The following is a 56,159-nucleotide window of genomic DNA, read 5'->3' as shown; positions in this document are numbered from 1 at the left end:
CGTCGGCGAACCTGTTCGGCCGCAAATTGCGCTTGCCGGTGATGATCGCACCGGTTGGCGCGCTTGAGATTTTCGATCCCGGCGCCGGCGCGGCCGTCGCGCGCGGAGCCGGCAGGTTCGGCGCCGCGCATATGCTGAGTTCGGTGTCCGAGCCGGGGCTTGAGGATACCGCAAATGCCGCGCCCGATGCGTTGCGCATCTATCAGCTCTATGTCCGCGGCGATGATGCCTTCGTCGAAGACGTGGTCAGCCGCTCCATCGCCAACGGCTATACGGCGTTCTGTCTGACCGTCGACACCGCCCATTACAGCCGGCGGGAGCGCGACATCGCCAAGCGGTACGTCCGCGAAAGCCGCATTCGCGCCACCGGCGGCGACTTCCAGAAGGGGCTGGAGTGGCGCACCGTGAAACTGATCAAGGACAAGTATAAGATCCCGCTGGTGCTCAAGGGGATCGCCACCGCAGAGGACGCGGCCATCGCGCTCGACCATGGGGTGGACTGGATCTATGTGTCGAACCACGGCGGACGTCAGCTCGACCACGGCCGCGGCTCGATGCATGTGCTGCCTGAGATCGTTCGGGCAGTCGCAGGCCGCGCCAAGATCATGGTCGACGGCTCGGTCTGCCGCGGCACCGACATCGTGAAAGCGATCGCATCCGGCGCGGATCTGGTCGGCATCGGCCGACTGCAATGCTGGGCGCTTGCCGCGGCGGGCGAAGCCGGCATCGTGCGAATGCTGGAATTGCTCGAGGATGAAGTGCTCCGGTGCCTGGGACTGCTGGGAGTCACCAGCTTTGCCGAACTTAACAAGTCCTATCTGCACGCGGCGACCCCGACCAACCTGCCGAGCGTCTTCAGTGCCTTCCCGCTGCTCGATATCGAACCGTATCGCTATTGAGGACGGCGACTTCAGAGCCAACCGGCTTGGTCGGACGGCCTCATGCATTGAAGCCGCCGATGTCCGGTCTTCGCTGCAGTCCCTGGTATCGGTTTGAAGGAACCCGGTGACAACTTCGCATGATCCGGCGCTTGCAAAATTCCGCCGCCGCGAAGACAAAATCTGAGCGAAATGCCCCACTAGTCGAAGCGAATGGTGGACAATCCCTTCACTGAATTAAGCCTCGAAAGAGCTATCGATCTTCGCTGGACACTGCGCGACATTCAGGCCCGCCGGCTGAAAATGTCGCCTGTCAGCATCGAGGATTTGCGCGTTCTGACCGACCTCGGTCTGATTGAGCTGCGCGATGAGGGGCCTGTGCTGACGCAGGCGGGAACGGCCGTACTGAACGGATAATATCGGCGTCGGTGATCGGAAAATCCGATCTAGCGTGCCTTCAGGAAGCTCTCACCGGAATTGCAGGGAGTGCATCGGTAGGTCAGCACATCATAGCTTTGATCGCGCGGCTCGATCAGGGCCAGTCTCATCTGCGCGCCGCATTTCATGCAGGGCATTTCTATACTGGTTTGAAAGCGCGTGCATGTCGGTGTCGGCCGGAATGTTTGCAGCATCGTATCCCCAATGTCTCCAAAAGAGACGCAACGCCACAGACTATCGGCCCAAGCCGCGAATCAGTATGCCATATTGCTGACATCATTGGAATCGGGCGCGGCTTCCGTATGAGTATGGCAATGCCAAGGAAATAATTCCCTTGTGAGGGGTCGACGGAGGCCGGCCGGAGGCTTCCCCGGACCGGTCGCATCGGCCAATACTGCACAGACGCCGTCCGGATGTATGCTAACGTCCGGCACGACATTGGAGAAAGCGATCATGATTGAACCGAAAATTGAAGTTCCGGCGGAACTGCGCGATCTGGCCGAAAAGACCATTGATCAGGCGGAAAAGGCGTTTGGCATGTTTTTCGACGCCGCCGGCAAATCGATGACGTCGATGCCGGGCCCGGGAACCGAGATTTCCAGGCAGGCGCTCTCGTTCACCGAACAGAATATGAAGGCAGCGTTCGAGCATGCTCGAAAGCTGGTCCACGCGACGGACCTGCAGGAAGCAATGCGGATCCAGTCGGAATTTTTGCGCAGCCAGTTCACCAACGCCGGCGAACATATGCGACAGATCACGGGCGACGTCATGTCGGCCGCCAAGGACGCAACAAAGGGCAAGTTCTGACGAACGCGATCGTTAGCGCCGGCGCGCTACCGCGACGCCGAACAGAAAGGCGACGAACAGGCTCGCCAGCGGCGCTTCCCGCGTGATCGCGCTTATGGTGGCAAGCGGTTTTCCCGGTCGCCGCGCCGTTACGATCGTTTCACTCGGACGATCGACCGCAGCCTGAGGCCCAGCAGACATTTCGGTGATCGTTCGCGATACGTCGGTCGCGGTATCGATTGCGCGCTCCGCCAACATGGAGCGGAATTATTCGAAAGAAATCCTTCAAAGCCAAGCTGCGGGGGAATCCGTACGCCGGCGTTTGACACGTCGGGCAAATCACGGGCATAACGCCATCATCGCGAAAGTTTCGGGGCTCGGGAGCGCTTCAGCGCACGCTGACGAATGCGCCCCAAAGCGCGGCAAGACAGGCGCCAACGAACACGAGAAGAGGATTGTCGCAAAACGGGCTGCCATATTGGCACATCGTGATACCGAATGAGCCGATCTCGTGATGGCTGGCGGCATAGAACAGACCTGATAAAACCGCGAGCACGACAGCAGCGAAATACATCAACGGCCTCCTTGCGATCCGACGGGCCGATGGCTCCGCTGCCAAGCGACCAACAATTCTTGTTTCGATGTCCGCGCGACGAACCGGAAATGTCCACTTGACTTGTCGGGCAAATCAGGGGCACACCGACATGATCGCCGATATCATACAGCCCGGGCCGAGAGATCGGCAGCGGGCTTTTTATTTGTCGGGGTCCTATCGGAAGAGACAGTTTCAAATTATCGAACCTGTTTCGTCGCATTTTCCGTAGTTTGTTGACGCCTTCGAAAAAGATTTGACACGTCGGGCAAATCACGGGCATACCGTCATCATCGCAAAACATCTGAAGCCCGCGCGGAGAAATCCGCCGCGGGCTTTTTCATTGGAATTTTCGAATCGGACGGCGGCCGCACGTCACGACGCCACATCTCCCATGCCCGTCGCCTGAGCGTCGTCTGCGCGCCGTCGTCCGAGCCTTCCACTTGAACACCGATTAGCCGGCACGCGCGAACGTGCCGGTGCGCGGCGTGGACCTGGAGTTCACGTCCGCACGCGGCCCCGCAGGGATAAGGTTCGCGCCCCAAACGATCGCACGCGAGCGGTCTGCCGCACATTAATTCAGAGGGGAATCCGATGACCGCATATCTGATATCGCTCGCGTTGGCCGGCCTGATCGCCATCGCGTCATGGGAGGCACTCGCATGACGGCGGAGATCATCCAGTTCATCCCGCGCCCCAAGCATGGGCGCGAGCAGACCGATTTTCCGACCATCGTGTTTCGCTCGGCCCTGCCTGACGATCCCACCATGGATCGCGCGGACGATACGGCGCCGTGCGAATATATCCAGCCGGACTGGCACGAGAAGTAAATGGCGAAAACCATCACTGAAATTCGCTCGCTGGCGCGTAGCCACACCAGGACGGCAATCAACGTGCTGGTCCGGATCATGCGCAGCAAGGATGCGACCGCGGCCGCGCGCGTTACGGCGGCCAATGCCATTCTGGACCGAGGCTGGGGCAAGGCGACGCAACCGCTGGAAAGCGGTGACGACGGCGCGCTTGAACTGATCCATCGAATTGAGCGTGTCATTGTCCATCCTGAAAATCCAGACCGCTAAAGTTTTCGAGCCGCTGCTCAAGCCCGCGCGATACAAGGCTGCGCACGGCGGTCGAGGTTCCGGAAAATCCCATTTCTTCGGAGAGCTTCTGGTGGAAACTTGCCAAGCCGAACGCGGTACTCTCGCGGTCTGCATCCGCGAGGCGCAGCGGACGCTGGCGCAATCTTCAAAATGCCTGATCGAAAGCAAGATCGCCTCGCTCGGGATCGCGAATGGTTTCAAGCCGTTCAGCGACAAGATCGAAACAAGGGGGACGGCGTCATTATCTTTCGCGGCATGCAGAGCTACACTTTCAAGGCGGTTATTACCGTGATCGTCACGGGCTTCGTCGGCGCGGTCTGGCTTGGCGTCAAGGCGACTCTCGGTAAATGATCCGTGTCGTTGTGTTGGTCGTAGCGCTGTTGGCGTCATGCCCCGCGCACGCCATCCCTTGCTGGGCTGTCAGGAAGGCGGTGGCCCAATACGGCGAAGCAGCCGTTGAAGCATGGGCGCGCGCCAAGGGCATTTCAGAGAAGGAAATCGAGAAAGCGAGGCGGTGCCTCAGGTAGCCGGCCTGATCGATGATCGGAACATCTCCGGCGTTTTGTTACTCAGCCACCTTCCAAGAATTACCGGGTCATTCCTGTGGTCGGCGACGCACAGCTCCGCGATCGACCGCCTCATGACTTCGCAGGCAGCGAGACCATCTTCCGGGGTGGCATCGCGAACGTTCATCGGCAAATCGTGTACCAAACGCCATCGGCCGGCAACACAAATTTCAGGTTTAGGGCGTCACCGATGTACCGGATTCGCGAGGTCGACGGGCAGGACGACGACATTTCAGAGACGCTAGCCGAACTTCATCGGTTGACATTCTTTGACGGCGCGCCCGTTCCCGAATTCGATCACGGGCATTGGTGGCTCGCCCTTCACGAGACTGGGCCGGTCGCCTTTGCGGGTATCATTCCCTCGACCCACGTTTGTAATGCCGGCTATTTCTGCCGCGTCGGCGTATTGAAAAGGCATTCTGGAAACCGGCTTCAATTGCGCTTGATGCGCGCCGTGGAAGCGCGTGGGCGATTGAATGGATGGAGCTCGGTCGTCTCCGACACGACCGATAATCTGGCATCGGCCAACAACTTTATCCGCGCCGGCTATCTTCTATATCGGCCGCGAAATCCCTGGGCGTGGCCGAACACGCTGTATTGGCGCAAAGCTATCCGGTGAGGGCTGAACAGAAGCAAGCACGCTAGCTACGAACTCCTGGATCAGGCACGGAAGTTCCGCGTGCTCCGATATCCCTTAATTCGCCCGGTGGCCTGACGGCCGCCGGGCGTTTTTTCGTTTATGGGGACCGGCATGGCCGATGGCGTTACCAGCGCCATGAACAGCTGTTTCATGCTGTTCCGGCATATCCGGCCATCGGCGCGGAGCCGGTATCGGATTGTGTCGGCCAGAGGCGGGTCAGGGTCCATGGCGGGGGCAAGGGCTGCCGGCGTCCGTGCCCGGTCAAGCAGCCTCTTTCACCTTCGACCCTAGCCGAGGTACGGGCGATTATGCTTTGATGCGCGCGGGCTGATGCCTGAACAACAAGCCGTACAAAACGGCGACCGGGCGGCCAAGGTTGCCGGGTCAAAACAAAGGGAGGCGTGCCTTGGCAAGCTCCGGCCGTACCATGTTGGCCAAGATATGGGATCAGCATGTCATCGCGCGACTTGGCGATGATACTGATCTTCTCCATGTTGACCGTCATCTGCTGCACGACCTGGGCGGGTCGCGGGGGCTCCTTGATCTCAAAAGTCGCGGCCTTTCCGTTCACAATGCGGAACTAACGTTCGCAACGCCGGATCATGCGATTTCGACGGCGCGCGGACGCGCGGGTACGATCAAGATCGGGCAGGAATTGCTGGCAGCCTTGCGGGTGGAAACGTCTGCCAGCGGCATCCAGATGTTCGATATCGACGAGCCCGGGCAGGGGATCGTTCATGTCATCGGGCCTGAACTTGGTCTGAGCCTGCCGGGTTGCCTGATCGTGTGCGGCGACAGTCATACCTGCACCCATGGCGGCCTGGGAGCGCTGGCCTTCGGCATCGGCTCAAGCGAGTTGACGCATGTGCTGGCCACTCAGGCACTGATCCAGCGCCGCCCAAAAACCATGCGCGTGAGGTTCGAAGGCAAGCTGTCGCTCGGCGTCACGGCCAAGGATCTGATCCTCGCGCTGATCGGCCAGGTCGGCGCTGCGGGCGGCACCGGATATGCCGTCGAATATGCCGGGAATGCCATGTGCGAAATGCCGGTCGAAGGGCGGCTTACCATCTGCAATTTGTCGATCGAACTTGGTGCCAAGATGGGCATGGTGGCACCGGACGAGAAGACCTTTGAGTATCTGCGCGGGCGCCTCTATGCGCCCCAAGGCGAGATGTGGGGGCGGGCCGTCAAGGCGTGGCGCGAGCTCCCGAGCGACCCCGACGCCGGTTTCGACAAGGAAGTCGTGATCGATGTCACGAAGATCGTCCCGCAAGTGACCTGGGGCATTAGCCCGGAACATGTCATCGGGGTCGATGGCCGCATTCCTGATCCCGAGGGAATTGACGATCCTGCGCGTCGCGCTGCGGTCGAGACCGCGCTGGATTATATGGGCTTGAAGCCGGGTGCCGCCATCGCCGGTACACCGGTGGACTGGGTCTTCATCGGCTCCTGCACCAATAGCCGCCTAAGCGATCTCCGCGCCGCAGCTGAAGTCGCGCGTGGCCGCAAGGTTGCCGCGGGCGTGCGGGCCTGGATCGTGCCTGGCTCGGAGACGGTCAAGCGCGATGCGGTCGCCGAAGGGCTCGACAAGCTGTTCACCGATGCCGGCTTCGAATGGCGCGAGCCCGGATGCTCGATGTGTCTGGCCGCCAATGGCGAAACCGTTGCGCCCGGGCTGCGCTCGGTCTCCACTTCCAATCGCAACTTTGTCGGTCGTCAGGGACCCCGGGCCCGGACCCATCTGGCGAGCCCGGCGATGGCCGCGGCCGCCGCAATCGCCGGTGCCATTGCCGATGTGCGGACGATGGAGCGTTGAGATGTCGAAGCCATTCAACAAACTGACCGCGATCGCCGCACCGATCATGCGCGGCAATATCGACACCGACGTTATCATCCGCATCGAGCGGCTGGTTGGAAATTCCGTCCGCGGGACGCTGGGCAAATGGGCCTTTGGCGCGCTCCGTTATCTGCCCGATGGTTCGGAAAATCCTGAATTCATCCTGAATCGCGAACCTTATCGACGAGCTGAAATCCTCGTCACGGGTCCGAATTTTGGCTGCGGCTCTTCTCGTGAGGGTGCCGTATGGTCGCTGCAGGAGATGGGCATTCGTGCCATCATCGGGTCAGGATTCGGCGACATTTTTTTTGCGAACTGCTTCCAGAACGGAATTCTCCCGATCGTCGTCGACAAGGAGATTGTCGACGGCCTTGCCGCGGAAATAGAGATCACCCAAGGCGCAGGGCGGATTGGCATCGATCTCGAGGGGCAGACGATTACTTCGCCAACGGGCAAGAAGCACAGTTTCGAGATCGATCCGCGTCGTCGCGAGGGCCTCTTACGAGGGCTCGATGAAGTTGCGTTAACGCTGCAGCGTGACGACGAAATCCGGGCCTTCCAGGCCTCCGACCGCGAGGCGCGGCCATGGATCCATTTTACAAGGAAATCGGCATGAATAATCGCTCCAACATGGTCAAGGTTGCCGTAGTCGGCGGCGAGGGCATCGGCCCCGAAGTGACGGCGCAGTCGCACCGGGTTCTCAACTGGTTTACCGCCAAACGTGGCGTGCCCATGACGATGCGCGAAGCGCAATACGGCATCATCCCATACCTGGCGACCGGAAAGGTGCTGCCGGACGATACTGTCGAAGCGATGGAAGAGGCCGACGCCATCGTATGGGGCGCGACCGGTGGCCCCGAAACCAAGGAGGTGCCGGCGGCGGCGCGCAAGGCGGGCAGCTTGCTTGGGCTCCGAAGCAAATACGATCTTTACGCCAATTTGCGGCCCATCGTTGCCAATCCGGCACTATCGGATTCCGCGCCCCTCAAGGCGCATGTGCTGAAAGGCGTCGATTTTGTCATCATTCGCGAACTGACCAGCGGCATCTATTTCGGAGAGCCGCGCGGCATCGAGACGCTCGCCGACGGGCAACGGCGCGGTTTCAACACCGAGCAATACACCACCAACCAAATTCGCCGCGTGGCGCGGTCGGCATTCGAACTGGCGCGTACACGCAGGAACAAGGTCTGTTCGGTGGACAAGGCTAATGTGCTTGAAACCAGTGTGGTATGGCGTGAAGAAGTTATCGCTTTGCATAGAGAAGAATTTTCCGACGTGGAGCTCACCCATCTGTATGTCGACAACGCAGCTATGCAGATCGTTCGCGAACCCGCACAGTTCGACGTGATGGTGACCGGCAATATCTTCGGCGACATCCTGTCCGATTGCGCCGCGATGGCGTCTGGCTCGCTCGGCATGCTGCCGTCGGCTTCGCTTGGTCCAGTGGACAAATTCGGCCGACGCAAGGCGTTGTATGAACCGGTTCACGGCAGCGCGCCCGATATTGCAGGCAAAGGCATCGCCAATCCGCTCGGCTCGATCTTGAGTGTCGCAATGATGCTCCGCATGACGCTGAATCGGCCCGAGGATGCGGATTTGCTTGAGAAGGCGGTAGACGCGGCCTTGGCCGCCGGCGCACGAACCGCCGATATCGCCGAGCCGGGTGCGAAGAAACTCTCGACAGTCCAAATGGGAGACGCGGTGCTAAGCGCGCTTGAGAAGGTCGCCGGCAGGGAGAGGGAGAACGCATAATGGCCTATGTTGCAAGGCGTTCGGCACTGACGATTATCGCGGGCGGCGGTTTCGCCCTGGCCGCGGGGAGGGCGAGAGCGGAAGACAAGATCGGTCGCGCGATCTATCCCGTCGCGGTCCCCGTGTACCAGACGCACTTCATCGCGGATCGGGTCGGATACTTCAAGGAAGCCGGCCTCGACTGCAAACTGGTACAGGGCGGCAGCGGCGTCAAGACGCGTGAGATCATTGCATCGTCACAAGGTGACCTCGGCATCGGCGATATTACCCATCCAATGCAGCTCAGCAATCACGGTCGTGCGGGGCGCGTCCTGATGCCGGTCGATACCCGTTCGAGTTCGGTGATGTTCATTATTCGCAAGGATTTGTTCGATCAGGGTATCAATTCACTCGAAGCGTTGACAACCTGGAAACGGCCGGACGGACGCAAGCCGATTGTTTCGGTTTCGTCATTGGGTGGCACCAACCACGTCTGGGCGTCCTATTACATGGAGACGATGGGGCTCGATCAGATGGTGACATGGATCGGGACCGGCAATGTCGACACCATGCTGGGTTCATTAAAGACCAAGCAGGTCGATGTGCTCGTGAGTTCGCTGTCGCTGTTGAACGATTCCAGGAAACAGGGCTGGGGCACTCTGTTGTTTGATGGAACGGACGAAACGATCTGGAATAAATATATCGGCGGCAAGGTTCCGGTGACATCACATTTCACTCTTCAATCGACGATCGACAAAGATCCGGCCAAGATGCAGGCCTTTGTCACGGCGATCTGGCGGGCGACACAATGGATCAAGACACACACGCCCGAGCAAATCTACGACGCGATCGAGCCTTATGTTGGCAGTACTTCACGCGCCGCCAATATCCTCGAAATCACGGCGCTGCAAAAGGTCGCTGACTATGAGGCGAGCATCGATGCGGCGGGCTTCGCCCGCGGCCAAAAAGTCTGGTTCCGGGAAATGACCGGGATCAAGCCGCTCACGATTGCCGAAGTCGTCAGCCCGACTTTCATCGAGGCGGCGCGAAAGGCATATCCCGCTTGAATATACCGACGCTGTCTCCGACGTCCGTTGCTCGGTCTACCGATGCCGAACGCATCGATGTCAGGGGCTTGAGCAAATCGTTTCAGCTCGCGGGAAACGCGATCGAGGCGGTCCGCGATGTTTCATTCAGTGTCCGGCGCGGCGAATTTGTTGCGTTGCTGGGCCCGTCCGGCTCCGGCAAGAGCACGATCCTCAATATGATCGCGACGCTGGTAAGGCCGAGCAGCGGCGAGATCCTGATTGATGGCAAACCGGTCGTTGCCGGCAAGGCGACGCCCAATGTCGGTTACGTGTTCCAGCGCGATACGCTGTTTCCGTGGCGCACCGTTGCCGACAATATCGGCTACGGGTTGCAACTTGCCGGCGTCGCTGACGCCGAGCGCAAGGAGCGTGTCGCCGCCTGTGTCGCACAGGCGGGCTTAGAGGGTTTCGAGCAGGCGTACCCTTCAACCCTCTCGGGCGGCATGCGCCAGCGCGCGGCACTGATGCGAACCTTGGTGGTAGAGCCGCAGATCCTGCTGATGGACGAACCGTTCGGTGCGCTCGATACTCATACCACGATCGATATGCATGAGGTGTTGCTGCGGATCTGGGACCGCGAGCAGCAAACCGTCTTGTTCGTGACGCACGACCTCGGTGAAGCCCTGACGCTAGCCGACCGCATCATCCTGTTCTCGGCGCGTCCCGGCCGGATCAAGGACACGTTCGATGTGGATTTCGCGCGGCCGCGCGACGCGGTGAGGGTGCGTGAGACGCCTCGTTACGCCGAATTGTTCCAGCACATCTGGCATTCGCTCGGCGAGGAGTTCGTCAAGGGGCGTAGCCCATGAGGATGCCGCGACACCGCGCCAACACGTTGGCATGGCAGATATCGATCTGCATTGCCGTGCTGTCGATATGGCAGTGGGGCTACGATCTGCATGCCAGATTTCCATCGCTGGTTCCGGACCTGCTCGATCCCTATTTTGTGTCGAAGCCATCGGAGATTTTCGAGCATTTCCTGATTCTGAGCTGCCTCAAGTCCAAGCTGGGCATGTTCAACGGCTGGCTCAACGGCGACTTCGCCAAATGCATGGCGCGAAACGAGAACAACCTCTGGATCGCGACCGCCATTACGCTGAAGAACACCTTTTTCGGGTTTGTCTTTGGCGTGTCGTCGGGCTTTGCAGCGGGATTGCTGCTGGGGCGCTCGGACCGGCTCAGCGACATCTTTCAGCCCTTTATCACTGCGGTTAATTCGATTCCTCGCATCGCGTTGGCGCCGATTATCGTATTGGCGTTCGGAATAGGTGACACGTCGAAGGTCGTGACATCGTGGATCGTGGTGGTGTTTCTGGTGTTCTTCAACACCTTCGAGGGGGCGCGCTCGATTGACGAAGGCTACATAAACGCCGCGCGCCTATTGGGAGCCAGCGAATGGCAGATTACCCGCACGGTGGTGATTCCATCGACCATGGCCTGGGTTTTTGCCTCGCTGTCTCCGGCGATATCCTTTGCGCTGATAGGCGTCATTGTCGGTGAGTTCATCGGTGCGGAACGCGGTATCGGACGCCTTATCATCGAGTCCGAAGCACGGGCGGAAGCCTCCGGCATGATGGTCGCCGTCATCGTGCTGATGTTGGTCGGCGTTGCGCTATCGGCGATGATCTGGCGGCTGCAGGCATATCTGTTGCGCTGGCAGCAGCACAATATGGCGGAGTAACCATGTTTCCGGCATGCCTTGATCATTGGTGACCAGGCGATAGACTGATGGGATAGTGTCGGCCACATCCGGATCGCAACGACCGGGCCGAGCGAGGAAACACCAATGGCAGGGGACGGCCGCAGGCCAGATGCAAGCATGTCCGCGGGACCGGGCACAGACACCTATGTTGCCATGGTCGCGCGTGCCGAGGCGCTGATCCCGAAATTGCGCGAGCGCGCGTCCAAGACCGAAGACCTGCGGCGCCTGCCGCCAGAAACTGAACGCGATTTGCACGATGCCGGTTTGTTCCGAATCGTGCAGCCCAAACGCGTTGGCGGGTCCGAGCTCGATTATGTGGCGTTGGTCGACTGCGCCAATGCGCTCGGGCAGGCCGATGCTTCCGTGGCATGGAATTTTGCCAATCTCGCAAGCCATCACTGGATGCTGGGAATGTTCGATCGGCATGCGCAGGATGCGGTCTGGAGCAAGGACGCCGACGCATTGATTGCGTCCTCCTTTATCTTCGCGGCTGGTCGGGCCACGAAAGTCGAAGGTGGATATACGCTGAACGGCCATTGGCCGTTTTCGTCAGGTGTGGAGTCCTGCGAATGGAATATGCTCGCCAGCGTAGTGTGGTCCGAAGATGAAGCTGACGGCGTCGAGTACCGGATTTTCCTGCTCAACAAGAGCGACTACAAGATCAACGACACCTGGAACGCGACGGGGTTGCGGGGAACGGGGTCGAACGATGTCAGAGTTGTGGATGCATTTGTTGCCGATCGGATGACGATTGCGGTCGGCGATCTGACCGGCGGACCGACGCCGGGTAGTTCCGTGAATCCGAACGCGCTTTATGCTCTACCGGTTTTTTCGTTGTTTCCCTATGTGCTGTCCGGGGTGGGTCTTGGCAACGCACAAGCGTGTCTGGATGACTATGTCGAAATCGCTCGACATCGCGCTTCGACCTATAGTCGCGCCAAGGTCGGCGACATGCAGAGCACCCAGATCAAGATCGCCGAGGCCTCTGCCAAGATAGATGCAGCGCGTCTCATCATGCGTACAAACTGCATCGAGGCGATGGCGGATGCAAAGCGGGGCCATGTTCCCGATATCGCCGCCAAGACGAGGCTACGTCGTGACGGTGCGTTTTCGGTCAATCTCTGCACTGATGCGGTGTCGCTGCTGTTTACGGCGAGTGGCGCACGGAGCCTGTTTACGTCGGGTGCGCTGCAGCGGCAGTTTCGCGATGCGCATGCGGTGAATTCACACCTCGCGTTCAATTTCGACGCGGCGGGGACCAATTATGGACGCGTGGCGCTTGGCCTGCCGTCCGAAAACTTGACGCTTTGAGGTCGGCGGATGTCTGACGCACCGAAACATCCGGCCGATCCAGCCAATGAATTCGCCAGCGACAACTCGGCAATCGATCCTCGCGATTTCCGCAACGCGCTGGGCACTTTCGCGACCGGCGTTACCATCGTTACGGCGATGGCGGCTGACGGAAAGCCTTACGGGGTGACATGCAATTCGTTTGCCTCCGTGTCGCTCAATCCGCCGTTGGTGCTGTGGAGCCTCGGCATGTTTTCGCAAGGCTTGTCCATCTTCCAGAACGCCAGCCACTTCACGGTCAATGTTCTCGGCGCGTCTCAGCAGGCGCTGGCGTCGCAATTTGCAAAATCGTCGGATGACAAATTTGCCGGCGTGAGTTGGACACCAGGGCTTGGCAACGCGCCGGTCCTTGCGGACAGCGTTGCCAATTTCCAGTGTCGCGCTGCCAACAGGTATTACGGTGGCGACCACATTATATTTCTGGGTGCCGTTGAGGCTTATGCTTATAATCGACAGGAGCCGTTATTGTTTGCGCGCGGCGGCTTCGGTCGATTTCTCACCGGCGACGGCATCAAATCCCCATGATCAGGAAGGTCTCGCCCAAACATGCGGACGTCAGGCAGAGGCGACTTTCGCCGGATGATCGCCGCAAGGAGTTCGTGGCAAAGGCAACCGAGTTTTTCTCGGAAGAGGGGTTTGGCGGCGGCACTCGCGCGCTGGCACGAAGGCTGGGCGTGACACAACCGCTGCTCTATCGCTACTTTCCGAGCAAGGATGATCTGATCAAGGAAGTTTACCGCACCGTCTATCTCGATCCGCTCGAGACCGGCTGGGAGAAGCTGTTATGCGATCGCTCGCGGCCGCTCCGCGATCGGTTGCGGGAGTTCTATGGCGCCTATACCGATGCGATCTTCACCCGAAAATGGCTGCGCATCTATCTCTATTCGGGCTTGAAGGGCCTCGACATCAACCGTTGGTATGTCGGCATGGTCAAGGACAAGATATTGACCCGCATCATCAGGGAATGCCGCCATGAAGTGGGACTTGCCGTGCAAAACAAGCCAACGGCGGCGGAGATCGAACTGGCCTGGGTGCTTCACGGCGGAATCTTCTATTACGGCGTTCGCAAATATATCTATGAATCTCCCGTGCTTGAAGACAAGGAACAGATGATCAGTCACGCGCTGGATGTTTTTCTGGCCGGCTTTGAGCGGATTTCCGAGGCCTCGGCCTACATCCGGCGCACCCCAGTGAAGGTGGTTGGATAGACCGGTACGCTATTTCCTCCCCATCTCCCTACGATACCAGTCGCCGATTTCGCTTGCGGTCATCAGCGCCACGCCGTCATGGCCGATGACGTGGTCGAGCAGGGCTTCCAGGTATTTGATGCGATGTGGCACGCCGGTAATATACGGGTGAATCGAAATCGCCATGATTCGTGCGTTCGACGCGCCTTCGAGATACAGCCGGTCGAATTGATCAGTGCAGCGCTTGAGGAATTGCTCGGACGGCAGATGCTGCAGCGCATGGATGACGATATCGTTGGTCTCGACCGAATAGGGGATCGTGGTGATGGTGCCGTGGGGTGTCCCAATATCCTGCGGCAGATCGTCGATCACCCAGTCCGCGAGATATTCGATACCGTTGAGGCGCAGGAGATCGAGGGTTTCCGCGGTCTCGGTCAGGCCGGGGCTTTCCCATGAGCGCGGCGGTTTGCCTGAAAAGTTCGCGATGGTCTCGACCGATCGCTTGATCGCGTCGGCCTGGTTGTCGAGCTTGTGCATCGGGCCCTGCACAAACCCATGGCCCATGAATTCGAAGCCGGCTTCGAGCGCGGCAGATGCTACACGCGGGTAGGTGTTGCAGACATTGGCGTTCAGCGCCAGCGTCACCGGCATCTTGCGGTCGGTCAACGCCTTGAACTGACGCCAGAAACCGGCGCGCATGCCGTATTCGTGCCATGACCAGTTCGGTACGTCAGGCAACAGTGGCTGGCCCATCGGCGGGCTCAACACCGTGCGTGGCATCGCGTTCTCGATCCGCCATTCCTCGACATTGAGGATGACCCATACCGCGAGCTTCTTGCCACCCGGAAGCGTCAGCTTCGGCCGGTCGATTTGTGCTTGATAGGGGATACGATCGCTGAGAGCCACGGCAAGTTTTCCCTGGATTGAAAGACTATTCGGCCGCCTTGGCCCGGCCGGACATGCCCGCCTCGACTCGCGGCATGACCTTTTCGGCCATCAGGATCATCGATTGGCGCCCAAGTTCGCGATCCTTCCAATCCTTGCCGGCGTAGAGCAGCGTTCCGAAGGTGCCGACCTCTTGCTGAAAAGCCAGTAGTTGGTCTGCGACGCTCTCCGCCGTGCCGTGGATAATGAGCTTGTCGCAGATGGACTCCAGCGTCACTTCCTCATCGGGTTGATCGCGGCGGGTCTTGAACAGTTCGATGCGGCCGCCACGCTTCAGCTTGGTGAACAGCGAGCGATAATAATAGACATACGGCCCGTCCGGGTCGGTGGCATAGGCCTTTGCGGTCGCGGCGTCCTTTGCAACGAACACGCTCTTGGCGACACGCCAGTTCGCCGCATCCACCGTGCGGCCCGCGCGCTCGCAACCCTCGACGTATTTCGGCCAATGGCTCTTCACCCAGGCCGGCATCAGAAAATTCGCCGAGATAGGATCCCAGCCCCGCGCGGCCGCTTCCGTCACGCCTTTCGAGAATGGCGCCACCGCCGTCACCACGATCGGCGGATGGGGTCTTTGTAGTGGACGCGCAATGAACCCCTGACCAATCTCCTCGATCAGGTTCTTCTGCACCGAAATATTCCAGTATTTGCCTTGCAGATTGTACGGCGGCTCGCTCGCCCAAATCGCCAGAACCTGATTGATGGCTTCCAGAAACATGGCGTTACGGTCGGCTTCGAGATTGCCGAAAACTTCCGCGTCGGACATTAGCCCGCCCGGGCTGATGCCGAAAATCAGGCGCCCGTCGAGCATGTGATCGAGCATCGCAATTGAAGCCGCGAGCGCGGCAGGATGCGTGTTCGGCATATTGATGGTGCCGGTGCCGAGCCTGATTTGCCTGGTCGCTGCGGCGAGCCATGCGATGAAGGCGATGCAGGAAGTAATATTTTCGGCCTTGTCGGTGACGTGCTCCCCGACATAGGCCTCGGTGAACCCGAGCTCATCCGCCAGCAGAAAGGCTTCGCGGTCTTCTTTGAGGGACAGCCGCCAGTCCTTGTCGACAGGATGGATCGGCATTGTAAAAAACCCGAGTTTCATGGTCTGCTCCCCCCCAAGGGCAGGCTTTTGTTTGGCAGCAAACGTGCGTCGTTCGCGGCATGATGACAAGTCCAAAGTCGAAATAATCGGTCGATAAACAAACTTGACCTTTAAAGGTTGCCGCCGTCTAATCCAAAGAAACTGCCGATATCCCGCCGGGGGAGGTTACGTCGAAATGAAGGCCTCGGCTTTTGCTTACGCCCGCGCAACCAGCGTCTTAAATGCGCTGGAACTGCTCGCCGCGCATGGCGACAAGGCCAAGGTGCTGTCGGGCGGCCAGAGCCTGATGCCGGCGATGAATCTGCGCCTCATCTCTCCCGAACTCATTGTCGATATCGGCGAACTCGCTGAACTGCGCGGGATCGCGGTGAAAGGCGACGTCCTTTCCATTGGTGCGTTGACGCGTCATGCCGATCTCCTCAAATCTCCCGAAATCGCCGCTCATGTCCCCCTGCTGACGGACGCGATCACCCATGTCGCACATCCCGCAATCCGCAATCGCGGTACGATCGGCGGTAGCCTTGCGCATGCGGATCCGGCTTCCGAGCTGCCTGCCTGCATGGTCGTGTTGGACGCAACCATCATTATTCGTGGCCCACGCGGCGAGCGGCGGGTCGCAGCGAGGGAATTCTTCACCGGCATCTATGAGACGGTGCTGTCGCCGCAGGAGTTGCTGGTCGCAGTCGAGTTACCGGTGGCGCGAAAAGGTTCCGCGTATTTCTTCCACGAATTCGCTCGTCGACACGGCGATTACGCCATTGTCGGCCTGGCGGCGCGGGCGATCTTCGACGGCAGTCTGTTCGCCGATCTCCGCCTTGGCTTTTTTGCCGTTGGCGATCGACCGCTACTAGCCAGGGCTGCCAGCAAGCTTGTCAACATCGCCATTACGCCCGAACTGTTGTCCGATGCCTCGGCAGCGCTGAGCGAAGAGCTTGATCCGCAAGAGGATCACCAGGCATCTCCCGCGATGCGCCGGCATCTGGCGAAGGTATTGCTGGTACGTTGCGTATCTACGCTGCTCTCTCGCCCTGATCTCAGTGCGGGAGGGCCTTCATGACGGCTCCCGTGTCCCTCTCGCTCATTGTCAACGGCGAGCGTGTCGATGCCAATGTTCTGCCGCGGTTGAATCTCGCGGATTTTCTGCGCGAGCATTTGAAGCTGACCGGCACGCATCTCGGGTGCGAACACGGAGTTTGCGGCGCCTGTACGGTGCGCGTCAACGGCGAGATCGTGCGTTCCTGCCTGATGTTGGCGGTGCAGGCGCGCGACGCATTGGTGGAGACGATCGAGGGGTTGTCCGATAGCGGCGAGATCGCCGACCTTCAGGCGGCGTTCCGCGACCGCAACGCCCTGCAATGCGGGTTTTGCACGCCTGGAATGCTGATGGCGGCGCAGGATCTGCTGAAACAGAATTCCAAACCCGATCGAGAACAGATTCGCGAGCATCTTTCCGGCAATTATTGCCGCTGCACCGGCTACCAGGCGATCGTCGACGCGGTTGAGACCACGGCGTTGGCGCGGATGGCGCGCGCGCCATGACTTCAGCACCGAAAAATCCAGACGCGCTTTCGGCGCTCGACCGGCCGAATTCCTATATTGGCAAGTCGGTGCCGCGGCCGAATCTTGATCGGCTGATGCAGGGGCGGGGACTCTATGTGAGCGACATGGAGCTGCCGCGCATGGCGCATGTGGTGTTTCTGCGTTCGCCTTACGCGCATGCAAGAATTGTTGGCATCGATGCGGCCGCGGCGAAGCATATGCCGGGCGTGATTGCCGTCGTTACCGGTTTGGAACTGGCTGCCGTCATTACGCCGTGGGTCGGCGTGCTCTCGCATTTGAAGGGCCTTAAATCCGCCCCGCAAAGCGCGATCGCTATCGACCGCGTGTGCTGGCAGGGCGAGGCCGTCGCGGCCGTTATTGCGACCAGCCGGGCCTTGGCCGAGGATGCGGCGGAGCATGTCTTGGTCGAGTTTGCAGAACTCGATGCGGTAACGGACATGCGTAGCGCGCTCGATCCGGCGACGCCTGCGATCCATCCCTCGCTCGGCGACAACCTTGCCTTTGAGCGCAACCATGACGCCGGCACCGTCGACCACGCCTTTGCCGATTCCGACGAGGTGGTGGAGGCGGAATTCATCTTTGGGCGTCATACCGGCGTAACGCTGGAGCCGCGCGCCGTGGTGGCCGATTGGAACGCCGCCGAAGCGAGGCTGACGATCTACCAGGGCACGCAGGCGCCGCACATGGTGCAGAACATCGCGGCGCTGCATTTGGGTTTACAGGAATCCCAAGTTCGCGTGGTCTGCAAGGACGTCGGCGGCTCCTTCGGCATCAAGGTCCATATCTATGCCGACGAGATGGCGACCTACGCGTTGTCGAAGCTGCTGCGGCGGCCAATCAAATTCGTTGCTGACCGCGTCGAGAGCTTCAACACCGATATTCATGCCCGCGATCATCGCTGCAAAGGAAGGATCGGCGTCAACCGCGACGGTACCATTACGGCGTTCGAGATCGACGATCTCACGGGCATCGGTCCTTATTCGATGTATCCGCGCACCAGCGCGATCGAGGCTAATCAGGTCGTCAATCTCGTCGGTGGGCCTTACACGGCCAAGAACTACCGAGCCCGCGCCCGTGTCGTGTTCCAGAACAAGAACGTGATGTGCCAGTACCGCGCCGTCGGCCATCCGATTGCCTGTTCGGTGACGGAAGGCTTGGTTGATCTGGCGGCAATGAAGATCGACATGGACCCGGTCGAAATCCGTCGCCGCAATCTGATTGCCGATGACGCCTATCCCTGCGCTTCGCCGTCGGGCCTACGGTTTGAGCAATTGTCGCATCACGCATCGCTCGCAAAGCTAATCAAGATGATGGACTACGACGGGCTGCGTGCCGAGCAGGCGACGTTGCGCGCCAGGAACATTCATCGCGGCATCGGTATCGCCAGTTTCATCGAAGTCACCAATCCCAGCGCGGCGTTCTATGGTGTCGGCGGGGCCAGGATTTCGTCGCAGGATGGTGTGGCCGTGCGACTTGACGCCCAGGGTTCCGTGATCTGCCAGACCAGCATCACCGAGCAGGGGCAGGGGTCGGAATCGCTCACGGCGCAGATCGTCGGCAGCGTGCTCGGCGTCTCCATGGATCGGGTCCGCGTCATCCTGGGAGATACCGACAATACGCCGTATGGCGGCGGCACCTGGGCCTCGCGCGGCGCGGGCATCGGCGGCGAGGCCGCGCTTCAGGCCACCAAAGTGCTACGCAAGAACATCCTCGATGTCGCTGCCGCCATCCTGCAATCCACGCGCGGTGAACTCGACATCATCAACAACAGCGTTGTGAACGCCAATGATGGTGCCCCGCGTATTGAACTCAACGAACTAGCCAGAATCGTTTATTTTCGGCCGGACACACTGCCGCCGGGTATTCAGCCCGAACTGATGGCGACGCGGCATTTTGTTCCGCGCCAATATCCCTTTGCCTTCACAAATGGCGTTCAGGCCTCCTGGCTGGAGGTCGACACCGATACCGGCTTCGTCAAGCTATTGAAGCACTGGGTGGTCGAGGATTGCGGTACCATCATCAATCCGCAACTGGTCGATGAGCAAATCAGGGGTGGCGTGGTGCAGGGCCTTGGCGCCGCGCTGTTTGAGAAATGCATCTATGACGAGCGCGGCCAACTCACCAATGCCAATATGGCCGATTATCTGGTTCCGATGTCCGGTGAAATGCCTGATATCGATGTCGGCCACGTCGTCTCGCCGACGCTGGAATCCGAGTTGGGCGCCAAAGGCGCCGGCGAAGCTGGCACCGCCGGTGCGGCGGCCGCGGTGACAAATGCCGTCAATGACGCGCTGAGGCCGTTCGGCACCATAATTACGGAGATTCCGCTGACGCCTCAGGTTATCCTGGCGGCCTTGGGGCGAATCGAATTTTGAACGACTGTCGCGACGTCTCCGTTAACAACGGAGATGACCATGCGACGACCGACAACGAGCCGCACACTCGGGGGTTGGAGGCTGCACCTCCCTCTGTGCTGGGGTCAAAAATCCCGCTGCACGATAGAAACGGGTAAGGCACGCAGCGTTAGCGAGCGTACCTGACACGGCCCTCATCAGAATCATTAAAGAAAGAGAATAGCAGCGTCCACATGGACAGTAGCAAGAATGGCATCAGGTAATAGGGTGTAGAAATAGGATGAGTGAGAAAGAATCCGAGGTTTACAACAATGTTGATAGCAACGATCGATGCCGCGGTCTTTCTGATATTAGCAGCCAAAGCTACGATTGACCAGGTTACCACCAGTAAGGTCAACGCACCTTGCATGTCACTAAAATACTGCCAAGCGATGCTGAAGCTGAAATCTGGAGGCGTCGCGTCTACTGCGCTGTAAGTAGTGGCTATTGAGCTGGCCCCGGTTGTCTGAACAAAAATTCCGCGTCGATAAGTGGAGCCTCTGCCGAGGTTAGGCCGCCGCGCGGAGCGGCGGAAGATCGAAGTAGGCTTGATCCGGGGTCATGTCGTCAAGACTCGAATGAGGACGTCGGCCGTTGTAAAAGTCGAGATACCGGCCGATCGAATGTCGCGCCTCGCCGACGGTTTCGTAGGCTCGCAGATAGACCTCCTCGTATTTGACGCTGCGCCACAGCCGTTCGACGAACACATTGTCCCGCCAGGCCCCTTTGCCATCCATGCTGATGGCGATGCCATTGCTGGCGAGCAGGCCGGTGAACGCCGCGCCGGTGAACTGAGAGCCCTGATCGGTGTTGAAGATGTCCGGCTTGCCGTGGCGAGCCAAGGCATCTTCCAGGGTCTCGACGCAGAAGGCCGCCTCCATCGTGATCGACAGCCGCCACGACAGAACACGACGTGTCGCCCAGTCCAGCACCACGGCGAGATAGACGAAGCCGTGCGCCATCGGAATGTACGTGATGTCCATGGCCCAGACCTGGTTCGGCCGCCGGATCTCGATGCCGCGCAGCAGATACGGATAGATCTTGTGGCCGGGCTCGGGCTTGGTGGTGCGCGGACGGCGATAGAGCGCCTCTATCCCCATCCGCCGCATGAGCGTCTTCACATGCCGGCGGCCGATCTTGCACCCCTGCAAAGCCAGCAGGCCTCGCAACATACGCGAACCGGCGAAGGGATACTCCAGGTGCAGCCGATCGAGACGCTGCATGATCTCGAGGTCGGCTGAAGAGACTGGACGCGGCAGATAGTACACGCTGCCGCGACTGACCTTCAAAATCTCTGCCTGCTTGGTGATCGACAGATCGTGCTTACGGTCGATCATCGCTTTGCGCTCAGCAATCCCGCCTTGGTGAGCGCGCCTTCTAAAAAATCGTTCTCCAGCGTCAGCTCCCCGATCTTGGCATGCAGCGACTTCACATCGACCGCGGGCGTGGCCGGCGTCCCGCCCCCCGATCCGAAAATATCAGAGGCGCCGCCCTCAAGCTGTGATTTCCAGGCCGTAATCTGATTGGGGTGAACGTCGAAATGCTCCGCCAGCTGGGCTATCGTCCGATCGCCCTTGATGGCGGCCAGAGCCACCTTCGCCTTGAAGGCCGGTGAGTGGTTCCGCCGGGGTCGTCTGCTCATGGTCTCTCCTGTTCACGGCAATTATCGCCGCTGTCAGGCAGAAATTCCACTTATCGTTCTGTCCAGATTTCCGCGACCGGCTCTTATAACACTTCCGGCATTGATCGCATTTGAAACTAGCGTCGGCACCAACCCCACTAGATACGCGACTCCAAACAAAGCTAGCCGAATGACATCATCCAACTTTGCGGATCGGGCGGCCAGCGCCAGCAGAACTAGGAAGTAGCCAGCGGAGAGTAAGAGGTTTGGAAGCCTGAACGAGACCGCCAGTCCCATGAACATGCCAGCCGCTGCCGCAGCCGTGTTTCGGCGCGATGACCTTGGATCGTTTGCCATGATTGCAGTCAAAAACCCGACGACTGCGCAGACTATCATCGTGGGCGCCATCGAGTAGCTGGCTTTTGACGGGTTCACCATGAAATAGATCGCGGCCATGCCGACGACGCCCGATCCAACAATTTCATGCGGACGCCGGGCGGAATAGATAGCGAGAACCGCCGCTAGAAAAACGAAGAAGTTCGCGACAGCGTATAGCGGTATCCTTTGGAAATCGGCCGGGAAGACTGAAAGAGCCAAGCCGGTACCTGGGGGATACTGGATTACGTGCTTCTCCCCTATTTGAGTGTGGCAGGGTGCGCGGGCCGGATTGTCCCAAGCTTCATAACCAATCTCTCGCGCTAACGTCGCGAAGTATCGATCGTCGTCTCGATTTATATTGGTGTCGAAGCCACCAAGGCCAAAGCGTTGAAACAAGTGCGCCTGCCTGAGGTAGCAGATGTCGTCATAGACACCGGTTCGCTCGGTCCAATTGCGCATGGTCCAAAAATTTGATCCCAGGATGCCCACGCAAAGGACACAGAAAAGTAGCCTTAAAATCCAAGTTTTGAGCATCGATAAAAGCTACCCCCTGAAATGGCTTCAAATGCGATGTATTGCAGAGGGCGTTCGCGGGCGGCCGCATCGCAACACAACAACGTGCGACCACGTTCATCTGCAACCACATTTTTCAGGGCGATTTACGCGCATAGGAAACCTTGATGCACTCACCGTCCAATTTGGTAAGGCACACACCGGGCTCATGGGAAATCGGCATCTGAGATAGGGCGAACTGCCCCAAAAGGGCCAAGGCAAAGTACACGTACCAATATCGCATAGCGCACCTCGAACCCAACAAACCAATAAGTATAATTTAGCCTGCGAACAAGTGTAAGTAGTCACTAATATTAAATCAAGAACTCGGTTTCCTTGTAGTCGTCGCGCATGGGGTGGGACCTCGCACGTCTGGCGGATCTCTCAGCCTGAGCGGTCAGGGGTGCCATCCGCTGGTTTGCTTTCTGCGACTGACATACTGGAGAAGGTTCGATCGCAGCTCCTCTCTCTGCCAGCTTGCTCAAGGCCGTGTATTCTCTGGGTGAGCTCGCTGGCTCGTAAGCCCAATAGCCGTGGTCATTTCTGATTTGACCTTTGGACTCCCGACGGGCCAAAACCGCCCTATTATTCTCAGAGAGGAGCGTTTTTCTCCGAACCTATGGACTCCAGACTTCAGGTACGGTTCTCGAAGTCCAATTGTTTTGAGCCACTTATGAGGTTCGGCGGAAAGAGGGGTCGGCCTTTTCTTTTGGATGGGCGAGAGCCTATTCAGCCGCGCGGGCAATCGCACCGGATTCCCGGTTGGTAACGACGACCTTGATGGCGTCATCGACCCGGTCGCGCGCGTATCTCAGCGCGGTCGGCAGATCAGCCAGCAGAAACGTATGGGTGTGAATCTTGGTCGCATCGAAGCGCTTTTCCGCCATTAATGCCATGGCGCGGCGGGTGGCGCTGCGGCCCTCGCCGCGGATTCCGTAGGCGTAGATGTTGTTCTTCACAAGATGGGCGAGGTCCGATTTCACCGGCTCGTGTGGGAACGCAGCCAGACAGATCTTTCCGCCGCGATTGGTCATGTGGATGGCTTGATTGATCGTCGCCTCGCTCCCCGCGCATTCCACCACATAGTCCGCACCAACTCCCCCAGTAAGCTGTTTGACAATCTCGACGGCATCCTCGTCGTTGATGTTGATAACGCGGTCGGCACCCAGCTCGCGGCCGATCGCCAGCCGCTTGTTGCGCGTTCCCGTCAGGATGACCGGGCTTGCGCCGAGCGCCTTCGCTACTGCGACGGCTAGGAGCCCGATCGGGCCAGGCCCGATCACAACAACGCTCTCACCGGCGACCAATCCCCCCAACTCCGTCAGGCCATACATCGACGTCCCAGCGGTGACCACCAGCGTCGCTTCCGCGTCGCTCATGGTATCGGGCACCCGTGCCAGCGTATTGATGTGATTGACCGCGTATTCGGCAAAGCCGCCATCGGTGGTGAAGCCGTTGGCGCGATGTCCCTTTTCGGGCTTCCCGTAATTCAGGCATGAGGTGTACATGCCCTGGCGGCAGCGTTTGCACTGGCCGCAACCGGCATGGATTTCGACGCTGATCCGTTCGCCAATCCTGAATTCGTCGACGTCGGGCCCAAGTGCTGCAACCGTGCCCATATATTCATGGCCCGGCGTAAAATTCTTGTTGAAGGGCAGGCCTCCCTGGATGCTGGCCGGCGAACCCGAATGGATGATCTCAAGGTCGGTCGCGCAGATCGCGACCGCATCGATCCGAACCAGGACCTCAGCGCGTGCAGGAACGGGAGTTGGCTTGACGCGCAGGAAAAGCTGGTCGGGCTCGCCCAGAATCCAGGCCTTCATCTGGTCGGGCACAGGAAGGTCGGGTGAGGTCTTGACGCCTGATGGTCGGTACATCTGAGAAATCCCGTTAGGTCAGAAATTCTATCGCAAACGCCGTATTGCCGCGAGCCACGGAGACGCCTTTCGTGCCGGCCTGCGAAGCTTTGCTGCATAGCAATACGACTCGTCGCAAAACCTTCATACGCGGCCTATACTTGGTCACCGGTTGGTGCTGAAATCCATTTGCAGCCTCGCCGATCCGGAGTGACCTTCATGAAGACCGTCCGTCTTTTCCTTGCCTTGCTGGTGCTGTCGCTGATCGCGCCCTGGCAATCCGCTAAGGCGGCCGACGTCATCTGCTACAATTGCCCGCCGGAATGGGCTGACTGGGCCTCCATGCTCAAGGCGATCAAGGCGGATCTCAATTACGACATTCCCCACGACAACAAAAATTCGGGTCAGGCGCTGGCGCAGATCCTTGCCGAGAAAAGCAATCCCGTTGGCGATATCGGCTATTTCGGCGTTACCTTCGGCATGAAGGCCAAGGCTCAGGATGCGCTGGAGCCTTACAAGCCCGCCAACTGGGATCAGGTTCCGGCCGGGTTGAAGGATGCTGACGGCTACTGGACCACGATTCATTCCGGTACCCTCGGCCTGTTCGTAAACAAGGACGCGCTCGGCGGCAAGCCGGTGCCGGCCTGTTGGAAGGACCTCCTGAAGCCGGACTATAAGGGAATGGTCGGCTATCTCGATCCAACCTCTGCCGCGGTCGGATATGTCGGCGCCGTTGCAATCAATCTGGCACTTGGCGGCTCAGCTTCGAATTTCGACCCCGCGATCAGCTTCTTCAAGGATCTGCGGAAGAACGATCCGATCGTCCCCAAGCAGACCTCTTATGCCCGCGTGGTTTCCGGAGAGATGCCGATCCTGCTCGACTATGATTTCAACGCCTATCGTGCGAAATATTCCGAGAAGGGCAATTTTGAATTCGTGATCCCTTGCGAGGGATCGGTGGTGTTTCCTTACGTCGTCGGCCTGGTCAAGAACGCGCCCGACAAGGAAAAGGCCAAGAAGGTGATGGATTATCTATTGTCCGACAAGGGACAGGCGATCTGGACCAATGCGTATTTGCGCCCTGCGCGCCCGATCGAGCTGCCGGAGGCCGTGAAGAACAAGTTCCTGCCGGACAGCGACTACGCCCGCGCCAAGAGTGTCGACTGGGGGCAGATGGAAAACATGCAAAAAGGCTTTGTCGACCGCTATCTCGCCGAGGTCCGCTGAGGCAAGATGGTGCCCATCGCCGGGGCGCCATTTTCCAATGTCTCATAAATCCTTTATCTGGTTGTGCCTGCTGCCGCTTGCGGTGGTCACAGTGGCATTTTTCCTGCTGCCGATGGCGCGGCTCGTCGTGACCGGCGCAGAAGGCCCGCAGGGGCTTGCCGGCTATCTTGCAATCCTGACCGAGCCGCGTTATCGCGCCACGTTGATCAACACGGTCATGCTGGCGGCTGCGACCACGATCGTGACGCTGATAGTGGCGACCATCGCCGGAATGTTCCTGCAGCGCCATCGTTTTCCCGGCCGTGCCGTCCTGATCGCGATGCTGACCTTTCCGCTGGCGTTTCCCGGCGTGGTGGTCGGCTTCCTGATCATCCTGCTTGCTGGCCGCCAGGGTCTGATTGGCGATCTCTCGAGCCGCCTGTTCGGCGAGAGACTAGTCTTTGCCTATTCGATCTACGGGCTGTTCCTCGGTTATCTCTATTTTTCGATCCCGCGCGTCATTCTCACCATCATGGCAGCGGTACAGAAACTCGATGTCGGTCTGGAAGAAGCCGCGCGTTCGCTCGGCGCGAGCCCGTGGGCGGTACAGCGCGATGTCGTGCTGCCGGCGCTGGCGCCGGCTTTCGTCGCTTCCGGGGCGATTGCCTTTGCGACCGCGATGGGCGCATTTGGAACCGCGTTTACGCTGGCGACGAACATCGATGTGTTGCCGATGCTGATCTATACCGAGTTCACGCTGGCGGCGAATTTCTCGACGTCCGCCGCGTTGTCGGTCGGGCTCGGCATCATCACCTGGTTCATCCTGGCGATTGCCCGTTCATTCAGCGGCAGCGCCGTCGCCGCAGCCGGATGAGACCATGCGTGATCGCCTGATTTTCACCGGCCAATTCATCTTCACGCTGATCATCGCTGCGTTCCTGGTGGTGCCTGCGATCCTGTCGATTTCCGCCGGCGTGACCGTGAATTACTTTCGCGGCATCCAGTCCGGCCTGACCCTGCAATGGGTGGCCCAGGTCTGGGAGCTCTACGCCGGCACCATCCTGCTGTCATTTGTGATTGCATTTGCAACCCTGGCTGTGACGCTCGCCGCCGGCGTCCCGGCGGCCTACGCCTTGCATGTACGGGGAGGACGGCTGGCCCGGATCATCGAGGAGATCATCACGCTGCCTCTGGCGATACCCGGACTGGCCATCGCGCTGGCGTTGCTGTTCACTTATCAAGGCTTCAGCGACTTCCGCCGCTCCTGGCTTTTCATCCTCGTCGGCCATGTCATCTTCACCATGCCGTTCATGGTGCGGTCGGTGATGGCCGTATTCGCAACGGTCGACATCAAGACGCTTGACGAAGGTGCGGCATCGCTTGGCGCATCGCCTTGGCGGCGCTTCCGCGACGTGATCGTGCCGAATGCAGTGCCGGGGATACTCGCCGGCGCCTTGATGGTAGTGACGCTTTCGCTTGGCGAGTTCAACCTGACCTGGATGCTGCATACGCCGCTGACCAAGACACTGCCGATCGGGCTCGCCGACAGCTATGCCTCGATGCGGCTGGAAGTCGCATCGGCCTATACGCTGATCTTCTTTGTCATGATCGTTCCGCTGCTGGTGGCGATGCAATTGTTCGCCGAGAAGGAACAGAAGAGATGAGCACGTCGGCTGGACATGGCGCCGCGGTGCGCATCGCGGCCTGCGGCAAGACGTTCGCTGATGGAACGCGCGCACTCGAGCCCGCCACGCTCGATATCGATCGCGGCGAGACTCTGGTGCTGCTCGGCCCATCTGGCTGTGGCAAGACCACCATGCTGCGCATTATCGCCGGCCTCGAACTGCCCGATACAGGCGGCAAGGTGCTGTTCGACGGCAAGGACATGACGTCCGTGCCGATCGAACGACGCAATGTCGGCATGGTCTTCCAGTCCTATGCGCTTTTCCCCAACATGAGTGTCTCGGACAATATCGGTTATGGCCTGAAGATCCGCGGCGTACCGAACGAAGAGCGCGCGGCGCGTGTCGCCGAACTGGTCGCGCTGACGAACATTTCCGGGCTTGAGAACCGCCGCATCGATCAACTCTCCGGCGGCCAGCGCCAGCGGGTGGCACTGGCGCGGGCGGTTGCGATCCGGCCGGGCATTCTGCTGCTCGACGAACCGCTGACGGCGCTCGATGCAGCATTGCGCGATCGCTTGCGCGGCGAGCTCAATCGCCTGCTGCGGGCGCTTGGCATCACCACGATTTACGTCACCCATGACCAGTCCGAAGCCATGGAGCTCGGCGATCGTATCGTCGTCATGCAGAAGGGGACGATCGCCCAGATCGGCTCGCCGCGCGAGATTTACTTTGCGCCGAAAAACCGCTTCGTGGCCGAATTCATCGGCGCGGCCAACATCATCGAAGCCCCTATCGAGGGCGGTCAACTCGTATTGCCGGGCGGTCGCCAGCCAATCGGTGGTGATGCGACCGTGTCGGCCGCGGTCGCCATGATTCGTCCCGAAACCATTCGCGTAGTGGAGGCCGGGACTGCGCCTCTCTCCGGGCTCATCGACAGCGTCAGCTTCATCGGCGACCGGCAACGCATGGTCGTGAGCGGCGTATCCGGCAAGCTGCTCACCGTCGATGCCCCTAATGCGGTTGTCGCCAAAGCCGGCGAACGGGTCGGACTGTTGATTTCGCCGGACGCCGTCCGTTTGCTGCCGCCCGAAAGCTGAGAAGGCCAATGCCGTCAAGACCTGTTCGCATTGCGCAAATTTCCGATCTGCACATCAAGCTGCCGGGATCGCTGGCCTACGGCCGGGTCGATACGGCGAAGGCGCTTGAACGTTGCGTCGCGGCTCTGAACGAATTCAATCCCGCACCTGACTTTGTGGTGATTTCGGGGGATCTGGCGGACACGCCGACGGTTGGAGAGTATGAATACCTCAGGCGGCTGCTGACGCCGCTGAAGCTCCCCTTCGCGGGCGTTCCCGGCAACCACGACTCGCGTGAGCTGATGCGCGCGGCGTTTCCTTCCGCTCGCTATGCCGTTGCGTCCGGGCCGCTCAATCAGGAGATCGAGGTCGGCGGGCTCGATCTGCTGCTGCTGGACTCGAGCGTGCACGGAAAGCCGCATGGCGAACTCGACAAGCTGACGCTGCAGTGGCTCGACGCAAGGCTGGCGGCTTCGCCCGATCGGCCCGCGCTGCTGTTCCTGCACCATCCGCCGTTCAAGGCAGGGATCTGGCACATGGATCGCCAGAATCTCCTCAACGCGGGCGAGCTTGCTCCAATCGTCAGGCGTCATCCGCGCGTGCAACTGATCGGGACCGGCCATATTCACCGGGCGGCGCTGACGATGTTTGCAGGGGTACCGACCACGATCTGCCCGGCGCCGAACCATGCCGTCGATCTCGATCTGGCCGAACTGCGCGAGCCGTCGTTCAAGGTCGAGCCGCCTGCCTTCCACCTCCACACCTGGTTTCCGGGCGATCGGTTTGGCACCCTCGTCACGCACCAGGTGCCGATCGGGACTTTTGACGGACCACATCCGTTCTTTGGGCCGGATGGGAAGTTGCTTTAGGACAATCCGGCTAAGCCTCCTTCATCCCGAACAAACGCGTCGCATTGCCACCGAGAATGGCGATCTTCTGTTTGTCCGACAGCGTCGTGGTCGCGAAAACGTGATCGACGGGATGCTGTTCCCATGGGATCGGATGGTCGGTGCCGAGCATCACCTGGCTGGCGCCGACCTGCGCCACCAGATGCCGCAAACCTTCCGGCGTGAACACCATGGCGTCGAAATAGAGCTGGTTGAGATATTCCGACGGCTTCTTCTTCAGCGTGATGTTCGGATTGCAATTTTGGGGCGACACGAAACAAGCATGATCGCCGCGCGCACCGTAGGAGCCCAGATAGCCGCCGCCATGCGCCGCAATGATCTTGAGTCCCGGAAAGCGGTCGAGCGTTCCCTCGAAGATCAGATGCTGCAGGGCCATCGTGGTGTCGAGCGGATTGCCGATGGTGTTCGACAGCCAGCCGTTGCCCTTGAACCGCTTGGCTAGTTCGGGCGTGCTCTGCGGATGAATGAACAGAACCGCGCCGAGCTCCTCCGCCTTGGCCCAGACGGGATGAAATTTCGGATCGGAGAAATCTTCTCCCAGCACACTGGCGCCGACCGCCGCTCCGCGCAGGCCCTGCGTCCTGACCGCGGTTTCCAGTTGCTGCACCGCGAGGTCTGGATACTGCAGAGTCAGCGAAGCAAAGGCGGCAAACCGTTCAGGGCGTGAAGCACAAAGCTCCGCGAGTTTCTCGTTCTGCAGCTTGACGATTTGAGCTGCGGTGTCGCGGTCTTTGCCGTACCAGAATGGATTGATCGACAACACCTCCATGTCGATCGCCATCGCGTCCATTTCCTTCAGGCGCTGCTCGATGACGATGAAGTGTTCGGGAACGCCCTTGACCGGCGGCAGCACCTTGTCGGCCTGATCGCCCATCAAACTGATCGATTCATGAAAGTAGCAGTGAGCGTGGACGTCGACGGTCATCACGCGCTTGCCGTTGACCTTGACCGGCAGGCGAGAGGCTCGCGGTTGCGCGCGGGCCGCATCTAGCATACCGCAACCGCAAAATGCGATCCCGGTCGCAGCGGCGCCTTTCAGGAAATTCCTGCGGTTGGTCATTAGTCGCCTCCCTTGATAGAACGCTTCTGGGGCCGGTCGTTCGCCGACTCATTCTTGATTTCTTCGCCAGGATACATTGCCAAGCCGGAAGCGAGAGGGCAATCATTGCGGCAAGGAATACGCTGGTTACTGCAAAACGTGATCCGGTTGACAGGGGAGAAACTCGGTATGCGCTTGCTTCACTTGCTGGTCGCCGCGCTCGCGCTGCTTTTGGGCCCCGGCGCAAGGGCCCAGTCGAGCTATCCGGACCGGCCCATCAAGATGATCGTGCCGCTGGCGGCGGCGAGCGCGGTCGATGTTGCCGCACGGATCGTGACGCAGAAGATGGCCGACAATATGGGCCAGCAATTCGTGATCCTGAACCAGCCGGGCGCTTCCGGGCTGATCGGTGCCGAGCAGGTCGCCCGCGCCGATCCGGACGGTTACACGATCGGCGGCTTCAACGACAGCATCATGACCATGGTGCCCAATCTGCAGGCCAAGATGCGCTGGGACATCCTGAAGGATTTCGAACCGGTGTCGCTGGTTGCGACGGTGGAGTGGGGACTGATCGCCAACAACCAGACCGGCTTCAAGAACGCGGCGGACTTGATCGCAGCTGCGAAAGCAGCCCCTGGCAAGATCGATTTCGGCTCGGGCGGCCCGGGCAGCCCGCAGCATCTGGCGATGGCGATGTTTGCTTCCGCCGCCGGCATATCCTTGACCCATGTGCCGTATAAGGGCGCGACGCAGGCTGCGACCGACGTCGCCGCCGGCCAGATTCCGGTCGGCTTCCAGGGGCTGGGTACGGTCGCGCCGCTGGTGCGGGGCGGCCAGCTCAAGCTGATCGGCGTGACCACCGAGAAGCGATTGCTGCAATTCCCCGACGTGCCCACGGTCTCGGAATCAGGTTTGCCGGGTTTCTTCTTCAATTCATGGTTTGCGATTCTGGCACCTGCCGGCACGCCAAAGGACATCGTCGCCCGGCTTAATGCCGAGGTGTTGAGGGCGGTCGGCGATCCCGATGTTCGCCGCAAACTCGAGGAACTGGGCTTTGCGGTGCGCGGCAGTTCGGCAGAGGAATTGCGCGTCCTGACGCGCGATCAGCTCGCGAAATATGCGCGCGTGATCAAGGAAATGGGCATCGCCAACGAATGAGCTGCGGCCGGACGCGATCGGCGCCCGCGCCCGGTGGTCTATCCCGTGCTGTGCCAGCGGCAGGCGTAACGGCGCCACTGCGGCCGCGGCACCTTCGCGGTTTGGTGTTCAATGACAGGCCCGTGCGGTTAGTAGCGGTGCCTGCGCGCACCCGGGTTGCTCTCGCAAAACCTGTGACATGGCAGGGCCGTCTGCCATCCTGTGGATGTACGTTTGGTTGTTTGCTACCTACCTCTCCGCTGTATTCTTGGGAGATTGCCGTCCCATCAATACCCACCGGCGTTATGGATCGCCCCAGCAGTGCGCTCGTCAGTCGCAATAGACGCCGCAAACGCTTGTTCCCCCATGATCTTTCGCTAATCTGAGCCGCGTGGATAGAGGAAGCTGAGCGTGTTTTGTCAGGTCTGTTCATCGACCCTGAAGGCTGGCGATCTGTTTTGTTCGGCCTGCGGCGCGGTCGTGCCGGACCACCCGCCCAAGCCGCCCGCGGCGCAGACTCAAGACCGCATCGCGGGCGAGCGGAAATACCTCACCGTCCTCTGTGCCGATCTGCAGCGCTCGACCGATCTGATTTCGGGGCTCGATCCCGAAGAGGCCATTTCCCGGCTCGAACCGGCTCTGATCGCCATGCGCACGGCGGTTCGTCGCAACCGCGGGATTGTCAGCAAGGAAGGCGGCGACGGGCTGATTGCGCTGTTTGGTGCGCCGCACGCGGATGACAATCATGCCGTGATGGCCTGTCACGCGGCGGTCGAACTGGTTCACCTTATCAAGCTGCTGGAAGACCCCGGGCTTAAGGTCCGGGTCGGCATTCATTCGGGCTATGTCGTCGCCCACGTCATCGAAGCTGATTTCTCCTCGATCTATGAGGCGGGCGGACCGGCGGTGCATCTGGTCAAGCGGTTCGAGGGTGCGGCCCAGGCCGGACAAATCCTGGTGTCGGAATCCTGTCAGGCTCTGTCCACAGGACTTGTGACCTTCAACGCACTGCCGCCGAAACGGATGGAAGGATTTCCCGCGCCGGTTCCCTGCTACGAGCTTGTTCAAATAAGCGGATTGACGCGCTGGCGCGCGCGCTCGACCAAAGGACTTTCGTCCTTCGTTGGCCGCGCCGAGCAGATTTCGCTGCTGGAGCGCGCGGCACACGAGGTCGGCCGGTCCGGACAAATCGTCGCACTGGTGGGAACGGCGGGTATCGGAAAATCCCGCCTGGCCCATGAATTCGTCAGCTCGTTGCGTCAGAAGGACTGGCAGGTTCTGGAAGCTGAAGGTAATCCGCTGGAGCAGGCGGTCCCTTACGCATTGCTGAAGAAGCTCCTTCAAAGTGCGCTGCAGGTCGGAAACATCGCACCCGAAGATCAAACGGGCTCGGGCGAAGAGCCGGCATCCGCGCATGCCGATCTTTGGCCGGCCGCGCTTTGCTCCGTTCTCGACCAACCTATTGCCGATCCGCGCTGGCGCGATCTCGAACCTCTGCTGCGACGGCGTGTGATTATCGATGCCGTGCGCGGTACGCTGGGTAAAGTGGTCTCGACGCGGCCGACGGTGTTGTTGCTGGAGGACCTCCATTGGATCGATGGCCAGAGCGAGACCGTCATTGAGGCTTTGATGCCGCTTGCAGCAACCCGGCCGCTGCTGGTGCTGCTGACATGGCGGACCGAATATACGCCGGGATGGCTGGCGCAGCTCGATGTTCGAAGAATTTGGCTTCGGTCGCTCGATATCGCCTCGGCGCACGCGCTGCTCGACAGCCTGCTTGGCACCGCCGCTAACCTCGACGCGCTCAAGGCCCATATTCTTCGCCACACCGGCCAGATCCCGCTCTTCATCGAGGAGGTGGCGCGGCAACTCATCAATCGCGGCGCCCTTGGAGCGGAGGCGGGTCGGTTTGCCGCGAGGGTCCGCGGGGATGCGCCGGAAATTCCTCCCACGGTGCAGGGGGTCATCGCGTCCCGTATCGATCGCTTGCCGAGGGAAGACAAGGCACTCCTTCAACTCGCTTCGGTCGTCGGGCCGCAGGTTTCGCCGCATTTGCTTGCCGCCGTGACCGGCATGCCCGCGGCACAATTGCAAAGCCGCCTCTGGTCGCTGGAGATCCTCGATTTTCTGACGGAATCGCAATCGCTCACGTCCCCGGAATATGTTTTTGCGCACGATCTCATTCGCGAGGTCGCCTATGAATCGATCCTCCGAACGCAGCGGGAGGTGCTGCACCGGCGGATTTTGACGGCGTTGGAAGTGATTTCTGCCGGGCACCAGGAAGATTTTGCCGAGGCGTTGTGCCATCACGCGGTTCGCGCGCAGGATTGGGAGAAGGCGGACCAATACGGATATATGGCGGCGAAAAAGGCGTTCGCCAGATCGGCGTTCCGGGATGCAACTGAGTATTTCCAGATTGCGATGGATGCGGTCGACAAACTACCGACCTCGACGGCGCGTGAGCAGCGGGCGATCGATCTGCGCATCGAGGCCCGTTTGCCATTCGTTTCGTTTGGAAGCATTGAGCAGTGGTTTGGCTTAGGCCGCGAAGGGGAGGCGCGTTCTGAACAAATCGGCGATGAACCAAGACGGCTGGCATCGATCTCGATCCGGGCAGCTGCGCTAAACTTTTATGGAACTCCTTACGAAGCTATCACGGCGGGAGAGCAGGCGGTTGCTCTAGCAGAGCGGCTGGCTGATGCAACGTGGCTGCCCTTCGCCCAGTACGGCCTCGGTCAGGCATATTTTGTTGCCGGTCGATATCGCGACGCCGAATCGCTTCTAAATCGGGCAAGTGCGAGGCTAGCCAGTGCGCCGGAGAACGTCCCACCCGGAACGACGGCATCGAGCCTGCTGGTGCTCTGTTATATGATGAAGGCAATTGTCTACGCGTCAATCGGCGAATATGACGATTCCGAGAAATGCTCCTGGCAGGCAAGCGATCTCGCTGAAAGAAATAGCCGGCCGTACGATAGTGTCGCGGCCGATTACGGTCGCGGCTTTGTGCAAATGATGCACGGCGATCTTGAAGAGGCTGAACGAGCCCTTACGGAAGCTGCGTCTCTCTCCCGCGAAAACGAAGTCCGGCTATTCTTGCCACTTGTGCTGTCCGCGCTTGGAAATCTCTACTTGCAGCGTGGGCAGGCAGCGAGAGCGAGAGACATCCTGCTTGAGGCAAAGCACGAAGCGGAGACGCTGGGTCACGCAACCGGCATTTTGATTGGATCGGTTTACCTGGCTTCCGCGTATGCGCAACTTGGCGATATTGCTCGCGGGCTGGACGACGTGCGTGCCTGCCGGGCGGGCGCGAAGCAGAAGGGATATCAGGCGATCGAAGCACTGGCTTTTTTTGCCGAGGCCGGTATTTTATCCCTTCAAGGACCGTCCGCCACGGCCGAAGCGATTGCCCGACTAGAGGGATCGATCGAAATCTCAGTCAATCTCGGGACCAAGCCCTTGCTGGGGCTGGCAAAGGGGGGGCTGGCCCGGCTGTTAGCCGCGTCGGGCAGGACGTCCGAGGCAAAATACGAACTCGTCCAGGCGATCGAGCTATTTGACAATTCGAAAATGACCGTTCAACTGGAGCGTGCTAAGGTAGCGCTCTCCAAGTTCTCGGATTTGTGACATTGTTACAACCGCGGCATTTAGCGTCGCTTATTTATGGAGTGGATCATGGGTGGAATTGTCTATGGCGGAAAATTTGAGAAATTGATGAATGAACTAAGCAGCCCGGAGAACGTTGCTGCGACGGCGAAGAAATTCAGGGACCTTGAGAGTCAGTACGGGCCATATTCCTTTGGAAAGTTTGTTAAACTTACGACTCCGCAAGCGGGTGAATATACGAACTGGGAAGCGGACGCCGGAGGGATACCGGAGCCGATCCAGAACCGTCTCACCGAAATCATTTCCACCAACTTCAGATCAGCGTCGCCCATGCCGATGATGCTGAAGGTCGGCGACAACATCGATACGACCCACGAGCTCCATGTCAGGAACTTTGTGTATAACGGGCAGCTCTACATCGGCCTTCACATGCTTTGCCCGAATTCGGATCTGACATGATGTATTTCCGGGGCGGGCTAACCACTTAGCCCGCCAACCCAAGGGTAACTCGCAACCCGTCTTTCGGCTTTGGGATTGGCCACATCTGCCAGGCCGGCCGATAGCCGGGTTCGAGCGACACCGTCAGGTTCTGCAGAAAGTGCCGGGCAAAGCATTTCGCCTGCATATAGGCAAAATGCTGCCCGAGGCACATATGTGCGCCGCCGCCAAACGGCAGATAGGCGTAGCGTTGCCGGTCCCGCTGCGCCGCATCAGTGAACCGGGTCGGATCGAACCGGTCCGGCTCGGGCCAGTGCTCGGTCATATGGTGGGTGTAGAGCTGGTTTATTCCGAGCAGCGTGCCGGCGGGGATGGTGTAGCCACCGAACGTAAAGTCGCGGGTCGCACGGCGGGCAACCGAGGGCACCGGCGGCAATATTCGCATCGCCTCCTTGAAGGCCATTTCGGTCTGGGGCAGCGCCGCCAGCTTCTCGTAGGCGAGCGGTTGCGTGGCAGATAACCCAAGCGAGGTTACCTCGCCGCGTAATGCCGACTGCCACTGCGGATTGGTGGCGAGAAAATAGACAAGACTAGTCAATGATGACGTCAGCGTGTCATGCGCGGCCGTCATCATGAAGCTCATATGATCGATGATGTCTTGCGTCGACAACAGGGCGCCGTTCTCGTCTGTCGCGCGGCATAGCTGCGAAAACAGATCCTCCCCGTCGAGGGCGCGGCGTCTCGAGACCTCCGCGGAGAAATAGCCGACGATATGGGCCCGCGCCCTGACGCCACGCGCCATCTTCGTGCCCGGCCACGGCTTTCGGATCGGCGCTACCGCGGCTGCGACCATGTCGCTGATGGCGCACTTGACGTCGTCCATCTCGCGGCCGGTATCGGGGCCAAGAAACGACGTTGCCGCAAGATCGAATGTGAGCTGCTTTATCTCGGGATAGATAAGCGTTGGTCCCGGCCGACTGCGCCAGCGCGCGACTTGCGCCGCGATGCCGGCGTCAAGTTCCGTCAGATAGGACTTCATGGACTCGGCCTTGAAGGCAACGGAGATCGTACGCCGGTGCAGGCGATGCTCTTCGAAATCGAGCAGCATCAACCCGCGCGGAAACAACCGGTCAAGCAAGGTGCCCCAGCCGAGGGCCGACGAGAACAATTTGGTCTGGTCGCACAGTACGAATTCGTTCGCTTCGGGCCCGAGGAGGCAGACGCCGGTCTCGCCAAGCATCCGGGTGCGGTAGACCGGGCCGTATTTCGCGGCCATTCGCTCGACCTCGCCCTTGGGATCGGCAAGGACGTTCAGCGTCCGGCCGATGAGCGGCCATCCCTCGTTGCCGGGAATATGCGCCAGCGTATTGCGGCGCGCCCGGCGTATTTGCGCTGGCAAGATCGCGGCAACATCGAGGGTCTGCATCGACATCATCAAATTTTTGGCACGAAAAGTTGTGGTTGTACAATAGAAATCTACGACCTTTGGGAGGAGGCGCTCGATCAAGAACAGCGATGCGCGATGGGTTCGATAGGTCTTCCCTTGTCGAAAAGTTCGGCTGGAATTGCACCTCGGTCGGCTAACAACGCGAGAGGAAGCATGGCCGGGATTTACAGCGAAGACCACAAAACAACGTCAATGCGCTGTTCGGCGCGCCACGTATCGCGTCAACGGCGACGAGGTTCGCTGAACTTGAACGGACCAGTGGCCCCTGAAAATCCGGACTGCTTGCCAAGGTGTTGGTCGTGGAGGCCCACGAATTGGGCGGACGCGTACGGTCTGGCAGAGGGGTACGGCATCCGGGAAAAGCATCCCGGGGGCATCCCCAAGCAACTTCGCCATCAATTGGCCGAGGTAGTCGCGTCAAATCGACGCTCTGAAAATCTGCGGGCCCATGAGGACAACAGTCGGCACCAATGTGGACGCAAGCCATGAGCTGCAGATCGAGCACTTCGAGCATGAGGGGATCGACCACATGGGTCTTCTCATGCTCTGCCCAAATCCGGTCCTGCAGTCTCGTCCGCAATCCGACAGTGTCGCAAAAACGGCTGCTGAGGTAGCGAGTTAGCCCTAGACCGGGCATTTCTGGTGCCGCTCATTTGAAATGGCCCGGACCTGATCCGACAGCGTGGGAACCCGTCACACTTATCGAAAATTGTAAAGCAATCGTACTCACCTCTTGCGAGCAGCCGATTGAAAGGCCGGGATTTGTTCGAGGCCTTTCTTGCTGGGGGCCCCCTGCGAAGGTATAAGTTCCTCAAGCGCTGCGGACTGGGGCTCCTGGCTCGCCCCTGCATCCAATTTGCGCCGATGATAGGCAAATTTCAGATGGTCATGACCGGCGTGCCTGCGGACGGAAAAGCTGCTGCCTCTCGGCCGGTTGCATCCAGCAAATTGTCCGTCCTGCGCAAGCATCCGTATTTCGCCGATCTTGAGCCCGAAGCATTCGATCAGCTCTGCCGCTACGCCAAGCATACAACACTGAAGCGGGGAGCCACGATCTTTTCCAAGGGGGATCCGGGCAACAGCCTGGTTGCGGTGATCTCCGGCACCGTGAAGATCAGCATCTCTTCACCGGATGGCCGCAATGCTATCCTGAACCTGATCGGGGCTGGCGAGATCTTCGGTGAAATCGCGCTGCTCGACGGGCAGCCGCGGTCGGCCGATTGCACCGCCAATACCAACTGCGAACTCTTCATCATCGATCGTCGCGAATTCATTCCCTTTGTGCGCAGCCAGCCGACGCTCGCGATGAAGTTGATTGAATTATTGTGCACGCGGCTGCGCTGGACCAGCGACCAGGTCGAACAGGTTATCCTCCAGAACCTGCCGGGGCGTCTGGCCAGCGCATTGCTTCGGCTCACCGAAAAACACAAGCTTGAACCGCAGGGCCGCACCATCGCGATCACCCAGCAGGAAATCAGCGAGATGGTCGGCATGACGCGGGAAAGCATCAACAAGCAGCTGCGATCCTGGGCAGCGCGCGACTGGGTGCGGCTTGAACATGGCGCCATCGTCGTGCTGAAGGCCGAGCCGCTGCAGGCGCTGGTCGATTCCGGGCCGGGCGACGACGGCGAATAGCGCGCCACCGATTGCGCCTTCGCTTGTCGGCACGCCGGCGGATCATCTCACGAACAGGTGAACGGGGAGAACGTGTGAGGCAACTCACACCGGCTGTGCGTGCATTGCGGTAGCTGATGCTCAGCGGAACACACCCGCAATATGGAGGCCACCATGCACGGCTCGCTCGACAGACCACCCCGCGACGACCGAAGCTCGTATCGTGGCTGGGACATTAAATTCGCCGTTCTGCCCATCCTTGTCGTGATCGCGCTGATTGGTTTGGCGGTCAGCCACCCGAACGCGTCGAAATGGATATCGGAAACCGCCCAGGCCGAATTTGTCGGCACCGATTTTGTGCCGGACCTCGCGCCGCCGACGCGGCTCGCCCAGCCGACGAATGAAATCCGGACCGTCAGGTTGTACTGACCGCGGATAAGAGATTGGCGCCGCATTCGATCGTGAACGGGACACGCTGAGCGCGCTTGCCCGCTACGCCGTGAAGTTGAGCAGCTTTGCCGCGGTTCGGCCGAGAATATCGGCCTTGTTGTCGTCGCTGAGCGATTTAGAGGCGAAGATGTGGTCGACCGGCTGTAACTGCCAGGGATAGGGATAGTCGCTGCCCAGCACGATCTGGCTGGCGCCGACCTGGGTCACCAGATGGCGGATCGCCTCGGGCGAGAAGATCAGCGAGTCGAAATAGATCTGCTTGAGATATTCCGTCGGCGGCTTCTTGAGCTTGACGTCGGGGTTGCAGCCCTTCGGGCCAACCAGACAGGCATGGTCCGAGCGGTCGGCATAGGACGGCAGGAAGCCGCCGCCATGCGCACCAATCACTTTCAGGCCGGGAAAGCGATCCAACGTTCCCTCGAAAATCAGGTGCGACAGCGCCATCGCCGTGCCCAGGGGATTGCCGATCGTATTGGCGAGCCAGCCGTTGCCGGAAAGCCGCTTGTTGAGTTCAGGCACGCCCTGCGGATGGATGAACAGGGGCACGCCGAGTTCCTCAGCCTTGGCCCATACCGGGTAGAACTTCGGATCGGAGAATTCGACGCCGTTCACCACATCGCCGATCGCGGCGCCCTTCAATCCCTGCTTTTTCACCGCAGTCTCGAGTTCTTGCACGGCGAGATCGGGGGCCTGCAGGGTAAGCGAGGCGAAGGCTGCGAACCGATCGGGCTTCGAGGCGCAGAGTTCGGCCAGCTTTTCGTTCTGGATCTTCACGATCTGCCCGGCGAGATCACGCTCGCGGTCGTACCAGAAGGGGTTGATCGACAGCACCTCCATATCGACGGCCTGCGAATCCATGGCAGCGAGGCGCTTGTCGATCTCGAGGAAGGCTTCCTCTGCGCCGTTGACCGGGGGTAGCTGGAGTTTGGGGCCATCGGCGCCGAGCAGCGCGCCAGCCTCGCGGAACTGGCAATGCGCGTGAATGTCGATGGTCTTGATCTGCTTGCCGCCGACCTTGACGGGGAGTTTCTGACGGGTCGGTTGCTGGGCGTGCGCGCTGTGCAGCAAACCGCAGCCACAAAAGACGATTCCGGTGGCGGCCGCTGCTGTGCCGGCTTTCAGGAAATTACGGCGTGTAGTCATGACGATCGCCTCCCTGGCATTGTTTTTATGGAAGCAACCTAAGGTATACCAGAGGCGGCCGGCAAGACGGTACGTCGGACGTGTCGCGCAATCTTGATCCGGTTAAACCGGCTTGATGCCGGCTTTGGCGACGATTTCTCGCCATTTCGGCACTTCGTCCTCGATGCGCTTGCGCATGCCGTCCGGTCCATTGGCGATCACCTCGAAGCCGTTGTTGCGCAACTGCTCGGCGATCTTCGGCGTCTTTAGAATTTCGATCGATTTGTTCGACAGCAGCTCGACAATGGCCGCCGGCGTCTTCACCGGCGCCAGAAAGCCCTGGAAGGTGTCGGAGATGAAATCCTTGTAGCCGAGTTCGATCATCGTCGGCACGTCGGGCAGGTCGAACCAGCGGTGCGCGCCGGTCACGGCCAGCGCCTTCAGCGCACCGGATTCGATATGCGGGTGTGCCGGCGGCAGGGCGGCGCAGGCCACCTGCGTGGTGCCGCTGAGGATCGCCTGGATCGCCGGACCCGCGCCGGAGTACGGCACATGGGTCATCTCGATCCCGCAGACGATCTTGAGCAACTCGCCCGAAAGATGCGGTGTCGTCCCGATGCCTGGACTGGCATAGTTGAGTTCGTTCGGATTGGCCTTGGCACGCTTGATCAAGTCGGCAATCGAATTCACGCCGAGTTTGGGATCAACCAGAATCACGTTGGGCGAGGTGCCAAGCTCCGCGATCGGTGCGAAATCCTTGTAGGGATCGTATGGGATCTTTGCGTACAGGCCGGGATTGACGACGTACGCGCTCGAGGTGATCAACAGCGTATAGCCGTCCGGCTCGGCGTGGGCCGTGGTGCCGATCCCGATATTGCCACCGGCGCCGGGCTTGTTCTCGACAACGGCCGTGCCGCCCAGCGCATCGCCCAGATGCTGACCTAGAATACGCGCCATGATGTCGGTGGGTCCGGCCGGCGCAAACGGCACAATGATCTTGATCGGGCGCTCGGGATAGCCGGCCGCCCTCGCGGGCGCCAGCCCGAGGCTGGAGGCGGCAACCGCGCCGGCCAGGAGGCCGGTGGCCCGCAGCATCTCGCGGCGCGACAGGCGATTGGATATCTTATCAAGCATTAGGTTTCTCCCGACCCGTGTCGCGACAACTTCAACTTCATATGTCAAATACCGCCACGGCGCGGATCGGGGAAGCCGTGCCCTCTCGCCACTTCATCGGCAGGCCGATGAAGGTGAACTTGCCCTTGCCGAGCAGCGCTTCGAGATTGCACAGGCTTTCTATGTGGGTGATATCCAGGTCGAGGCAAGCCTTGTGAACGAGCAGGTTCACGTCGCTGTCGGGCCCTGGCCGCATCGAATCGATGCCGAAATGCACGACGCCTTGCCCGGCCAGCCACTCGGTGGCGGCGACATTCACGCCGGAATTGTCGGTCGAATATTCCTTGCGAGGGAAGGTTCGCTCATGGTGGCCGGTGCAGAGCAGGACTGTTCCTGCCTTCGGCACCGGCACTCCCGCCTTCTTCACCGCCGCTTCGAGATCGGAGGGCGTGATCTCGGCGCGTGGCGCGATGTGGCGCAGGTCGACGCAGATGCCCGGCACGATACATTTTTCCAGTGGGTATTCGTTGATCGGGATGCCGCTCTTGCCGAAATGCCTGGGCGCATCGATGTGGGTGCCGGCATGGTCGGGCATCGAGATGAACATCGACGAAAGCCCGTAGACGTTTTTGGATTCGGCGAGCGCTTCCTCGTGGTTCTTCCACATGCCGTGCATGACAGGGGGATGGCCCGGATAGCTCGGGGTGCGGTGATAGAGTTCACGGCTGAGATCGACGATCTTCACGGCAGGTGCCCTTTCTTGGCGGAGCTGGCGCGGATGCGCTTCTGGCCGGCGATGCTGGCGCTTTTCCTTAGCTTTCGCAAGAGAGCCAGGTCTCTACCGCATCATGTGCCGGGGCAGCCAAAGCGATATTTCCGGCAAATAGGTCACACACATCAGGACGAAGAACATCACCGCGTAAAACGGCCAGATCTTCCGCATCACCTGCTCGATTGTGACCTTGCCGACCGCGCAGCCGACGAACAGGATCGCTCCGACCGGCGGGTGGCACAGTCCGATGCCGAGGTTGAGCAGCATGATCATGCCGAAATGGACGGGATCGACGCCGAAGTTCGCCATTACCGGCAGCAGGATCGGCGTCGCGATCAGGATCGATGGCGCCATGTCGACGAGGGTGCCGAGCACCAGCAGCAGGATGTTGATCAGAAACAGGATGACGTATTTGTTGCTGGAGATCGAAAGGAAGAATGCCGTCATCTTGGCGGGCATCTGTGTCAGCGCCATGATGTAGCCGACGCTTGAGGCACAGGCGATCAGCGTCAGCACCATCGCGACCGTGCGCAGGGTCCGGTGCAGCAGCACGGGCAGGTCGCGCCAGCGATAGTCGCGATAAATGAACATGGTCACGAAGAACGCCCAGATGCAGGCGACGGCCCCGGCTTCAATGGCCGTGAAGATCCCGCCCAGAATGCCGCCGAGAATGATGACCAGCGTCACCAAACCCCAGGCAGCGTCGATGACGATGCTGATCGCGTCCTCTGCCGGCACAGTCTGGCCGCGCGGATGATCGTTCCGGTATGCGATGACGAGACAAAGAATGATCAGGGAGAAGCCGAGCAAAAGGCCCGGGAAGACGCCGGCCATGAACAGGGCGCTGATCGAGATCGTGCCGCCGGTGGCGAGCGAGTACAGCACCGCATTGTGGCTTGGCGGAACCAGCAATGCCTGAACCGAAGCGGTAATCGTCAGGTTGGTCGCGAACACCCTGGGATAGCCGGCCCGTTCCATTTGCGGGATCATCACCGAGCCGATGGCCGAGGTATCGGCGACCGCTGAGCCGGAAATGCCGCTCAGGAAGGTCGTCGCCAGCACGTTGACGATGGAGAGGCCACCGCGCAGGCGCGTCAATCCCACCAGCACGTCGGCAAACGCGACCAGCCGCCGCGCCATGCCGCCTTCGGCCATGATCGCGCCCGCCAGCACGAAGAACGGTATGGTCAGCATCGCCACCTTGCTGACACCGTCGGAGATCTTCAGCATCACCGCTTCCAGTGGAATGCCGATCGAGAAAGCTCCTGCGATCGCCGCCAGCGCCAGCGAATAGGCGATTGGCATGCCGATCAGAAAGCAAACCAGCATCGTCGTGAGCAGAATGAAAATATCCATGATGGCTCCTCCGGGTCAGTCGACCGCGACTTCCCGGTGTTGAGCGATCGGATCCAGCGGGATCCCAAGGAAAATGCGCTCGATGATGAAGAGCAAAAGGCAAACCCCGCCGATCGGAATCGGCAGGTACGTGACGCCGACGGACAGGAACGGAAAATCCGCGATGGTGTTGTACCAGGTCACCTCTACCAGCCGGCTGCCCCAGACGATCATGAAGATCGCGATCAGCGCCATCAGGAGCTGAACAAGGAGCTCGAGCGGGCGACGGCCTGTTTCCGGCAGCTTGTCGGCGAAGTAGCCGACATTCATATGCAGGTTGAGCCGGTATCCGGCGGCTGCGCCGATGAAGGTCACGACGATGGTCAGGAGAACTGCGAGCGGTTCGGGCCAGGATGCGGCGCTGTTGAGCACGTAGCGGGTGAACACCGCCCAGGGAATGATCGCCGAAATCAAAACCAGCGCCGTGCAGCCGATGACGACGCACAGCAAGTACAGATAGTCCATCGCGCGGCGAAACCCGGCCATTCCCGCCTCCCTGAAGCGCTCGATCAAGCTGTCTGGATGCGCTTGATCATGTCCTGGTATTTCGGACCATATTTGTCCCACACCGGTTTGACCGCGTTCTGGAACGGTGCCTTGTCGGCGATCTCGACGATCTCGCAGCCCGCGGCCTTTGCCTTCTCCATCGCCAGCGTCTCGTATTTTTTCCAGAGCTCGCGTTCCTCCAGCTGCGCCTCGCGGGCAAATTTCTTGATCAGGGCCTGATCGTCGTTCGAAAGCGAGGTCCAGGCCTTCTTGGAGAACACCAGCACTTCGGGAATGATCAGGTGCTCGGTGAGCGAGTAATATTTTGCCGCCGTGTAATGATTGCTGAAGACGTAGCTCGGCGGATTGTTCTCGGCGCCGTCAATGACGCCGGTCTGCAGCGCGCTGAAGACCTGGTCGTAGCCCATCGCGACGCCATTGCCGCCAAGGGCGTTCATCATGTCGACGAAGATCGGGTTGCCGATGACGCGGAATTTCAGACCCTTGAGGTCTTCGATCGTTTTGATGGGTCTCTTGGTGTTGTAAAGGCTGCGCGCTCCGGAATCCATCCAGCACAATGCGACTAGTCCGGCATTGGGACTGGCCGTGATCTTGTCGAGCAGTTCCTGCCCGATCGGCCCGTCCATCATTCGCTGCGCGTGCGCCGTGTTCTTGAACAGGAACGGCATGTTGACGACATTGATGTCGTCGACGATGGGACCCATGGATCCCACGCTGACGCGCAGCATCTGGATCGCCCCGATCTGCGTCTGTTCGATGGTTTCCTTCTCGCCGCCGAGTTGCATGGACGGAAACATCTGGACCGAGAGGCGCCCGTTGGTGGCGGCCTCGAGCTTCTTTCCCAGATTTTCCGTCGCCGCCACGGTCGGGTAACCTGGCGGCTGAACGTCGGACGCCTTGAAGGCCGCTTTCGCCTGCGCGCGGGCGGGCGTCAGGGCCGGAGGGCCCATCGTCAAGCCCGCCGCTCCAATACCGGCACTCAGCTTTATGAAATCGCGACGCTTCATCGGAATCCTCCCAGGTGTGTTGCTTGTTTTTCCTCCGCCGGATCTCCGGCGTATGTCCTGCGATATTTGTCGACGATCTTGCGGAACTTCTTGACGTTTCCGCTTTGGTTAGCATGGCCTCCGTCGCACCTGCGCGTTTGGTTTGCGTTATCTGCTCACTTGTCGAAAAACTCCGGATTGAAGTTTTGAGTAACAGCGATGTTGTCGAGAAGACCTTCGAGATGGATCTCCATCGCCATCCGGGCGCGCGAGGGATCATGCGCCTCGATCGCGTCCAGGATGGCCTGATGCTCTGCGATGACCCGCGGGATACGTCCCTGCTGCGGTAGCGTCAGCAGACGGTAGCGATCGACGTGCACCTTCACCTGAAGGATCAACGTCCAAATTCCGGGATATCCAGCAACTTCAGCGATCATCGCGTGAAACATTTCATCCGCGCGATGGAAGGTGTCGCCGTCTCTGGCGGCGTTGGCCTCGCGCTGGCGTTCCAGGATCGAATGCAGGTTGAGGATCTGGCTCGAAGTAGCCCGTTCAGCTGCCAATCGCGCGGTGGTTTCCTCGAGCGCCTTGCGGATGATGATGGCTTCCGGCAGCGCAGCCAGCGGTATGCGGGCGACGAAGATGCCCGATTGCGGAAAGATTTCGACGAGACCTTCATCCGATAATTTCAGGATCGCCTCGCGAACCGGCGTCCGGCTGACGCCGTAGGAAAGCGCGATTTCGGCCTCCGAGATCGCCTCGCCAGGACGGCGCTGCAATGACACCAACTCGGCGCGAAGATCCGAATAGATTCGCGACGCGGCGGTCGCGGCACGCGGGCGGCCCGCCCGGCGATGGCCGACGGCACGGACCGAGTTCTCGCTCTTCTTCGTCGCGCGTGCGGGCATGTTCGCTTGCCTGTTCAGCTGATATATTAGTATACGAATTGGTCCGGACCAAGATAAAATTGGCCAATCTGCTCGCAAAATGCTGCTTCGGCCGTGCAAAAGCGGCGGCGACGCACGCCTCGCGGTGCAGGCCTTTGGCTGCACGCTCTTTCCGCAACGGAGATTCTGTCTTGACCGACTATCGCAAGCTTTTCGATCTCACCGGCAAGACGGCAGTCGTGCTCGGAGCGGCCTCCGGCACCGGCAAGTCGTCGGCGGAGGCGCTGGCGTCCCTTGGCGCGAGCGTGATGTGTGCCGATCGCACCGGCGAAGGCGCGGAAGCCATCGCCGCAGCGATCCGCGCGCAAGGCGGATCGGCGATACCGGCTCGTTGCGACGCGGCTGACAGCGCCGATGTCGCAGCACTTGCGGCCAAGGCAGCCGAAGCGTTTCCGCGCCTGGATATCGCCGTCACGACGCCGGGGTTGAACAGGCGAGAGCGGCTGATTTCCAATTCGCCATCTTGAGGTTCGAATCCTCCCGCCCCAGCCACGCAGTCCCGGAGTTGGAGAAACTGGCCGGACAATGACAGAAAGGCGTGCCAATGGCGGGCTTTTGCAATCTGGTGGACAGTCTCCACGCTCCCGATTTCGCGGACTGATGGGCGAATTCGCCGAAAATCTCCGGCCACGACGGGGAAAATTCCCGTTTTCGGGAGACTGACGCCGGAGACCGGGTTTGATCACCACTGCGTGGTGGAGCTTGCAGTGCAATCTGGTGAATTCTCGCCTCGCCGCGAGGTGATGTTCCGGACAAATGCCACGTCATCCTCGTCGATCCATTGCCGCGCAACGCGGCCGGCAAGCTGTTGAAGCGCGAGCTGCGCACGCAGTTCGCGACCGGCGTCTGATGGTGCTACGGCGTCTCCACCGCCTCCGAGGGACGCTCACGTCCTTTCGGGGCTGCGAGCGCGCGCCGTCGGCCGGTCTTCAGGCTTTGGCATCTGGCCCAGCGCTTTCTCCAGGATCCAGCGCGCAGTTGCGCGCACCTTTTCCAAGTCGATGGCGTCGCCTTCGCGCAGCCACTGGATTGCGATCCCCCGGAGCATTCCCACGAGAACGAGGGCAATCGTTTCGGTATTCACTTCGCGTGGATGCTTTCCGATCCTGGTTTCGTCGATGCTTTGCTGGAACGCCTGCCTCAGCTGAAGATTGTGCTCGGCATAGTCGGCGCGATCTGGCGATTCCAGAGTCAAGGCTTCGGTCAGCAGGATGAGCGCACGTCCGCCCTCGTCGGCGCGGGAGACCCAGTCCAGATAGGCATCGAATGCGTCGATCGGGCGTCGCGCCGAGGCATGTGGCTCCCATGTGTCGTAGGACTGTTGGCGTATGGTCATCCTGACGTTTCGGATGAACTCGGCGCGTGATTCCGCGCGCGCCGCCGCCAAGAGGTCGGTCAGCCTTGAATTGAAGCAATGTTCCACCGCTCCGAAGCGCTCGCCCGGTGTGAGCGGAAGGGAAAACGCGCAACGCCGCTGAGCGGAATATGATCGCTCGCGGCGTTGGTTTAGTTACCGGGTCCCTCAAATCCCCCAGCTTGGTTTTGTCCGCGTGAGGTGTGCCAAGGTTCAATGACGGAGCTTGATCCCCGTATTCATACGGGGAACGACACAAGCCGGAAGGGGGAGAAGTGATCGGACTTTAGGTGGCGCAACGAAAGAGGCTGCCAACTGAGGCGGCCCAACAAAAATACCCCGCTCGAACCGCGAGCGGGGTTAAGTCGCCATGACGGTTTCCAAGGCGCCACGACGTCCCCCAGCTAACAGCCGTATATGACAGTTTTAACTGAGCTTGCGGGGCCGGGTGAAGAATGTTCAGCAGGTGATAATGCGGACGATGAGCACTTGATCGGTAGTTTGAAAACGCATCATTGAGACGTTACCGCAGCAAGCCTGACGTCGACCATGCGACCGCAACCGCCGTGGCACTGGATGTTGCAGTTGACGTGACCCTTAGCGATCTCATTCCGCGGGGCTCCCGGGCGGGTAATGTCCAGACCATTTGGTGTAGCGGCGTCGGTGCATTGCCGATGATCCCGCCGATTCCGGCTCGCTAAAAGGCGCGGCGAGCGCTCTAGGTGTGTCGCTCTCGCAACGTCACAATTGTTCCATTGATCTTCGAGCCCCTTTTGACTTCACAGGGTAGCGAATGCGGAGTTTGATAATGGCGGACCTGGGGCAAGGGGTTTCATCTCGAAGCCATTTTTTGAGGCCGGGTTCAAGAGGCCGCTGTCCAGCGCCAGCGGTCTCTTCGTTTTGTTTTATTTGCGGGAGGGGCCGTCCGATGCCGACGCAAGTACGGACTCTCGCGACGTCAATCGGCTGGACAGCCGTCGTGGCCGTCATCCTGCTCTATATTTTCTTCAGTCGTCCGTGAAGAACCCTGATTTCAGACTGGATTGGTCGACGGCGCGGCGAAGAGAGCGGCCAGGATTTGGCGCAACAAAATCCTGAGCCAGCGGATCAGGCGGCGGAAGTTGTAGCCGACGGCGGCGAGGACGGCGTTGTTGGCGTCGCCGCGCCGGAACCAGAGATAGTTGCGGCCCATGCGGTGCTCGGCTTTGAGATGGCCGATGACGGGCTCGACGGCGGACCTGCGGCGGAGTTCGCGCTTGATCTGCGGCGTCACCCCTCGCTTTTGCCCCGAGATGAAGACCCTGAACTTGTAATCGGGCGGCGCATTGTGGCCGCGGTAGCCCTTGTCGGCGAGGATGCGCGCGATGGTGTTGCCGACGAGCGCTTCCATGTCCGGGATCACGGTTTCCAAGGTGTGGCCATCATATGGATTGCCGGGCAGCGCCTTCACATGGGTGACGAACTGGCCGCCCTTGCAGTGCTTGAGGGTGGTGGCAACGCTGACCTTGACGCCGAACTCGTAAGGCCGATGGGCCTTGCCCTTGCCGATGCATTCGACTTCCGGCGCATGCAGGGAATAGACCTTCGGTCCGCGTTGACGTTGCTGCTGCTCGCGCACGCGCCGCGCCAGCAATAGCAGCTGTGCGAACGTCCCTTCGAGCCCGCTGTTGCCCTCGATCTTGCGGCCGATGTCGCGGATGACGCGGCCGAGATAGGTGCGCAGCTTCTTGAGCATCCGGTTGGCACGCTTGAACTGCTTGGCGTGGGCATAGCGCTGATGCTGGATCAGGGCGAACTTGCCCAGGCGCGCATAGGACTGGCGCAAATCTACCCCGTGGCGCTGCGCCAGCCGCACCAGTTTCTCGCGCGCCCGGTTCAGAAGCTTCGCGTCGGTGGGGAACGTCACGTTCTTGGGCTGCACGGTGGTATCGACGATCACCCGTGACAACTCGGACGGCTTGATCGCCTTGGTTCTGGTGGCCACCGACAGGCTCTCCTGCAGCAATGCCTGCAGCCGCTCCTCGCCCATCCGGTTGCGCCAGCGCGTCAGCGACGAGCGATCGAACACCAGCCGGTGCTGGAAGAACTCCTCGCCGCAGAAGAACTGGTAATAGGGGTTCTCGACCCAGCGCTCGCACAGCACCTCGTCGGACAGGTCGTAGGTGTGCTTGAGGATCGCCAGCCCCGCCATCAATCGCGTCGGCAGTGGCGGGCGGCCGGGATCATCCGTGTAGACCGCCCCGAACTCCCGTTCCAGGAACTCCCAATCCACCGTGCGCCCCAGCGCCACCAGCGGATGCTTCAGGTCGATGATCTGGTCGAGCCGAGAGCGAAACAGATCCTGCTCTCCCGTCTCCCGCCGTTCCGGTGGTCGCATCTGGTCCCCCGCCAAAACATCCAAAGGCGAGTGAATCACAAATCAAATTTGCAAGGAATCCCCTTCCGCACACCCGATTCCCGGCAAACTCGGTTGCCCCAGCCTGCCGTTTCCAGATTCTAAATCAACGACTTGGGAATTCTTCACGGACGACTCTTCAGCCCCAGCTAATCGGGTATTGACGCTGCGATGGCCGCATGCACCGACGGCTCCGCGCAGGCTAGCACGGCGTCCGAACTCGCCCCCAGTAGGAGCTTCATTTTTCCAGCAAGTTCCCAGATGATCGCGACAGAAGACCGCTCCACCAGCTGGGCTGGGGGCTAATCGCGATGGAGCGGTTGTCACTGTCGTAAATCAAATCCGAACATATTGGTGGTGTAGCCCGCCGAGAACTGGGCGACAAAGAATGCTTCCGGCCCGTTCGACGGCGCGAGAAACCGGCGCGTCCTTCTTCAAGGATAGATGCGTGCGTACCTCATTGTAATATTTCAGGTAAGACAACGGTACGTGACGGAGGTGCCGCTCTCCGAACACAACAACGTGGTCAAGGCATTCCCGTCGGATAGAACCGATCAGCCGTTCGGCATATCCATTTTGCCACGGGGAGCGTGGCGACGTTGGTCGGTCGCGAATGCCCATCGATCGAAGTCGTCGGATGAAGACATTGCCATAGGCCCGATCGCGATCGCGGATCAAATAGTGGGGAGCCCGTTCCCAGCCGAAAGCTTCCGTAATCTGATTTGCAATCCATTCTGCGGTCGGATGCGCTGTGACGCCGAGCCATACGATCTGTCGTCGGCCGTGCCCCACGATCAGCAGTCCATAGAGCAGACGAAACGAGATTGTCGGCACGACGAACATATCCATCGCGGCGATGCCGTCGGCATGATTGCGGAGGAACGTCTTCCAGCCCTGGGACGGCGGACCTCTTCGCTTGGCCATATATTTAGCCACGCTCGTCTGTCCGATCGCGATGTCGAGCTTCAGCAGCTCTCCATGGATCCGTGGCGCTCCCCACAGTGGGTTGGCGATGCTCATCTCGTGGACCAGTCTGCGTATTTCCAGCGAAACTGTTGGCCGGCCACCACGAGGTCGCGACGTCCAGCGCCAGTACAAACGGAAGCCCGCACGGTGCCATTTGATTACGGTCCCGGGCCTAACAATCGCAAGCGCATCAAGAACGCGAGGGAAGACGCGATAAAGACCAACGAACACCAATCGGTCGATGGCACCGAAGGTTTGTTTCTTGGGGGCGGTTCGTCGCAGAACAAAGATCTGCTGCCACAACGCTAAAATCTCTGCCTCGATCGCTACCCGAGACCGAAACAGATCGACAACCGCCCAGACAATGAGCCTGACAATATCTCTCATTACAGATCAGCATCGCCCGATTCTCGGTCAACCGCCAGCCAATAGGTTTGCGACAGGGACAGGAGCGGCGAGCGCGTGGAGGACGGTCGGATCATCCCGAACTGGCTCTCGACCCACGGCAGAAACCCGCCATGGTCGACGCGCTCCTTTAGGGCGATCAGGTCACGGCCGATCTCGACGATGTTCTGCGCCGTTCGAGACATGCGCAAGCGCATGCGCGTGGCCGCGTCGAGGAGAACTACGGGACCAATCGTGCGCTTAATGGGCGCACACTCAGAAGCCGCAGTCAGCGTAAGCCTTTCTGGCGAGGTGGAAGTGAGCGCCCACGGCTGTGAAATCAACATCCAGACATTGGCTTCCTCGACGAAACTCGCCCAAGCCATTGCATTGGAGATATTCGAGGTTTATTCGCCAGCGCTTTTCGTGTGGCGAGTAGGTGGCGAAGTCGTGCTGGGCTGCGGGCGGCCCCTTACAGATTCCGGCGATGTAATGCCGGACCTCAGGGGGTAGATCGTCTATGTGATGAGAGTCCCAGGGATCGTGTTTATTCCCAACGCTGACGCCCTTGGAAACAGCTGGTAATTCACTCAAAAGCAGCGCGCAAATCGCCAACAATAAGGTCCGGACTGCCATCTGATACTCCAGCTAGATTGGTAGGCCCTTAGGCGACGAAGGCATAGACCAGCGCAGCGGTCACAAGTGCCACCCAGATCAACGAGAGACGGAAGTAAAGCAAACTGCGGTCCATCCCAGCAAATCTAGTTCATTCGGCTGACACGGTCCTTACGGCTGGAACGCCGGATGGTCTCCGAGCGGCCGGGGAGGTCGTGTTGGAAAGACAGAAGCCGGGCTATCACTCGGTCAGGTGCTCCAGGAAAGCTTCGCAGGCCTTCTCCGCCTCAGCGAACGTATTGAATGGCGAGCCGCCCACCCTCGTGGCAGGCTTGTTCAAATGGATGGGGCGCCATGAGGCAACAAAGCCGGGCTGTCCGTGCAGGCCAGGTCCACTGCGGCTCTCGTTGCTGATCACGAACGAATAGCCGCGATCGCTCGCGCTCCAGATCTCCAGATCGTCTGTCGCGCGGCGAAAGTGCACGGCCATTTCACCCTCCACCGGGGGGGCCAAACTTGGTCCTCTGTGGTCATCCAGATGGACGCTCAGCCTGCTTTTGTGCGATTGGCCGCTTCAGCCTCCCGCGCCAGCCGTTCCGCCTTTAGGCGCTCTCGATTATCGTGGAGTGCTTTTTGCGCTTTGGCGTAATCGGTCATAGCTTCCTTCGCCCTGACCGCTTTGAATACCTTGCGGGCTTCGCGTTCCGCAGCTGTCGGTGCCCGTCGGTCTCGGTCGTTAATCATTGTTGACCTCCCATTTGGGCTCAATAGTCAACGCGCAGAGCTGGCTTTCGATCCTATCGACTTGAGGGGGCAACGAACTTGAGGCTGCATCCCTCGATCATTTTCGGTTTCGGTCGCGGCGCACCTTCTGAAATTCCTCCGGCCCTTTGAAAAGTTTGCGCTTGCGGTTGGCTTAATCGTCCGGGCTGGCTGAAGGGTCGGTCACCTTGTCGATTGCGTTGCTCGCCAATTCGCGGGCGCGCTGCTTTCGGTCTTCTCGACCTTGCTGGTCTTCGCGCTCAGGCCGCGCCCTGGTCCGTACGGTCAATCCGAGCTCGACCAACCGGCGGATATCGAAGGCTTCGCGCGAGAACGTCGCATCTACGCGAGCCGACTTGTCGAACACGGGAATGTGCGGCTCGATCGCCCGCTCGTTGACTAGCCAGCCCAGCAACCTTGCACGCGTTCTGCACCTTCGCGAAGGCGCTCACCTCGATCTGGCGCACGCGCTCGCGCGAGACGCCGAATTCCTGAGCCAGCTCCACGAGCGTGATCTGTTCCTCGGCGAGCCGACGCGTCTCGAAGATGCGCCGCTCGCGCTTGTTGAGCACGGTGAGCGCATCGTACAGCGTCTTGCGGCGGTTATCGAACTCCTCGCTCGCGGCGAGCGTCGTCTCCTGGTCCGGGGATTCGTCCACCAGCCGGTCTTGCCACTCGCCGGAATCGCCGTCCTCGCGGATCGCGGCGTTGAGCGAGGCGTCGCCGCCGAGCCGCCGGTTCATGTAAATCACGTCCGATTCGGTGACGCCGATCCGCCGGGCGATGATCTTCACCTGGTCCAGCCGCATATCGCCATCGTCGAGGATGGAGATTTTGCTCTGGGCCTTGCGCAGGTTGAAGAACACCTTCTTCTGGTTGGCCGAGGTACCCATCTTCACCAGCGACCACGAGCGCAGGATATATTGCTGGATCGCCGCCTTGATCCACCACACGGCGTAGGTGGCGAACCGGAAACCCTTCTCCGGCTCGAAGCGCTCGATCGCCTGCATCAGGCCGACATTGCCCTCGGAGATCGCCTCGGAGATCGGCAGGCCGTAGCCGCGATAGTCCCTGGCGATCTTGGTCACGAGCCGCAGATGGCTGGTGACCAGCTTGTGCGCCGCGTCGCGATCGCCGTGCTCGCGCCAGCGCTTGGCTAGCATGTATTCTTCCTGGTGCTCCAACATCGGGAACCGCCGGATTTCCTCAAGATAATGGGTGAGGCCGGGTTCGGCCGTAAGGATCGGCAGGGCCGCGTTGCGGGCCATGATCAAGCCCTCAAACTAGTTTCGAAACAAAATTATCTGCACCCGATCAGTCGGTTGTCAAGTTAATTTCGAAACGCTATTATATCTCGAAGAGGCAAGCATGTCAGCGCGCGAAACGGCAGAGCTCCTGCTGCAGGTGGGACGGCTCGTACAAGCTGAGGGCTATGACGGCGAGCTCAGTCCGGCCCAATGGATGGCGCTCCGCTTCTTCGCCCGTGCCAACCCGTTCTCGCGGACCCCGTCGGCATTCGCGGAATTTCAAGCGACAACCCGTGGCACCGCAACACAAGCCATTAAGGCGCTTGAAGCGGGTGGGTACTTGGTCCGACAGCCATTCAAGACGGACGGGCGAAGCGTAAGTCTGCGACTGACGAGCAAGGGCAAAAAAGCGCTATCACGCGATCCGTTCGAGGTTCTGGTGCGCGCTGTGGATTCGCTCGACGCGACAGAGCGAACTGCGATGCGTCGCGCCCTGCACCAGGTGCTGTCCACTCTAGCTACGAGTGGTGCCCATCGGCGCTTCGGTGTTTGCCAGGACTGCACGTACTTCGGCAGAGAGATGTGCGGCAACCTGCCGAGCACGGGCCCGTCGGCCGCTGAATGCCTGCTCCTAGCTGTTCCGATTCGGCCAGAGGACGTAGATCTTCTGTGCGTCCATTTTCAACCGATGAATAAGCACCGCGAGGACGGACGGACACCATGAATGAGTTCACCGCTGCGGCCTGCTGAAAGGACGCTTAATTGACCTTCGTTGTCAACGAGAGCTGTATTCGCTGCAAAATCATAGACTGCGTCGACGTGTGCCCCGTGGACTGCTTCTACGAGCGCGAGAACATGCTCGTCAGAGTTACATCGCAGCGTGAAATTGAGAACCTGGTGCGTAGCGGAGAGGTGAAGGGTGGCAAGCTCAAACTGCGAATGCCCCTGTCCGCTGAGGTGACGCCACTGAAACATGTAGTCGAGGAAACGGTCGCGCTCTGACGATTATCCCGGCTGCCCCGGCAGGGCTGCCCTCTTGGTGGAGGACTCATCCTGCTCATTTCCAATTTGGCCCTTGGTGTCGATTCGACAACGTCCGTGATAGTGTCTCCAGGGAGAACGGACTCTACTCAAAACCGGGGGTGTTTTAGGGGAGTAGATCACAATATATGCCGAATTGGCTCCTTACGCTGGAGGAAGCGGAAGGCAAGCCGATGGTTATTCGACCTGACGACGCCGGTCCCGCGGGAAAGAGATAGCTAATCGGGCTGAAAGAGCGCACGGTGAATGCGTGCACAACTAGAGCACCGGCGTAGAACTGTTTGCGAAAGACAGCCGGGCATGACCATGCGCTCGCGGCGGGAAACCATCACCTTCAAACACCCTTTCCGGATCAAGGGCATCGATCGCCTGCTGCCTGCGGGCGCCTACGAGGTCATCACCGATGAGGAGATGATCGAAGGATTGTCATTCGCCGTGTTCCGCCGTGTTGCCACCATGATCATGGTGCCGGCGGCAGCGCCGCGCAGTTCAACGATGGAGATGGTTTCCATCAGTCCGATCGATCTATCCGATGCCCAGCGCATTGACGCGAACGCGCCCTCGTGAGTGACAAGCAGCTCGATCTCGACAAGCACCGCGGTATGGCCGAACAAAAAGCAACCGACATCCGGCGAATTCTGGCAGACGTCGAGAACAACGCAAAGGACCTACGCGATCGGCAGGGGATACTCGAAAACCAGCTTCTGTCGGCTCCCGCAGCTTCGTGGCCGGAAGCAGCGGCCAAGGCGCGCTACGTCTTGAATTTATACGCCGCGGGCATGGGCGAACAGTGGTACGACGCTATCCATGCCGGAGGCTCTGCTTGATGATACGGTGACGACCGCCGTGGCCGAAAGAGTGCCCGCGTCCGCTCACTTGTCAGACTTGCTCCAAAGTCATTTCGATCGAGCCGCAAGGGAACTCAAAGAAAGTGATGCGGCGCTTCCTGCTCTCATCGCCAGAAAAGCCGCTTCTGATGCAGCGTTGAAGGGGCTCTATGCTACTGCTCGGGCAGTTCCCGAAGCAGCAGAAGAGAAGAACTATCAGGAATGATATCGTGCAGGAGATCCTTGCGATCGTGCGCCAGGTCGCGAACGGATTACCATCGGACCAGCCGGACTCCTTGGACGATGGCTTGCCCGGGGGATAAGCGGGCGCCAAGGTAGTGGAGAAGTCAGACGCTTGGAAGCCACCATGATCGACCTATCGTATTCTCACCAGAGAGATCAAGAGGACCGAGCCGCTGTGTGGGCCCGCCTGCAACGAATGATAGTCCCACTGGTTGCCGCGTCTATCCTACTAGGTGGCCTACTAGTGGATCAAATCTGACATTTGAATCCCCCGAGGGATTCCCGAGCAGCCGATTGCATGCGAATCTGGCGCATGCGAACAGGTATTTCGAACATCGTTACTCCGTCCGACCGTTTCCGTTTGGAGGCGCTCGTGCGGGATCGCAACGTGCCGCAGAAGCAGGTGTGGCGGGCTGAGATCGTCTTGTTGAGTGCAGACGGGCTCGGCACCAATGAGATCATGCACCAGACCGGCAAGTCCAAGACCTGCGTCTGGCGCTGGCAGGAACGCTTTATGCAAGAGGGCTTCGAGGGTCTGCTGCGCGACAAGACACGCCCCTCGCGCATTCCGCCGCTCGGAGCGGACGTTGCAGCACGCGTGGTGGCACTCACGCAGACCGATCCGCCAGGAGAGGCCACGCACTGGA

General features: G+C 60.1%; 58 protein-coding genes and 3 pseudogenes (2 of these 61 only partly in view). 37 read left to right on the top strand and 24 right to left on the bottom strand.

From position 1 onward, the window contains the following. The 3 genes from NL528_RS33280 to NL528_RS33270 form a co-directional block, all read left to right on the top strand. Window positions 1–899 carry the 3' portion of an alpha-hydroxy acid oxidase gene (locus NL528_RS33280; RefSeq protein WP_309178589.1) on the top strand. 235 nt of this gene lie to the left of the window's left edge, so only the last 899 of its 1,134 coding nucleotides appear in the window; its start codon lies beyond the left edge, outside the window; the stop codon is at window positions 897–899. 192 nt (window positions 900–1,091) lie between these two features. After that, a complete protein-coding gene (locus NL528_RS33275; RefSeq protein ID WP_309178587.1) occupies window positions 1,092–1,295 on the top strand; it encodes a hypothetical protein in 204 nt (67 codons plus the stop codon). A gap of 474 nt (window positions 1,296–1,769) precedes the next feature. Next, on the top strand, window positions 1,770–2,123 hold the full coding sequence (locus NL528_RS33270) for a phasin (RefSeq protein WP_074278281.1): 354 nt from the start codon (window positions 1,770–1,772) through the stop codon (window positions 2,121–2,123). Between the two features lie 12 nt (window positions 2,124–2,135). Here NL528_RS33270 and NL528_RS33265 read toward each other — a convergent pair whose 3' ends face one another. Both NL528_RS33265 and NL528_RS33260 read right to left on the bottom strand, forming a co-directional pair. Beyond that, window positions 2,136–2,360 (bottom strand): hypothetical protein, encoded by a 225-nt coding sequence (locus NL528_RS33265; protein WP_309178585.1) that lies wholly within the window; start codon window positions 2,358–2,360, stop codon window positions 2,136–2,138. Between the two features lie 130 nt (window positions 2,361–2,490). Then, complete coding sequence (locus NL528_RS33260; protein WP_309178584.1) at window positions 2,491–2,676, bottom strand: hypothetical protein; 186 nt, start codon at window positions 2,674–2,676, stop codon at window positions 2,491–2,493. A gap of 680 nt (window positions 2,677–3,356) precedes the next feature. On the opposite strand from NL528_RS33260, the gene NL528_RS33255 reads away from it, so the two are divergent. The 13 genes from NL528_RS33255 to NL528_RS33195 all read left to right on the top strand — a co-directional run bounded on the left by NL528_RS33255 (window position 3,357) and on the right by NL528_RS33195 (window position 13,916). Next, entirely contained in the window at window positions 3,357–3,524 is a 168-nt protein-coding gene (locus NL528_RS33255) for a hypothetical protein (protein WP_309178583.1), read from the top strand. Beyond that, a complete protein-coding gene (locus NL528_RS33250) occupies window positions 3,525–3,773 on the top strand; it encodes a hypothetical protein (RefSeq protein WP_309178581.1) in 249 nt (82 codons plus the stop codon). Then, window positions 3,745–4,086 (top strand): phage terminase large subunit, encoded by a 342-nt coding sequence (locus NL528_RS33245; RefSeq protein ID WP_309178580.1) that lies wholly within the window; start codon window positions 3,745–3,747, stop codon window positions 4,084–4,086. The genes NL528_RS33250 and NL528_RS33245 overlap by 29 nt, the downstream gene beginning before the upstream one ends. 464 nt (window positions 4,087–4,550) lie before the next feature. Continuing rightward, a complete protein-coding gene (locus tag NL528_RS33240) occupies window positions 4,551–4,979 on the top strand; it encodes a GNAT family N-acetyltransferase (RefSeq protein WP_309178578.1) in 429 nt (142 codons plus the stop codon). Window positions 4,980–5,427: 448 nt separating this feature from the next. Further along, window positions 5,428–6,816, top strand: coding sequence for a 3-isopropylmalate dehydratase large subunit (gene leuC / locus NL528_RS33235; protein WP_309185107.1), 1,389 nt, complete (start codon window positions 5,428–5,430; stop codon window positions 6,814–6,816). Window position 6,817: 1 nt separating this feature from the next. Then, a complete protein-coding gene (gene leuD, locus NL528_RS33230; protein ID WP_309178577.1) occupies window positions 6,818–7,453 on the top strand; it encodes a 3-isopropylmalate dehydratase small subunit in 636 nt (211 codons plus the stop codon). Beyond that, complete coding sequence (gene leuB, locus NL528_RS33225) at window positions 7,450–8,589, top strand: 3-isopropylmalate dehydrogenase (RefSeq protein ID WP_309178575.1); 1,140 nt, start codon at window positions 7,450–7,452, stop codon at window positions 8,587–8,589. The genes leuD and leuB overlap by 4 nt, the downstream gene beginning before the upstream one ends. Continuing rightward, window positions 8,589–9,635 (top strand): ABC transporter substrate-binding protein, encoded by a 1,047-nt coding sequence (locus NL528_RS33220; protein WP_309178574.1) that lies wholly within the window; start codon window positions 8,589–8,591, stop codon window positions 9,633–9,635. The genes leuB and NL528_RS33220 overlap by 1 nt, the downstream gene beginning before the upstream one ends. After that, entirely contained in the window at window positions 9,632–10,465 is an 834-nt protein-coding gene (locus NL528_RS33215) for an ABC transporter ATP-binding protein (protein ID WP_309178572.1), read from the top strand. The genes NL528_RS33220 and NL528_RS33215 overlap by 4 nt, the downstream gene beginning before the upstream one ends. Further along, window positions 10,462–11,337, top strand: coding sequence for an ABC transporter permease (locus tag NL528_RS33210; protein ID WP_309178570.1), 876 nt, complete (start codon window positions 10,462–10,464; stop codon window positions 11,335–11,337). Before NL528_RS33215 ends, NL528_RS33210 begins: the two co-directional genes overlap by 4 nt. 138 nt (window positions 11,338–11,475) lie before the next feature. Then, the gene (locus NL528_RS33205; RefSeq protein ID WP_309178568.1) at window positions 11,476–12,669 is read left to right on the top strand and encodes an acyl-CoA dehydrogenase family protein; all 1,194 of its coding nucleotides are present in this window, start codon (window positions 11,476–11,478) and stop codon (window positions 12,667–12,669) included. A 9-nt stretch (window positions 12,670–12,678) separates the two neighbouring features. Continuing rightward, entirely contained in the window at window positions 12,679–13,233 is a 555-nt protein-coding gene (locus NL528_RS33200; RefSeq protein ID WP_309178566.1) for a flavin reductase family protein, read from the top strand. A 74-nt stretch (window positions 13,234–13,307) separates the two neighbouring features. Beyond that, window positions 13,308–13,916 (top strand): TetR/AcrR family transcriptional regulator, encoded by a 609-nt coding sequence (locus NL528_RS33195; protein ID WP_309178565.1) that lies wholly within the window; start codon window positions 13,308–13,310, stop codon window positions 13,914–13,916. Window positions 13,917–13,925: 9 nt separating this feature from the next. Here the strand turns inward: NL528_RS33195 and NL528_RS33190 are convergent, their stop codons facing one another. Further along, window positions 13,926–14,801, bottom strand: a complete 876-nt coding sequence (locus NL528_RS33190; RefSeq protein ID WP_309178564.1) for a polysaccharide deacetylase family protein — start codon at window positions 14,799–14,801, stop codon at window positions 13,926–13,928. Between the two features lie 25 nt (window positions 14,802–14,826). Further along, window positions 14,827–15,933, bottom strand: a complete 1,107-nt coding sequence (locus NL528_RS33185) for an LLM class flavin-dependent oxidoreductase (RefSeq protein ID WP_309178563.1) — start codon at window positions 15,931–15,933, stop codon at window positions 14,827–14,829. A 175-nt stretch (window positions 15,934–16,108) separates the two neighbouring features. On the opposite strand from NL528_RS33185, the gene NL528_RS33180 reads away from it, so the two are divergent. The 3 genes from NL528_RS33180 to NL528_RS33170 are packed head-to-tail and all read left to right on the top strand — an operon-like array spanning window position 16,109 to window position 19,868. Next, window positions 16,109–16,990 (top strand): xanthine dehydrogenase family protein subunit M, encoded by an 882-nt coding sequence (locus tag NL528_RS33180; protein WP_309178562.1) that lies wholly within the window; start codon window positions 16,109–16,111, stop codon window positions 16,988–16,990. Further along, window positions 16,987–17,472: a 2Fe-2S iron-sulfur cluster-binding protein gene (locus NL528_RS33175; RefSeq protein ID WP_309178561.1), complete on the top strand. Its 486-nt coding sequence runs from the start codon at window positions 16,987–16,989 to the stop codon at window positions 17,470–17,472. The genes NL528_RS33180 and NL528_RS33175 overlap by 4 nt, the downstream gene beginning before the upstream one ends. Beyond that, a complete protein-coding gene (locus tag NL528_RS33170) occupies window positions 17,469–19,868 on the top strand; it encodes a xanthine dehydrogenase family protein molybdopterin-binding subunit (RefSeq protein WP_309178560.1) in 2,400 nt (799 codons plus the stop codon). The genes NL528_RS33175 and NL528_RS33170 overlap by 4 nt, the downstream gene beginning before the upstream one ends. A gap of 527 nt (window positions 19,869–20,395) precedes the next feature. Here the strand turns inward: NL528_RS33170 and NL528_RS33165 are convergent. From NL528_RS33165 to NL528_RS33155, 3 genes are all read right to left on the bottom strand, one after another. Further along, a protein-coding gene (locus NL528_RS33165) for an IS3 family transposase (protein WP_143206051.1) occupies window positions 20,396–21,528 on the bottom strand; the annotation gives its coding sequence in 2 pieces (ribosomal slippage) (window positions 20,396–21,273 and window positions 21,273–21,528; 1,134 coding nt in all). 33 nt (window positions 21,529–21,561) lie between these two features. Continuing rightward, window positions 21,562–22,419 carry a hypothetical protein gene (locus NL528_RS33160; RefSeq protein ID WP_309178559.1) on the bottom strand — a complete coding sequence of 286 codons (858 nt, stop codon included), beginning with the start codon at window positions 22,417–22,419 and terminating at the stop codon, window positions 21,562–21,564. Window positions 22,420–23,162: 743 nt separating this feature from the next. Continuing rightward, entirely contained in the window at window positions 23,163–24,314 is a 1,152-nt protein-coding gene (locus NL528_RS33155; protein WP_309178558.1) for a zinc-binding dehydrogenase, read from the bottom strand. A 198-nt stretch (window positions 24,315–24,512) separates the two neighbouring features. On the opposite strand from NL528_RS33155, the gene NL528_RS33150 reads away from it, so the two are divergent. The 5 genes from NL528_RS33150 to NL528_RS33130 are packed head-to-tail and all read left to right on the top strand — an operon-like array spanning window position 24,513 to window position 29,069. Beyond that, the gene (locus tag NL528_RS33150; RefSeq protein ID WP_309178557.1) at window positions 24,513–25,520 is read left to right on the top strand and encodes an ABC transporter substrate-binding protein; all 1,008 of its coding nucleotides are present in this window, start codon (window positions 24,513–24,515) and stop codon (window positions 25,518–25,520) included. Between the two features lie 37 nt (window positions 25,521–25,557). Beyond that, window positions 25,558–26,373: an ABC transporter permease gene (locus NL528_RS33145; RefSeq protein ID WP_309178556.1), complete on the top strand. Its 816-nt coding sequence runs from the start codon at window positions 25,558–25,560 to the stop codon at window positions 26,371–26,373. Between the two features lie 4 nt (window positions 26,374–26,377). Then, window positions 26,378–27,163, top strand: a complete 786-nt coding sequence (locus NL528_RS33140) for an ABC transporter permease subunit (protein WP_309178555.1) — start codon at window positions 26,378–26,380, stop codon at window positions 27,161–27,163. Next, the gene (locus tag NL528_RS33135; protein WP_309178554.1) at window positions 27,160–28,221 is read left to right on the top strand and encodes an ABC transporter ATP-binding protein; all 1,062 of its coding nucleotides are present in this window, start codon (window positions 27,160–27,162) and stop codon (window positions 28,219–28,221) included. Before NL528_RS33140 ends, NL528_RS33135 begins: the two co-directional genes overlap by 4 nt. Before the next feature lie 8 nt (window positions 28,222–28,229). Beyond that, entirely contained in the window at window positions 28,230–29,069 is an 840-nt protein-coding gene (locus NL528_RS33130; protein WP_309178553.1) for a phosphodiesterase, read from the top strand. A gap of 10 nt (window positions 29,070–29,079) precedes the next feature. Here the strand turns inward: NL528_RS33130 and NL528_RS33125 are convergent, their stop codons facing one another. Next, complete coding sequence (locus NL528_RS33125) at window positions 29,080–30,168, bottom strand: amidohydrolase family protein (RefSeq protein ID WP_309178552.1); 1,089 nt, start codon at window positions 30,166–30,168, stop codon at window positions 29,080–29,082. Between the two features lie 168 nt (window positions 30,169–30,336). Between NL528_RS33125 and NL528_RS33120 the strand changes: the two genes are divergently transcribed. From NL528_RS33120 to NL528_RS33110, 3 genes are all read left to right on the top strand, one after another. Next, a complete protein-coding gene (locus NL528_RS33120; RefSeq protein ID WP_309178551.1) occupies window positions 30,337–31,305 on the top strand; it encodes a tripartite tricarboxylate transporter substrate-binding protein in 969 nt (322 codons plus the stop codon). Window positions 31,306–31,695: 390 nt separating this feature from the next. Then, window positions 31,696–34,908 (top strand): AAA family ATPase, encoded by a 3,213-nt coding sequence (locus NL528_RS33115; RefSeq protein ID WP_309178550.1) that lies wholly within the window; start codon window positions 31,696–31,698, stop codon window positions 34,906–34,908. A gap of 48 nt (window positions 34,909–34,956) precedes the next feature. After that, a complete protein-coding gene (locus tag NL528_RS33110; RefSeq protein WP_309178549.1) occupies window positions 34,957–35,346 on the top strand; it encodes a hypothetical protein in 390 nt (129 codons plus the stop codon). A 25-nt stretch (window positions 35,347–35,371) separates the two neighbouring features. On the opposite strand, the gene NL528_RS33105 is transcribed toward NL528_RS33110, so the two are convergent. Then, a complete protein-coding gene (locus NL528_RS33105; RefSeq protein WP_309178548.1) occupies window positions 35,372–36,757 on the bottom strand; it encodes a cytochrome P450 in 1,386 nt (461 codons plus the stop codon). Window positions 36,758–37,660: 903 nt separating this feature from the next. Between NL528_RS33105 and NL528_RS33100 the strand changes: the two genes are divergently transcribed. Both NL528_RS33100 and NL528_RS33095 read left to right on the top strand, forming a co-directional pair. Then, entirely contained in the window at window positions 37,661–38,407 is a 747-nt protein-coding gene (locus NL528_RS33100) for a Crp/Fnr family transcriptional regulator (protein ID WP_309185106.1), read from the top strand. A gap of 153 nt (window positions 38,408–38,560) precedes the next feature. Beyond that, window positions 38,561–38,815 (top strand): hypothetical protein, encoded by a 255-nt coding sequence (locus NL528_RS33095; RefSeq protein WP_309178547.1) that lies wholly within the window; start codon window positions 38,561–38,563, stop codon window positions 38,813–38,815. 63 nt (window positions 38,816–38,878) lie between these two features. On the opposite strand, the gene NL528_RS33090 is transcribed toward NL528_RS33095, so the two are convergent. The 7 genes from NL528_RS33090 to NL528_RS33060 form a co-directional block, all read right to left on the bottom strand. After that, window positions 38,879–39,979 carry an amidohydrolase family protein gene (locus NL528_RS33090; protein ID WP_309178546.1) on the bottom strand — a complete coding sequence of 367 codons (1,101 nt, stop codon included), beginning with the start codon at window positions 39,977–39,979 and terminating at the stop codon, window positions 38,879–38,881. Between the two features lie 102 nt (window positions 39,980–40,081). Further along, the gene (locus tag NL528_RS33085) at window positions 40,082–41,092 is read right to left on the bottom strand and encodes a tripartite tricarboxylate transporter substrate binding protein (RefSeq protein WP_309178545.1); all 1,011 of its coding nucleotides are present in this window, start codon (window positions 41,090–41,092) and stop codon (window positions 40,082–40,084) included. 37 nt (window positions 41,093–41,129) lie between these two features. Then, entirely contained in the window at window positions 41,130–41,816 is a 687-nt protein-coding gene (locus tag NL528_RS33080) for a cyclase family protein (RefSeq protein WP_309178544.1), read from the bottom strand. Window positions 41,817–41,909: 93 nt separating this feature from the next. Next, window positions 41,910–43,199 (bottom strand): TRAP transporter large permease, encoded by a 1,290-nt coding sequence (locus NL528_RS33075; protein ID WP_309178543.1) that lies wholly within the window; start codon window positions 43,197–43,199, stop codon window positions 41,910–41,912. A 15-nt stretch (window positions 43,200–43,214) separates the two neighbouring features. Then, a complete protein-coding gene (locus NL528_RS33070; RefSeq protein ID WP_309178542.1) occupies window positions 43,215–43,724 on the bottom strand; it encodes a TRAP transporter small permease in 510 nt (169 codons plus the stop codon). Window positions 43,725–43,747: 23 nt separating this feature from the next. Continuing rightward, window positions 43,748–44,752 (bottom strand): TRAP transporter substrate-binding protein, encoded by a 1,005-nt coding sequence (locus tag NL528_RS33065; protein WP_309178541.1) that lies wholly within the window; start codon window positions 44,750–44,752, stop codon window positions 43,748–43,750. Between the two features lie 155 nt (window positions 44,753–44,907). Then, window positions 44,908–45,639, bottom strand: coding sequence for a GntR family transcriptional regulator (locus NL528_RS33060; RefSeq protein WP_309178540.1), 732 nt, complete (start codon window positions 45,637–45,639; stop codon window positions 44,908–44,910). Window positions 45,640–45,809: 170 nt separating this feature from the next. Between NL528_RS33060 and NL528_RS33055 the strand changes: the two genes are divergently transcribed. Continuing rightward, window positions 45,810–46,145 (top strand): SDR family NAD(P)-dependent oxidoreductase, encoded by a 336-nt coding sequence (locus NL528_RS33055; protein WP_309178539.1) that lies wholly within the window; start codon window positions 45,810–45,812, stop codon window positions 46,143–46,145. Between the two features lie 419 nt (window positions 46,146–46,564). Here the strand turns inward: NL528_RS33055 and NL528_RS33050 are convergent, their stop codons facing one another. The 8 genes and pseudogenes from NL528_RS33050 to rpoH form a co-directional block, all read right to left on the bottom strand. Further along, the gene (locus NL528_RS33050; RefSeq protein WP_309178538.1) at window positions 46,565–47,065 is read right to left on the bottom strand and encodes a hypothetical protein; all 501 of its coding nucleotides are present in this window, start codon (window positions 47,063–47,065) and stop codon (window positions 46,565–46,567) included. Window positions 47,066–48,065: 1,000 nt separating this feature from the next. Continuing rightward, window positions 48,066–49,409: an IS5 family transposase gene (locus NL528_RS33045; protein ID WP_309176729.1), complete on the bottom strand. Its 1,344-nt coding sequence runs from the start codon at window positions 49,407–49,409 to the stop codon at window positions 48,066–48,068. A gap of 354 nt (window positions 49,410–49,763) precedes the next feature. Continuing rightward, on the bottom strand, window positions 49,764–50,780 hold the full coding sequence (locus NL528_RS33040) for an integrase core domain-containing protein (protein ID WP_309178537.1): 1,017 nt from the start codon (window positions 50,778–50,780) through the stop codon (window positions 49,764–49,766). Then, window positions 50,780–50,983, bottom strand: coding sequence for a hypothetical protein (locus NL528_RS33035; RefSeq protein WP_309178536.1), 204 nt, complete (start codon window positions 50,981–50,983; stop codon window positions 50,780–50,782). The genes NL528_RS33040 and NL528_RS33035 overlap by 1 nt, the downstream gene beginning before the upstream one ends. Before the next feature lie 70 nt (window positions 50,984–51,053). After that, window positions 51,054–51,413, bottom strand: coding sequence for a hypothetical protein (locus NL528_RS33030; protein ID WP_309178535.1), 360 nt, complete (start codon window positions 51,411–51,413; stop codon window positions 51,054–51,056). Between the two features lie 220 nt (window positions 51,414–51,633). Then, window positions 51,634–51,882: a hypothetical protein gene (locus NL528_RS33025; RefSeq protein WP_074276364.1), complete on the bottom strand. Its 249-nt coding sequence runs from the start codon at window positions 51,880–51,882 to the stop codon at window positions 51,634–51,636. Window positions 51,883–51,938: 56 nt separating this feature from the next. Continuing rightward, window positions 51,939–52,136, bottom strand: a complete 198-nt coding sequence (locus NL528_RS33020) for a hypothetical protein (protein WP_074276365.1) — start codon at window positions 52,134–52,136, stop codon at window positions 51,939–51,941. A gap of 389 nt (window positions 52,137–52,525) precedes the next feature. Continuing rightward, window positions 52,526–53,422: pseudogene (gene rpoH / locus NL528_RS33015) on the bottom strand (RNA polymerase sigma factor RpoH); the annotation flags it as partial. A 100-nt stretch (window positions 53,423–53,522) separates the two neighbouring features. On the opposite strand from rpoH, the gene NL528_RS33010 reads away from it, so the two are divergent. From NL528_RS33010 to NL528_RS32980, 7 genes and pseudogenes are all read left to right on the top strand, one after another. Next, entirely contained in the window at window positions 53,523–54,125 is a 603-nt protein-coding gene (locus tag NL528_RS33010) for a MarR family transcriptional regulator (RefSeq protein WP_309178534.1), read from the top strand. Between the two features lie 38 nt (window positions 54,126–54,163). Beyond that, window positions 54,164–54,265, top strand: a pseudogene (locus NL528_RS33005) (ferredoxin); the annotation flags it as partial. Continuing rightward, complete coding sequence (locus NL528_RS33000; protein ID WP_309185105.1) at window positions 54,257–54,403, top strand: DUF6494 family protein; 147 nt, start codon at window positions 54,257–54,259, stop codon at window positions 54,401–54,403. The pseudogene NL528_RS33005 and the gene NL528_RS33000, both read left to right, overlap by 9 nt. A 339-nt stretch (window positions 54,404–54,742) precedes the next feature. Then, a complete protein-coding gene (locus NL528_RS32995; RefSeq protein WP_074274858.1) occupies window positions 54,743–55,009 on the top strand; it encodes a hypothetical protein in 267 nt (88 codons plus the stop codon). After that, window positions 55,006–55,269 carry a hypothetical protein gene (locus NL528_RS32990; protein ID WP_309178533.1) on the top strand — a complete coding sequence of 88 codons (264 nt, stop codon included), beginning with the start codon at window positions 55,006–55,008 and terminating at the stop codon, window positions 55,267–55,269. The genes NL528_RS32995 and NL528_RS32990 overlap by 4 nt, the downstream gene beginning before the upstream one ends. Beyond that, window positions 55,250–55,495 carry a hypothetical protein gene (locus NL528_RS32985; RefSeq protein WP_309178532.1) on the top strand — a complete coding sequence of 82 codons (246 nt, stop codon included), beginning with the start codon at window positions 55,250–55,252 and terminating at the stop codon, window positions 55,493–55,495. The genes NL528_RS32990 and NL528_RS32985 overlap by 20 nt, the downstream gene beginning before the upstream one ends. Window positions 55,496–55,825: 330 nt before the next feature. Next, window positions 55,826–56,159, top strand: a pseudogene (locus NL528_RS32980) (IS630 family transposase); its annotated part runs 740 nt beyond the window's last position; the annotation flags it as partial.

This window comes from Bradyrhizobium sp. Ash2021 (assembly GCF_031202265.1).
Lineage (GTDB): Bacteria > Pseudomonadota > Alphaproteobacteria > Rhizobiales > Xanthobacteraceae > Bradyrhizobium.
The sequence above is the reverse complement of the archived record's forward strand: the minus strand, read 5'-3'. Positions and strand labels throughout refer to the sequence as shown.

Bases quoted from the DNA above. Each gene is read 5' to 3' on its own strand.
- NL528_RS33275 (WP_309178587.1), top strand. From the start codon at position 1,092: ATGGTGGACAATCCCTTCACTGAATTAAGCCTCGAAAGAGCTATCGAT.
- NL528_RS33270 (WP_074278281.1), top strand. From the start codon at position 1,770: ATGATTGAACCGAAAATTGAAGTTCCGGCGGAACTGCGCGATCTGGCC.
- NL528_RS33265 (WP_309178585.1), bottom strand. From the start codon at position 2,360: ATGTTGGCGGAGCGCGCAATCGATACCGCGACCGACGTATCGCGAACG.
- NL528_RS33260 (WP_309178584.1), bottom strand. From the start codon at position 2,676: ATGTATTTCGCTGCTGTCGTGCTCGCGGTTTTATCAGGTCTGTTCTAT.
- NL528_RS33255 (WP_309178583.1), top strand. From the start codon at position 3,357: ATGACGGCGGAGATCATCCAGTTCATCCCGCGCCCCAAGCATGGGCGC.
- NL528_RS33250 (WP_309178581.1), top strand. From the start codon at position 3,525: ATGGCGAAAACCATCACTGAAATTCGCTCGCTGGCGCGTAGCCACACC.
- NL528_RS33240 (WP_309178578.1), top strand. From the start codon at position 4,551: ATGTACCGGATTCGCGAGGTCGACGGGCAGGACGACGACATTTCAGAG.
- leuC (WP_309185107.1), top strand. From the start codon at position 5,428: ATGTTGGCCAAGATATGGGATCAGCATGTCATCGCGCGACTTGGCGAT.
- leuD (WP_309178577.1), top strand. From the start codon at position 6,818: ATGTCGAAGCCATTCAACAAACTGACCGCGATCGCCGCACCGATCATG.
- leuB (WP_309178575.1), top strand. From the start codon at position 7,450: ATGAATAATCGCTCCAACATGGTCAAGGTTGCCGTAGTCGGCGGCGAG.
- NL528_RS33220 (WP_309178574.1), top strand. From the start codon at position 8,589: ATGGCCTATGTTGCAAGGCGTTCGGCACTGACGATTATCGCGGGCGGC.
- NL528_RS33210 (WP_309178570.1), top strand. From the start codon at position 10,462: ATGAGGATGCCGCGACACCGCGCCAACACGTTGGCATGGCAGATATCG.
- NL528_RS33205 (WP_309178568.1), top strand. From the start codon at position 11,476: ATGTCCGCGGGACCGGGCACAGACACCTATGTTGCCATGGTCGCGCGT.
- NL528_RS33200 (WP_309178566.1), top strand. From the start codon at position 12,679: ATGTCTGACGCACCGAAACATCCGGCCGATCCAGCCAATGAATTCGCC.
- NL528_RS33185 (WP_309178563.1), bottom strand. From the start codon at position 15,933: ATGAAACTCGGGTTTTTTACAATGCCGATCCATCCTGTCGACAAGGAC.
- NL528_RS33180 (WP_309178562.1), top strand. From the start codon at position 16,109: ATGAAGGCCTCGGCTTTTGCTTACGCCCGCGCAACCAGCGTCTTAAAT.
- NL528_RS33175 (WP_309178561.1), top strand. From the start codon at position 16,987: ATGACGGCTCCCGTGTCCCTCTCGCTCATTGTCAACGGCGAGCGTGTC.
- NL528_RS33170 (WP_309178560.1), top strand. From the start codon at position 17,469: ATGACTTCAGCACCGAAAAATCCAGACGCGCTTTCGGCGCTCGACCGG.
- NL528_RS33160 (WP_309178559.1), bottom strand. From the start codon at position 22,419: ATGCTCAAAACTTGGATTTTAAGGCTACTTTTCTGTGTCCTTTGCGTG.
- NL528_RS33155 (WP_309178558.1), bottom strand. From the start codon at position 24,314: ATGTACCGACCATCAGGCGTCAAGACCTCACCCGACCTTCCTGTGCCC.
- NL528_RS33150 (WP_309178557.1), top strand. From the start codon at position 24,513: ATGAAGACCGTCCGTCTTTTCCTTGCCTTGCTGGTGCTGTCGCTGATC.
- NL528_RS33145 (WP_309178556.1), top strand. From the start codon at position 25,558: ATGTCTCATAAATCCTTTATCTGGTTGTGCCTGCTGCCGCTTGCGGTG.
- NL528_RS33140 (WP_309178555.1), top strand. From the start codon at position 26,378: ATGCGTGATCGCCTGATTTTCACCGGCCAATTCATCTTCACGCTGATC.
- NL528_RS33135 (WP_309178554.1), top strand. From the start codon at position 27,160: ATGAGCACGTCGGCTGGACATGGCGCCGCGGTGCGCATCGCGGCCTGC.
- NL528_RS33130 (WP_309178553.1), top strand. From the start codon at position 28,230: ATGCCGTCAAGACCTGTTCGCATTGCGCAAATTTCCGATCTGCACATC.
- NL528_RS33125 (WP_309178552.1), bottom strand. From the start codon at position 30,168: ATGACCAACCGCAGGAATTTCCTGAAAGGCGCCGCTGCGACCGGGATC.
- NL528_RS33120 (WP_309178551.1), top strand. From the start codon at position 30,337: ATGCGCTTGCTTCACTTGCTGGTCGCCGCGCTCGCGCTGCTTTTGGGC.
- NL528_RS33110 (WP_309178549.1), top strand. From the start codon at position 34,957: ATGGGTGGAATTGTCTATGGCGGAAAATTTGAGAAATTGATGAATGAA.
- NL528_RS33105 (WP_309178548.1), bottom strand. From the start codon at position 36,757: ATGTCGATGCAGACCCTCGATGTTGCCGCGATCTTGCCAGCGCAAATA.
- NL528_RS33100 (WP_309185106.1), top strand. From the start codon at position 37,661: ATGACCGGCGTGCCTGCGGACGGAAAAGCTGCTGCCTCTCGGCCGGTT.
- NL528_RS33095 (WP_309178547.1), top strand. From the start codon at position 38,561: ATGCACGGCTCGCTCGACAGACCACCCCGCGACGACCGAAGCTCGTAT.
- NL528_RS33090 (WP_309178546.1), bottom strand. From the start codon at position 39,979: ATGACTACACGCCGTAATTTCCTGAAAGCCGGCACAGCAGCGGCCGCC.
- NL528_RS33085 (WP_309178545.1), bottom strand. From the start codon at position 41,092: ATGCTTGATAAGATATCCAATCGCCTGTCGCGCCGCGAGATGCTGCGG.
- NL528_RS33075 (WP_309178543.1), bottom strand. From the start codon at position 43,199: ATGGATATTTTCATTCTGCTCACGACGATGCTGGTTTGCTTTCTGATC.
- NL528_RS33070 (WP_309178542.1), bottom strand. From the start codon at position 43,724: ATGGCCGGGTTTCGCCGCGCGATGGACTATCTGTACTTGCTGTGCGTC.
- NL528_RS33065 (WP_309178541.1), bottom strand. From the start codon at position 44,752: ATGAAGCGTCGCGATTTCATAAAGCTGAGTGCCGGTATTGGAGCGGCG.
- NL528_RS33060 (WP_309178540.1), bottom strand. From the start codon at position 45,639: ATGCCCGCACGCGCGACGAAGAAGAGCGAGAACTCGGTCCGTGCCGTC.
- NL528_RS33045 (WP_309176729.1), bottom strand. From the start codon at position 49,409: ATGCGACCACCGGAACGGCGGGAGACGGGAGAGCAGGATCTGTTTCGC.
- NL528_RS33040 (WP_309178537.1), bottom strand. From the start codon at position 50,780: ATGAGAGATATTGTCAGGCTCATTGTCTGGGCGGTTGTCGATCTGTTT.
- NL528_RS33035 (WP_309178536.1), bottom strand. From the start codon at position 50,983: ATGTCTCGAACGGCGCAGAACATCGTCGAGATCGGCCGTGACCTGATC.
- NL528_RS33030 (WP_309178535.1), bottom strand. From the start codon at position 51,413: ATGGCAGTCCGGACCTTATTGTTGGCGATTTGCGCGCTGCTTTTGAGT.
- NL528_RS33025 (WP_074276364.1), bottom strand. From the start codon at position 51,882: ATGGCCGTGCACTTTCGCCGCGCGACAGACGATCTGGAGATCTGGAGC.
- NL528_RS33020 (WP_074276365.1), bottom strand. From the start codon at position 52,136: ATGATTAACGACCGAGACCGACGGGCACCGACAGCTGCGGAACGCGAA.
- NL528_RS33010 (WP_309178534.1), top strand. From the start codon at position 53,523: ATGTCAGCGCGCGAAACGGCAGAGCTCCTGCTGCAGGTGGGACGGCTC.
- NL528_RS33000 (WP_309185105.1), top strand. From the start codon at position 54,257: ATGCTCGTCAGAGTTACATCGCAGCGTGAAATTGAGAACCTGGTGCGT.
- NL528_RS32995 (WP_074274858.1), top strand. From the start codon at position 54,743: ATGACCATGCGCTCGCGGCGGGAAACCATCACCTTCAAACACCCTTTC.
- NL528_RS32985 (WP_309178532.1), top strand. From the start codon at position 55,250: ATGCCGGAGGCTCTGCTTGATGATACGGTGACGACCGCCGTGGCCGAA.